We start from the raw sequence: 57,671 nt of genomic DNA, 5'->3' as shown, positions 1-57,671 counted from the left end.
GGGCTGCCGCAGCGCCGCGAGCTGGACGCGCAGTGGAAACTCGGGGTGCGTGCCACCGGACTCGACCCGATCGAGAAGCGGGTGCTGCTCGCCGATGGCGCGGAAGTGCCCTTCGACCGGCTGCTGATCGCCACCGGAACCCGGGCCCGGCCCTGGCCCCACCCGGCAGAGGGCGCCTTGGACGGGGTCTTCACCCTGCGCACCAGCGACGAGGCGCGCCGCCTCGCGGAACACCTGGACGCCGGACCACGGCGGGTCCTGGTCATCGGTGCCGGCTTCACCGGTTCGGAAATCGCCTCCGCCTGCCGGGAACGCGGCCTGGCCGTGACGGTCGCGGAGCGGGGACCGGCACCACTCGTCGGCGCGCTCGGCGGCACACTCGGCGCGCTCGCCGCGAAATTGCAGCGCGCACACGGTGTCGACCTGCGCTGCGGAGTGACGGTCACCGCGCTGGAGGGCGACGGCCGGCTCACCGGCGCGCAGTTCTCCGACGGCACCCGGATCGACGCCGACATCGCCGTGGTCGCCCTGGGCGCGGTCCGCAATACCGAATGGCTGGCCGAATCGGGACTCGCCGCGGGCCCGCGAGGGGTGACCTGTGACGCGGGGTGCCGCGCCTTCGACATGTACGGGATCGTGACGGACGACATCTTCGCCGCCGGTGACGTCGCCCGGTTCCCGCACCCGCTCTTCGAGTACCAGCTGCTCTCCCTGGAACACTGGGGCAACGCGGTCGCGCAGGCGGAGGTGGCGGCCCACAACATGGTCAATCCGGGGCCGCGCAGACGCCCGCATCTGACCGTACCGGCCTTCTGGTCCAGCCAGTTCGGCCTCAACATCAAGTCGGTGGGGGTGCCCACCTTCTCCGACCAGGTGGTCATCGCCCAGGGCTCGCTGAAGGACGCCCGGCTGGTCGCCGTCTACGGCTACCGGGGGCGGGTCACCGCGGCCGTGAGCGTGAATCAGGCCAGGTCACTGGAGTACTACCAGCGGCTGATCGAGACGGCCGCGCCGTTCCCGCCCGCACCGGGAGCCGCCGACCAGATCGAGTCCCCGGACCCGGTCCCGTCCGACGTACCGGACCCGAAGCTGCTCTCGCACGGTCCGACCGTCGCCCTCACCGGTCATCTGCCGGACCGACGCCTGACGGTGGTGCAGCCGGCCCGCTGAGACCACCGCCACCCCACAGCGACAGTGATGAGGAGCCCCGCGCATGGCTGCGGACACCTTGTTCCAACGGATCACCGACTACGCCCACCGTGCCGACCCCTATCCGCTCTTCGCCGAACTCCGTGAGCACCGGGTGGCACGGCAGGAGGACGGCAGCTACCTGGTCGGGACCTACCACGAGATCGAAGCGCTGCTCCACGATCCACGGGTCAGTTCGGACCGCCGCAACCGCACCGCCCCGGACGAGACCGAGACCGGCGACGAAGGACTCCCGCCGGCCTTCATCGGACTCGACGACCCCGAACACCACCGGCTGCGGAGCCTGGCGATGCGTTCCTTCGGCCCGCCCCACACGCCCGGCCGGATCAATGCCATGCACGGCGAAATCAGCCGCATCGTCAAGGACCTCCTCGCCGGCCTGGAGGGCAAGAAGCAGATCGACATCGTCGACGACTTCGCCTACCCGCTCCCCGTCACCGTGATCTGCCGCCTGCTGGGCGTACCGATCGAGGACGAGCCGCGGTTCCGCCAGTGGTCGGACGCGATCGTCGCCGGCATCGACCCCAACCCCAGGGAGGACCCCGCCGAGCGCCAACGCGCCGCCGCGGAGGCCCGGAAGACGATGGCGCTCTATCTGGGAGACCTCGCCGAAAAGCGCCGCGACCATCCGTCCGACGACATGCTCTCCGCGTTCGCCGCAGGAGACGACACCGACGGCCGGCTCACCCCGCTCGAAATCATGACCACGTCCGTGCTGCTGCTGATCGCCGGCCATGAGACCACGGTCAACCTGATCACCAACGGGATGCTCACCCTGCTGCGCCACCCCGACCAGCTGGCACGTCTGCGCAGCGACCCCACACTGATGCCCCGGGCCGTGGAGGAACTGCTGCGCTACGAGCCGCCCGTCCAGATGCTCCCGCAGCGCACCCCGCTGGCCGACATCGAGGTCGCGGGGCTCACCGTCCCCAAGGGCGCCCCGCTCATCCTGATGCTCGCCTCCGGCAACCGTGACCCCGAACGGTTCCACGACCCCGACCGTTTCGACCCGCTCCGCGAGGACATCCAGCATCTCGGCTTCGGCAGCGGCATCCACAGTTGCTTCGGCGCCCCGCTCGCCCGTCTGGAGGCCCAGATCGCCCTGAACACACTTCTCCAGCACCTCGACACACCCCGCCTGCCCGAGGACCCGCCACCGTACCGGCGCAGCCCGGTACTGCGCGGCCCCCGGCACCTCCTCGTCGAGCGCGGCTGAGGGGCGCCGGGGGCGCTGGAAGCGGCATGGGGCGGAGGCCGGAGGCCGGAGCCAGGCTGGGGAGAGCTGCCGCCGTCGGGCCGCAACGGCGGCAGCCCTCCCCGCAGTGTCAGCCCGCGGGCGGGTAGAAACTGCCGATGGCCTCGCCGTCGGACGTGCACTCCGTGTCGCGGTAGCGGTCGATGAAGGTGCCGGTGAGGCCGGTGTACGCGTCGTACGTCTGGTCCAGGGGCAGGTCCTTGCTCACCCTGAACCGCAGCTGCATGTGGACGGACTCGCGGGGCTTCAGCGTCTTCGGGCCGGGGACGGTGCCGCCGGCGTTCCCATTGGCCTGGCGCAGCGTCTTCCAGGCGCGCTGCGAGGTGTCCCAGTACTGCAGATCGCCGTACGGGCTCAGGTCACGCTCGCCCTCGTTGTAGATGTAACTGCCGAGCTTGGCGCTGAGTTCGAACGACTTCAGCTCCTTCGCCGAGGTGTTGGTGAGCGTGGCGGTGTAGGTCATCCAGTGAGTGCCGAGAGTGATCGCCTTGGGTATGCCGAACGTGCGGCCCACTAAGGCGTTGTTGTGGTGCTGTCCGTTGCTGACGTCGGAGCACGACGGGATTTCCGCGGCAGGGGCCGCCTGAGAGGCGGGCGCGGCGGCCACCACCACGGGGAGCAGGGCGGCCGTCGCGGCCGAGAGCGACAGGGCACGGCGCAGTTTCATGAAGATCTCTTTCCTGGTTCTTCGGACCTTGGAGCCTTTGTTTCCTGTGCCATTGAGTGCCAAAGGCCATGGGTTCTTGGGTTGTCAGGTTCTTGGAGAAATGGTGGGGGGCTTACGCGGTGACGTCCGTGGCGCCCGGACCGGCCACGCCCCGCCTGCGGCGCACGCCGATGACCGCACCCGCGCCGACCACCATCGCGGCTCCGCCGATGAGAGCGATCGCCGGGAGCGCGGATGAGGAGCCGGTCGCGGCGAGGTGGGCGCCGCCCTGCGGGCTGAGGCCACCGGTGGAATCGGAACCACCCGTACCGCCGCCGGACGCGGCGCTCTGGCCGGTCTCGGCCGTGCCACCCGGCTTGCCCGGCTCACTCGGCTTGCTGGTCGGGGGCTGCGTCGGCTTCGCGCCCGCGGGGAGGATGGTGAAGTCGGACCAGGCTTCCTTGGCCGAACCACAGGAACCGTCGCGGTTGCGGTAGTCGCCGGCGGCGAGCGCGTACCCGGCGCCGGGCTTGGCGTTTTTGACGGCGCGGGTGCGCAGTTGGAGCGTGACGGTGCTGCGCGGACCGACGGCAACGAAGCCGAACACGTCCTCGGGCTCCGCGTCATGGAAGGTCTTCCACTTGCCCGTCTTGGCGTCGCGGTACTCGGTCTCCAGCTCCCAGTACGGCCGGTCGACATCTTCGGCGGAGGACACGAGCAGATACGGCTGGACCTCCGCCAGCGGCTTGTCGGTGGTGTTGGCGAGTGTCATGGAGAAGGGGCTCCAGGCGCCGCCCGCAGTCAGCTGGCGCGGCAGCCCGTGGACGGCCACCTGCAACTGCGCGGACTCGAACGCACAGGACTGACCCGCACCATCGGCCTCACCGGCGTCCTTGCCTCCACCGGTGGCACCACGCGCGCCGGTGGCCCCTTTGGTGTTCCCTTCGGCGATCCCGACGGCTTTCGGGGGCTTCCCTGAGGCGGGACGGGCGGCCCCGTCGCGGCCCTGGGGTGCCGAGCCATTGGCGGCGGCTTCGGGTAAGTCGGGAGAGGCGGGCGTGCGGGGGCCGGCCTCGGACACCGGCTCCGTTGCGAACGCGGCGGCGGGTGCGGCCAGTACGGCGGCGGGCGCTATCACTGCAGCCGCTGCGGCGGCCGTCAGGGCGCGGCGAATCTTCATCCAGCAGACCTTTCGTATCCCAAGTGCCGCCTGAGCGGCACAGGTTGACGTGCGTCATGTTCAGGCCGTGCGTGACTCATGGTGTGCGTGAGCGCGCTTGCAGAGATGCGTACATGCGCACACCTACGCCTCATATAGGAGGATTCGCGCCGCGAGAAGGTTCCGCATTCACGTCACTGAAGTGGCGCATGGGTGGGAAATGTCCTGGGATTGCCCTTGAGGTCTGTCTTCAAACGAACAGGTTGGCAAGCGGCAGCAGTGATATTCGATATGAGCCGACACAGGTCCGCCCCTACGATCGATGGCGTGATCGACATCCCGGAAGAGCTCGTTGCCACGCAGGCCAGGTTCAACGGTGCGGCGGGGCGTGACTTCATTGCTGCGTTGCCGGGGCGGGCCGCGGAGTTTCTGGACCGTTGGGGGCTGAAGCCGACCGGGCCCTCGCTGTGTGGGATGGCGGCGCTGGTGCTGCCGGTGGAGCGGAGTGACGGGACGCCTGCGGCGCTGAAGATGCAGTTGCTTGACGAGGAGAGTGCGGGGGAGCCGGTCGCCCTGCGCGTCTGGGGTGGTGACGGCGTCGTACGGCTGCTTGAGCACGATGCGGGCACCAATACGCTGCTGCTCGAACGCCTCGATGAGAAGCGCCACTTGTCGACGCTCGATGACTCCCGCGAGGCCATCCGGATCCTCGCCGAACTGCTGGCCAGGCTCTGTGCCGTGCCCGCGCCCGCCGGTCTGCGTCAGCTGGGTGACATCGCGCAGCAGATGCTCGACACGGTGCCGGACGCCGTGCGTAAGGTCGCGGATCCGGCCGAACGGGAGCTGCTGAAGAGCTGTGCGGCGGCCGTACGCGAGGTCGTGGGCGAAGCCGGTGACCGGCTGCTCCACTGGGATCTGCACTACGACAACATCCTCGCCGCGGACCGGGAGCCCTGGCTCGCCATCGACCCCAAGCCGCTGGCCGGCGACCCGGGCTTCGAGCTGATGCCCGCGCTCGCCGATGACTTCGATCCGTCCGAGGTGCGCTACCGCTTCGACCTGATGACCGACGTGCTGGGCCTCGACCGGCAGCGGGCGGTCGCATGGACGCTGGGGCGGGCCTTGCAGAACCTGCTGTGGAACATCGAGGACGGGGACGAGCTGGAACACGAGCAGCTCGCGATCGCGCAGCTGCTGCTCGGGCGGTGAGCGGGCTGACGCCGCGCCGCGGGGACGCTCTCCGTGCGCACTCTGTCCGGCGTCGTCGTCCTGGCCGTCCGGGTGCGGGAGTCCTGATCACGTAGGCTCGACGGATGGCGAAGTATTTCGACGTACACCCCGAGAATCCTCAGCGGCGCACCATCAGCAACGTGGCCGACAGCATCCGCTCCGGCGCGCTCATCGCATACCCGACGGACTCCTGCTTCGCGCTGGGCTGCCAGCTGGGCAGTCGCAGCGGTATCGAGCGGATCAAGTCGATCCGGAACCTCGACGACCGGCACCACTTCACCCTCGTGTGCGAGAACTTCTCGCAGCTGGGGCAGTTCGTGCACATCGACAATGATGTGTTCCGCGCGATCAAGGCAGCCACCCCCGGCAGTTACACCTTCATCCTTCCCGCGACGAAGGAGGTGCCGCGCCAGCTGCTGCATCCGAAGAAGAAGACGGTCGGCGTCCGGATCCCGGACCATGTCGTCACTCAGGCGCTGCTCGCCGACCTCGGTGAGCCGCTGCTCTCCAGCACTCTGCTCCTGCCCGACGAGGAGGAGCCGATGACACAGGGGTGGGAGATCAAGGAACGGCTCGACCACGTCGTGGACGCCGTGATCGACTCGGGCGACTGCGGCACCGAGCCGACCACCGTCATCGACTTCTCCGGCGGCGGGGCCGAGATCGTCCGCCGGGGCGCGGGCGACGTCTCGCGGTTCGAGTAGCCGGTCTCTCTCAGGGTGTCGCGCTCGTGACGGCCGGCTACCGGTGGAGTTCGCCGCCCACCGGGCCGGGCGGACGGGTACGTACCCGCCCGCCCGCGGCCGGCATCGTTGCGGGCAGAGATCAGGAGCGCGGGGGCGGGACTACTCGTCTCGCTCCGCGTTCTTCTCCTTGATCCGGACCGCTTCCTTACGGACCTCGGCCTGGGTGGCGCGCTCCCGCTCCAGCCACTCGGGGCCTTCCTGCTTCAGCGCCTCGATCTGCTCCGTGGTCAGAGCCTCGGTGACACCGCCACGGGCGAGACCGGAGATGGAGACGCCGAGCTTGGCGGCGACCACCGGCCGGGGGTGCGGGCCGTTGCGGCGCAGTTCCACCAGCCACTCGGGCGGATCGGTCTGGAGTGCGTTCAGCTCGGTGCGCGAGACGACACCCTCCTGAAATTCGGCGGGGGTGGCCTCGAGGTACACCCCCAGCTTCTTCGCCGCGGTCGCGGGCTTCATCGTCTGGGGGGTCTGGTGCGACTTCATGCTGCCAAGGGTATCGAGCATGTGCGCTACCTCTGACCACGACCGGTAACCTGGCGGCGTGACAAGCTCGGAAGCATCCTCGTCGTTCCGGCTCGCGTATGTCCCGGGAGTGACGCCCACGAAATGGGTGCGGATCTGGAACGAGCGGCTGCCCGACGTCCCCCTGACCCTGATCCCGGTGCCCGTCGCCGAAGCCTGCGCGGTGTTGCGGGACGGTGGCGCCGACGCGGGTTTCCTGCGGCTGCCGGTCGACCGGACGGATCTCGCCGCGATTCCCCTCTACACCGAGACGACCGTCGTCGTGGTCCCGAAGGATCACCTCATCACGGCGTTCGACGAGGTGACCGCCGAGGACCTGGCCGACGAGATCGTGCTGCACCCGCTCGACGAGACCCTTGAGTGGGAGCACCGGCCGGGACTGCCCGCGCTCGAGCGTCCCGCCACGACGGCGGACGCCATCGAGCTGGTGGCGGCAGGTGTGGGACTCCTCGTGGTCCCGCAGTCACTGGCCCGGCTGCACCACCGCAAGGACCTCACCTACCGGCCCGTCTCGGACGCCCCCGAGTCGCGCGTCGCGCTGTCGTGGCCGCAGGAGGAGACCACCGACCTGGTGGAGGACTTCATCGGCATCGTCCGCGGCCGGACCGTGAACAGCACCCGTGGCCGCTCGCAGGCCCCGGCACCGGCACAGCCGAAGGGCAAGCGTCCCGAGGCGGGCGGCGCCCGGCGGAAGCCCGCGGCGGGCAAGGCAGCGGGGAAGCCGGCCGGCAAGAGCCCGCGGAGCGGTTCCGGCGGCCCCAAGGGCGGCAGGCGCGGCAAGCCTCGCCGCCGGTCGTAGCTCCGGCGCCGCGCATCCCCCATAGCTCTCGGTGCGCAGGGGCCGTCGCTCGTCGCCTCATCCGTTCGCGCCGGTCTCGTCCAGAGTGCGGATCGCCGCAGCGGTTTCGACACCGTCGTCGTGCAGCAGATGCCGCATGCGGATGGTGTCGATGTATGCGTCGTCGAGGGGATACGGGACCAGGCGCGAGAGCGCGGTGCAGTACTTGGCGATCGAGGATGTGCCCGGGATGAATATCGACAGTTCCTCCCGGGCCTCGAAGAGCTGTACCTCGATGTCGCCGGGCAGCGCCGCGAGGGCGCCCTCGTCCGCCGTGACGGGAATCTTCACCAGCCAGCGCGGCCGCTCGCCGGAGAAGGTCTGCTCCTTCTGCTCAGGGGTCTCGCAGGCCAGGGTGTGCCAAGGAGGCCCCGACACAACGGCTCCGCAGGACTCCACGGTCTTGACCACGTCCTGAACGGTGGCGGTGATGGCGGCATCATCCCTGTCCCATGCGTACTGGGTGCGCACGTCTGATGTGCCAGGCACCAGCTTCGACACCACAGTCATCTCGGGTGCGTGACGCCGGCGCACCTCCGGCCACGAGTCGAAGAATCTCCGCGCGTCCCTGATCGCCTCGTCCTGAGCCTGCCGCTGGCGCTCTACCTCTGCACTGTGCTGCTGCAGCAGGGCCGGGGCCTCCTCCGGCTCGTCGAGAGCACGCCGGACGAGTTTGACGCTCATCCCCGTGCCGCGCAGGACGGTGATCAGCATGGCCTGTTCGACCTGCTTAAACGTGTATGAGCGGTAGCCGGTCTGCTCGTCGACGTAGGCCGGGACGAGCAGACCCTCGGAGTGGTAGTACCGCAGCGTCTGTGGCGGCAGCTGGCACATTTCGCTGAATTCGCTGATCGACAACATGACGCCATGGTCGCCCTTACAGCGACTACAAGGTCAAGCGTCGGCATCAGCCGCCGATCACCGAGTGACGAGACATCCCTCAGGCAGGACAGCGTCGTGGTCTCCGCGGGCCCGGCGAAAGTCGGTGGATCGGGCGCTGAGGGCGTTGCGATAACTCCGCCTTCTTCAGCGGGTGGTGGCGACGGGGGCGTCGCTGACCTCACCCGCCTTCCACGACGTGTATCGCCCCTACCTCGCCGCGGTGTGGACCTACCGGGTGGCGGTTCGCACCGAGTTGGAGGGGCTGCCTCTGTCGCCTGCGGTGTTTCGGGTGGGACGGGTGGGACAGCAAGGATCGCTGCGCGATATCTGATGAGGCGGGCGCGGGGGGCGGGTGAACGCCGGGGAGGCGGGGACGGTGCCGGCCCGGGCCCTGTCGTACGGGCCGGGCCGGCTGACCTCATGCAACAGGCCTCAGGGCGTGGGCACCCCGGCGTACAGCCCCGCTCAGGGTGTCGGCAGTCCGGGCCCCGTGCAATGCACGTCGGCGCGTGGCACGGTGCCGTCGGTCAGGTAGGCCGCGGCCGTGTCGTCCACGCAGGTGTTGCCCCGGCTGGCGAACACCCCGTGGGAGTAGTCGTCGTGGAGGGAGACCAGACGGGAGCCGGGCAGTCGCCGTTGCAGGGCCCGGGCGCCTTCGATGGGGGTGACGGGGTCGTGTGCGGAAGCGATCAGCAGGACCGGTGGTGCGTCGGGGCTGCCGAGCGGCGTGGCGTGTGCGGGACGGTGGTGCCAGTACGCGCACACCGAGGTCTCCATACCGGTCAGCACCGGCTGGGGGTCGAGGCGTCGCATCCGCCGGATGTCGGCGAGGATGCGGGCGGGTGAGGGCGCCGGTCCGTCCCCGCACTTGACCGTGCGGTTGGCGGCTTCGTACGTGCGTGACGCGGGACCGTCGAAGGGCTCTGCCGGGCGCAGCGGGCCGGTGGTGCCGTCGCGCAGGTAGGTGCGCAGGCCGTCGGCGAGGCCCGCCCAGCGTTCGGTGCGGCCCAGTGCCCGGTAGACGGCGCGGTCGAACTCCGCCGCCCCGAAGCCGTCCACGGGGCGCTCGGCGAGACCGTCCCGCACCCGCTGGTACGCGGTCCGTACCGCCGCTGCGTCGGTGCCGAGCCCGAAGCGTTCCTGGTGCCGGGCCGCCCAGTCGAAGAACGTCGCCCGCTGGCGCACCATGGCCCGGCTCTGGAGAAGGTCGAAGTCGTACCAGTCCTCGGGGCCGACGACGCTGTCCAGCACCATCCGGCCCACCCGCTGCGGGAATTGAGCGGCATAGGCGGCCCCTAGGTAGCTGCCGTAGGAGACGCCGAGGTAGCCGATCCGGGGCTCACCGAGTGCCGCGCGCAGGGCGTCCATGTCCCGGGCGGTCTCGGTGGTCGACAGGTGCGGCAGGGCGTCCTTGAGGTGCTGGGCGCAGTCGTCGGCGGTCCGTCGCAGGCCGTCGAGGTGGGCGCGCTCGGCCGTCCGCCCCGTCGGCACCGGGTCCTGCCCCGGGCTGTCGAAGAGGCCGCCCATCGGGCCGCAGTCAGCGGGTGCGCTCGCGCCGGTGCCGCGCGGGTCGAAGCCGATCACGTCGTAGGAACGCCGCACCCGCTCCGGCAGCTTGGCGCGCTTGGTCACCGCGTAGGGGAGGCCCGATCCGCCGGGTCCGCCGGGGTTGACCAGCAGGATGCCCCGCCGCTCGGCGGCCGGGCCGGAGGCGCGGACCCGGGAGATGGCGATGTCGAGGTGCTTGCCGTGCGGGTGGCTGCGGTCCAGGGGGACGCGCAGCCGGCCGCACTCGACGCGTTCGGGTGCGGGCGGCGCCGGTACGGAGTCGGGGCAGGCGCCGAAGTGGAGGGCCGGTGGTGGGGGAGCGGCGGGGGCGGGGGCGGCCGGGAGCAGGGCGGCGGTGGCCGTGAGGGCGCAGAGCAGGCCGGTGCGGCGTACGGCAGGAATCACTGGTCTCGCATTCGGGAGTGCGGCGTAGGGCGCCGCAGGACTTGGTGATGAAAATGATTATCGTTTACAGTGTGGCCCGGTCAAGCGAACGGCCCTCGCCAAGGGGGCGCCGCTTCGCCAAGTACCGCCGCACCAACGCCCGAACAACGCTGCCAAGAAGGGACACCGTGGCTCATCTGCTGATGGTCGAGAGCTGGGTCGGAGCGATGAGCAGGCTGCTCCCACGTGCGATCCGGGAGGGCGGACACGAGTTCAGCTTTCTCACCCGCGACCTGCACCACTACCTGCGCTCCGCGCCCGAGGGTGCCGCTCACCCGCTGCTCGGCGCCCGCAATGTGCTGACCGCCGACACCAACGACCCCGCAACGCTGCTGCCGTACGCCGAGCGGCTGCACACCGCGCTCGGCTTCGACGGTGTGATCACCTCCTGCGACTACTACCTCCCGGCCGTCGCGCGGATCGCCGGCCGGCTCGGGCTGCCCGGCCCGGCGCCCGAAGCGGTCGAGAACGCCTGCCGCAAGGACGCGACCCGGCAGACCCTCGCCGCCGCCGGGCTCCCCGGGCCGCGCTTCGCGGTCTGCGCGGACCGGTCCGAGGCTGCCGCCGCCGCGGCGGAGATCGGCTATCCGCTGGTGCTCAAGCCCGTCGACCTGTGCGCGGGGATGTTCGTACGGCGGGTTGACGACGAGGCGGAGCTGGCCCGCGCCTACCGCGCCGTCGAGGACTTTCCCGTCAACGCCCGCGGCCAGCGCCGGGCGCCCGTGGTCCTGCTCGAAGAGCTGCTCCACGGTCCCGAAGTCAGCGTCGAGACGGTGACGTTCGACGGGAGCACCGAGGTGGTCGGGGTGACCGACAAGAGCCTCGGCGGGGCACCGGCCTTTATCGAGACCGGCCATATGTTCCCCGCCGCGCTCCCGGCGGCCGATACCGCCGCGGCCGGGGAGACGGCCCGGCAGGCCATCGCGGCACTCGGACTCGACGGCGTCGTGGCGCACACGGAGATCAAGCTGACGCCCGACGGACCGCGTCTGATCGAGGTCAACCCCCGGCCCGCGGGCAACCGCATCACCGAACTGATCCGCCATGTCACCGGCGTCGACATCGCCGCCGCCGCGGTGGACCTCGCCATAGGACAACGGCCCGACCTGCGCATACGTGACACCGGGCTGCGCAGTGCCGCCATCGGCTTCCTCGTTCCGGAGGCCACGGGGGTACTGGAGGAGATCGACGGCGCGGACCTCGTGCGGACGGCGCCCGGAGTGCTTGAACTGCGGTTCGCCGAGCCCGGTACGGCGGTCAGGGCGGCCGGCAGTAACAACGAGTACCTGGGGCATGTCATGGCGGGTGACGCCGAGGGCCCGGACGCGCGCCGGAGCGTCGAAGCGTTGCTGTCCGAGCTGCGCCCGCGGGTGGTGAACCGATGACCACTCCCACCACTCGTCTCCCGGCCGCCGCCGCTTCGTACGACGATCTCGTGGACCGGGTCCTCGGCGGTGACTTCGGGCCGGACCCGCGCACCCAGCGGGTCGCCGTCGCCTTCAGCACCCGGCAGGCCGTACGCCACGAGAGCCGCAGTGGCGGCTACCGCAACGAGGTGCTGAGTCTGCGGCTGGCCGCCGCGGTCGGCTCGTGCGCGGTGGAGCCCGGTGAGCTGCCGGATGCCGCGATCGAGGACTGCGTCGGCGCGGACCTGGCCCGCCTGATGGCGCACGAACTGCGCCCGGTGCGGGTGGCCGCCCTCGACACCTATCTGATGCATGTACTCCCGCACACCCCGGCGAACGGCGCCCGGTCCTGGTCGCTGCCCGCCGGGTCGTCGCTGCGGAAGTCCCGGGCCAGGGCACGGGCCGTCGCCGGACTGGTCGATGCCGCGCCGGGCGCCCGGGTCCTCGTGGTCGGCGTGGTCAACTCGCTGCTGGAGGCGCTCCGTGCGCGCGGGCTGTCGTATGTGCCCTGCGACCTCAAGGGGGGCACGACGGAGTGGGGTGAACCGGTCCGCACCGACGCGCTCGCCGAGTTGGCGCACTGCGACGCGGTGCTCGCCTCCGGGATGACGCTCGGCAACGGCAGCTTCGAACCGCTGCGGGAACACGCCCTGCGCCACGGCAAGCCGCTGGTGATGTTCGCCCAGACGGGCAGTGCGGTACTGCCGCGGTTCCTCGGCTCCGGGGTGAGCGCGGTGTGCGCGGAGCCATACCCGTTCTTCTGGCTCGACGGCGGTCCTGGCACCGTCCACCGCTACCGCGCCGACGCATCCGGAGCCGCCCGATGACCACGGCCGTCCGGCAACACACCGGTAACCGCGAGCTCCTCGGCCTGCTCGGCCGCACCCCGCTCGCCCGGGTCACCGCCGACCTCCCCTGCCCGCACCCCGGATTCTGGGCCAAGCTCGAAGGGCTCGGCGCGGGCGGTATGAAGGCACGCGCCGCGGTGTCCATGCTGCTCGGTGCCCGCGAGCGCGGCCAACTACGGCCCGGCGCCCCCGTCGTGGAGTCCACCTCCGGCACCCTCGGCATCGGTCTGGCCTTCGCGGGCCAGGCGCTCGGCCATCCGGTCGTGCTGGTCGGCGACACCGAGCTGGAGCCGGCCATGCGGCGGCTGCTGCGGACCCACGGGGTCCGGCTCGAACTCGTCGACCGGCCGGCGGCCGAGGGCGGCTGGCAGGCGGCCCGGCTCGCCCGGCTGCGGCAGCTGCTCGCCGAACTGCCCGACGCGTACTGGCCCGACCAGTACAACAACCCCGACAATGTCGCCGGTTACGCCTCCCTCGCCGCCGAGATGGCAGCCGCACTCGACCACCTCGACGTCCTGGTCTGCAGCGTCGGCACCGGAGGCCACAGCGCGGGCGTCGTCGGCCCGCTGCGCCGGCACTGGCCGCGGCTGCGCCTGATCGGGGTGGACGCCACCGGCTCGACGATCTTCGGCCAGCCCGCCCGGGCCCGGCTGATGCGCGGCCTCGGCAGCAGCATCCATCCCCGCAATGTCGCCTACGACGCCTTCGACGAGGTGCACTGGGTCGGCCCGGCCGAGTCCGCCGACGCCTGCCGCAGGCTCGCCACCGGCAACTTCGTCAGCGGCGGCTGGAGCACCGGAGCGGTCGCCCTGGTCTCCGCATGGGCCGCGCGGGTGCACCCCGGAGCCGTCGTCGCCACCGTCTTCCCCGACGGGCCCCAGCGCTACCTCAACAGCGTCTACGACGACGACTTCGCCACCGCCCACGGCCTGGACCTGGCCACCGCCGCCACCCGCCCGGTCGAGATCCCGCATCCGACGGCCGCGGAGGCGACCGGATGGACCCGGTGCGGGACGGTCACCGACCCGCTCGTACCCCCGGGCGCGACCGGCGACCGCCCGCCCGCCCCGCTCCCCGGCACCGCCCCGCACCACCCCGCCCGCCCCACCACCTGGGAAGAAGCCCCGTGAAGGTCAGCCAGCGCACCGTACGACTCGAACTCACCGAGCCGCTGCGGATCTCCCGCTCCACGATGGCGGCCCGCGACGCCATATGGCTCGCCATCGAGCACCAAGGCACCCGCGGCTACGGAGAAGCCGTCACCAGCACGTACTACGGCCTGGACGCCGCCCGCCTCGGCCGGCTGCTGCACGAGGCCGGACGGGAACTCGCCCGCTGCGCCACCCCCGAAAGCGCCCTCGACGCCCTGCGCGCGGGCGAACTGCCCGCGCCCGGCACACCCCCGGCGGTGACCGCGGCCGTGGAATCCGCACTGCTCGATCTCGCCGGGAAGCGCGCCGGCGTCCCCGTGCACCGGCTGCTCGGCGCCTCGGAAGCGCCGCACGCCGCCACCGCCCGCACCATCGGCATCACCTCGTACCGGGCGGCCGCGGAGCAGGCCCGCCTCCTGACCCGGCGCGGCTTCTCCGTCCTCAAGATCAAAGCCGGTGCCCCGGACCCCGAGGACGACCTCGACCGCGTCCTGGCGGTACGCAACGCCGCACCGCACGCCCGGCTGCTGCTCGACCCCAACGGCGCCTGGAGCCCCGCCCTGGCCGACACCCTGCTGCCCCGCTACGCCGCCCTCGGCGTCGAGGCGGTGGAGCAGCCGCTCGCCCCCGGCGACCCCGAGGCGCTCGCCGCACTCGCCGCCCGCTCACCGCTGCCCGTCATCGCCGACGAGGACGCGGTCGGCTTCGAGGACGCCCGGCGGCTGGCCGGGCGGGTGCACGGCATCAACGTCAAGCTCGCCAAGTGCGGTGGTGTCACCGCGGCGCTGCGCATCGCCGACCTGCTCACCGGCAGCGGCACCGCGCTGATGCTGGGCTGCCTCACCGCCAGCACCCTCGGCCTCGCCCCGGCCGTCCACCTCGCCGACCGCGCCCGGTGGACGGACCTGGACGGCCACTTGCTGCTCGCCCACGACCCCTGGACCGGCATCGGCGGCACGGACGGCACCGTACGCGCCGGACGGGAACCGGGCCTCGGCGTACGGCCGGTCCACGGCGCACCACCACCGGGCGAGGAGCCGGCCGACTGGGAGACGACAGGCCAGGAGACGCCCGAGCCGGCCCGTGACGGGGAGGCGGCACAGTGAAGACCTGGCACGAGATGCGCCGCTTCCCGCTCGCCATCCGCCTGCTGCTGATCAACCAGCTCGGCGTCAACACCGGCTTCTACCTGCTCATTCCGTACCTCGCCGTGCACCTCGGCGAAGACCTGGGAATGTCCGCCGCGGTCGTCGGAATCATCCTCGGCGTGCGCAATCTGAGCCAGCAGGGCCTGTTCCTCATCGGCGGCTCGGCCTCCGACCGGCTGGGCGCGCGCCGCGTCATCATCGCGGGCTGCGCGCTGCGGACCGTCGGCTTCGGCCTCTTCGCGCTCGGCGACGGCCTGACCGTCCTCGTCGCGGCCTCCGTGCTCAGCGGACTGGCCGGAGCGCTGTTCAACCCCGCCGTTCGGGCCTACCTCGCACAGGAGGCGGGCACCCGCAAGGCCGAGGCGTTCGCCCTCTTCAATGTCTTCGCGACCACCGGCGCCCTGATCGGGCCACTGCTCGGCAGCGTCCTGCTGTTGGTCGACTTCCGGGTCTCCGCGCTCACCGCCGCCGCGATCTTCGCCCTGCTCACCGTCGCCCAGGCCGTCGTACTGCCCGCCTCCGAGGTCGCCCCCGCGACCAACAGCGTCCTCGGAGACTGGCGCGAAGTCCTCGGCAACCGCGTCTTCCTGGCCTTCGCACTGGCCATGGTCGGCATGTTCACCATGCAGAACCAGCTGTATCTGCTGCTGCCCGACGGCGCCCGGCGGGCCACCGGCTGGGACGGCGCGGCCGGTCTGGTCTTCCTCATCGGCACCGTCGCCAACCTCTCCCTCCAGATGCGGATCACCCGCGCCCTCAAAGAGCGCGGGAACCGGGCACGGTGGATCAGTGCCGGACTCGGCCTGATGGGGCTCGCCTTCGTCCCGCCGATGGCCGTCGCAGGCCTGGGGGAGCCGTCCGGCGGCCTCGGCGACGCCGCACTGCGCGCACTGCCCGTGCTGGCCGGGGCGCTGCTGCTCTACCTCGGCGTCATGGTCGCCCAGCCGTTCGTGCTGGAGCTGATCCCCGCCTTCGGCCGCGCCGAACTCACCGGCACCTACTTCGGACTCTTCTACGTGGTCTCCGGTATCGCCGCGGCGGCGGGCAACACCGTCGTCGGCTGGGCCATGGACACCGGCGAGCACACCCGTACCCAGTGGCTGCCGTGGGCGTGCTGCCTGGGCTTCGGCCTCGTCTCCGCGGCCGGTGTCGCCTGGCTGCACCGGCTGCGCGGTCTGCCGGGGGACACCACCGACCCGGCACCGGCCACCGCGGCGCCCACCACGACAGCGAAGACCTGACCACACCCATGGAAACGGACATGCACCGCGAAAACCTGCTGACCGACAACCCCGCGCTCTACGAGGCCCGCTTCCCCGACACCGAACGGCTCGCCGGCCGCTGGGCCGAGGACTGCCTGCGCCGGCACCGCTCGGGCAGCCGCGTGCTGGACCTCGGCTGCGGCACCGGACGCGACGCCGCGTATCTGCACCGGGCGGGCCGCACCGTCGTCGGGGCGGACCTCTCCGCCGCGATGCTGGCCCACGCCCGCACCCATCACCCCGGCCCGGACTACGTCCACGCCGACCTGCGCGACTTCGCCCTCCCCCAAGGCCCCTTCGACGCTGTCGTCTGCCTGGACAGCGCCCTGCTCTACTGCCACACCAACGCCGAACTCGACGGCTTCCTCGCCTCCTGCCGTCGCGGCCTCGCCCCCGGCGGGCTGCTCGTGGCCGAGATGCGCAACGGCGCCTTCTTCCTCGGCCGGACGGAACTGCTCGACGCCCCGGCCGTCCACGACGTCACCTGGCGCGGCACCACCTACACCTCCACCACCACGCTGTCCGTCGACCGCGCCGCCCAACTCCTGCGCCGCAGCCGCGTCTGGACCGCCGATGACGGCTCCCCGACCCACGAGCAGCGTTCCGCATGGCGGCTGCTCTTCCCCCAGGAGCTGCGGCACGCCCTGGCCGCGTACGGCTTCGAGGTCCTCGACCTGCACGACGGGCCGGGGCCGCGCACCGACCCGGCCTGGCACGAGGGCGCCGCGCCGGGCGCCTCCGCCGACGGGGACCGGCTGCACCTCGTCGCCCGGCTGACCCGGCACGCCTGACGCCCGTCCGACCTCCCGTCACCCACCCGCGCACAGCAAGGAAACCGCCATGTACGAAGGTCCCGTCCCCGACCCACGCTCTGCCGACCCACGCTTCCCCGGCCTGCGCCGCCGCGGCTTCCTCGCCGCGGCCGGCGGGGTGGCCGGTCTCGGCGCGCTCGCCCTCGCCGGCTGTACGGGCCCCGCCGGGGACGCCGCTGAGGGGGGCGGCAAGCCCCGGCGCGGCGGGAAGCTGCGCGCCGCCTTCGCGGGCGGCGGCGCGAGCGAGACCCTCGACCCGCATCTGGCCAACCTCTTCGCCGACGCCGCCCGCGCCAAGGCCCTCTTCGACAAGCTCGCCGACTTCGGCGCCGACCTCGCCGCCGAGCCGCGGCTGGCCGCCTCCTGGGAGCCGAACGCCGCCCTGGACCGCTGGACGGTGCGACTGCGCAAGGCGGCTTTCCACAACGGCAAGCCGGTCACCGCCCGCGATGTCCTCTACAGCTTCCGCCGCATCGCCGACCCCAAGAAGGCGTTCCGGGCCAAGGCCTCACTGGAGCCCCTCGACCTCAAGGCGAGCCGGGCCGCCGACGAGCACACCGTCGAGTTCGCACTGAAGCGCCCGACCGCCGAATTCCCCAACATCCTGGCCGCGTTCGGCGCCTATATCGTCCCCGACGGCGCCACGGACTTCGACACGAAGCCGGTCGGCAGCGGCCCGTTCCGCTTCGTCTCCTTCACGCCCGGACGCTCCGCCGTCTTCCGGCGCAACGACGACTACTGGGACGGCGCGCCCTACCTGGACCAGCTGGAATTCCTGGTCGCCAACGAGGAGTCCGCCCGCCTCAACTCCCTGCTGGGCGGCCAGGTCGAATACGCCCACGAGCTGACACCGACGACCGCCCGCGCCCACGAGGGCAGGGGACAGATCGAGATCGTCCGGCTGCGCAACAGCGCCATGCAGGCCTTCGCGATGAAGACCGACCGGCCGCCGTTCGACGACAAACGGGTGCGCGAGGCGTTCTTCCTCCTCACCGACCGCAAGGAACTGGTCGACGGCGCGCTCTCCGGCGCCGGAGAGGTCGGCAACGACCTGTTCGGCAAGGGGTACGAGTACTACGCAGACGGTCTGCCGCAGCGCGAGCAGGACCTCGACCGGGCCCGCCACCTGCTGAAGAAGGCCGGTGCCGACGGGCTGCGGGTCACCCTCGACACCTCGGCCGTCGCCGCCGGGTTCACCGAGTCCGCCGCCATCTTCCGCGACCAGGCCGCCAAGGCCGGAGTGCGGGTGAAGGTGGCGATGGGCAGCAAGGACAGCTACTGGCAGGACACCCTCGACTCCGGAACGCTGTGCTGCTACCGCTCCGGCGCGATGCCCATCGAATCGCACTTCTCCCAGCGCCTGCTGTCCGGCTCCACCACCAACGCCACCAAGTGGCATCACAAGGACTTCGACGCGCTCTACCAGCAGGCCCAGTCCACCAGGAACAAGGAGGATCGGGCCGCCGTCTACGCCCGTATGCAGCGCCGCCTGCACACCGAGGGCGGCTTCCTGGTCTGGGGCTTCGCCGACTGGATCCTGGGCACCGCCCGCACGGTCCGCGGCGTCGCGCACCGGGCCCCGGCCAACACGCTGGACTGGGCGCGCTTCGACAAGGTGTGGCTCGCGTGACCGGTCTGCGGTCGTGGCTGGTCCGGCGGCTGCTGCTCGGCGCCGGACAGACCGTCGCCGTCGTGCTGCTCGTCTTCGCCCTCACCGAGGCGCTGCCCGGCGACGCCGCGGTGGCGCTCGCCGGTGACCAGCCCGACCCCGGGCGGGTCGCGGCCATCCGGGAATCCATGCACCTCGACCGGCCCGCCCACGAACGCCTCGCGGCCTGGGCGGCCGGGCTGCTGCACGGCGACCTCGGCACCTCGCTGGCATCCGGCCGGCCGGTCAGCTCCTATCTGGCCGACGGCTTCGGACCGACCCTGCTGCTCGCCGCGCTCACCCTGCTCCTGCTGGTACCGCTGGCCGTCGGCCTCGGCGTCCTGGCCGCCCGGCACGAAGGACGGCTCCTGGACCGCCTCATCAGCTCGGTGACCCTGGGGGTGTACGCGGTACCGGAGTTCGCCTTCGGGGTGCTGCTGGTGACGGTCTTCGCGCTGCGCCTGGGCTGGCTGCCGCCGACCGCCGTCGGCTACGGCGACGATCTGCTCGCCCATCCTGCGGCCCTGGTGCTGCCCGTAGTGGTGCTGCTGTCCCGGCCGGTGTGCTCGCTGGCGCGACTGGTCCGCGCCGGCATGATCGAGGCACTGGCCTCGCCGTACGTCGCCCAGGCCCGCCGCTACGGCATCCCCGGCGCGCGCCTCCGCTATGCGCACGCCCTCCCCAACGCCCTTGCTCCCGCCGCCCAGCAGCTCGCCCGCACGGTCGACTGGCTGCTGTGCGGAGTCATCGTCGTGGAGGCCCTGTTCGTGATCCCCGGACTCGGCACGGTCCTGATGAACGCCGTCGCGGAACGCGATGTCCCCGTCATCCAGGGCCTGGCGGTCGTCTTCGGCTGCACCGCCGTCGTCCTCAACCTCGGCGCGGACCTGGTCACATACCGTCTGGTGCCCCGAACGGCGGTGGCGGCATGAACCCCCGTACGGTCCCCGGCCCGCGTCGCTTCACCCTCTCCCTGCTGATCCTCACCGTCCCGCTGCTGCTCGCCCTGCTCGGGCCGCTGTTCGCCGGGGAGCCCGGACCACGGGCCGCCTCCTTCACCTTCGGCGGCGGGCACTGGGCCGGCACCGACTTCGTCGGCCGGGACGTCTGGCGGCAGGTGCTGCTCGGCGGCCGCCCGGTGGTCCTGACCGCCCTCGCGGCGACGGCGCTGGCCTACGCGGTGGCGCTCCCGCTGGGCCTGATCGCCGCGCTGACCCACCGCCGTTGGCTGGAAGAGCTGGTGATGCGGCCGTTGGACGTGCTGCTCGCCGTACCGTCGCTGCTGTTCCTGCTGCTGGTGGCGGCGGTCCTGACGCCCGATGCCGGCGGCCTGGCGCTGCTGGTGGCACTGGTCAACATCCCGGACGCGGTGCGAGCGGTCCGGGCCGCCACTGCCGAAGCGGCCGCCCGGCCCGCGGTCGAGGCACTGCGGATGCAGGGCGAGACCTGGTGGCGGACGGCCATCGGCTATGTCGGCCGGTCGGCCCTGCGCACCCTCGCCGCCGACGCCGGGGTCCGGCTGACTGGCGTGCTGTACCTGGTCGCCACGGCCGCCTTCCTCGGCGTCGGCGCCGAACCGGACGCCGCCGACTGGGCGGTGATGGTCGACCGCAACCGGACCGGCATGTTCCTCCAGCCCTGGGCCGTCGTGCTCCCCGCCGTGCTGATCATGGCGCTGACCATGGGCACCAACCTGCTCTTCGACGCCGCCCTCACCCGGCGTGACCGCGGGCCGGGACGGGACCGTCGTGGCCGGAGGCCCGCACCGGACCGTGGCGACCAGGGGACCGCACCGGACCGTCGCCACCAAGGGCCCGCACCGGACCGAGTACCGCAACCCGGCCGCACCCCCGCACCACCTTCGCCCACCGACGGCCCGCCCCGCGCGCCCGGACGAGACGAGAAGAGCAACCCGTGCATCTGAACGAGTCCGAGGCCGCCGAGGTCCAGGACCTACGCGTCGAAATCGACGGCCGGGCCCTCGTCGACGGAGTGAGCCTGCGGGTGCCACCCGGCCGGATCACGGCTCTGATCGGCGCCTCCGGCAGCGGCAAGACCACCACCGGACTCGCCCTGCTCCACGAGCATCCGCCCGGCGCCAGGGTGACCGGCGAGGTCCGCGTCCCCGACACCCTCGTCGGCTACGTACCGCAGCACCCCGCCACCGTCCTCAACCCCGCCCGCCCGGTAGCCGCCCTCCTCCAGGACATCGCCCGCACCCAGGTGCGCCATCTGCCCCGCCGCGACCGCCGGACCGCGATCCGGCAGCGCATCCTGCGCGCGCTCGCCCAGGCCCGGCTCCAGGACGGCGAGACCCTGCTGCACCGTTACCCCCACCAGCTCTCCGGCGGCCAACAACAGCGCGTCGTCCTGGCCCAGGCCCTGCTGACCGGCGCCGGCATCCTCGTCGCGGACGAACCGACCACCGGCCAGGACGCCGTGACGAAGCAACAGGTCGCCGACCAGCTGGCCGCCGTCGCCCGGGAGGGCATCGCGGTACTGCTCCTGAGCCACGACCTGGAGGTCGTCCGGGCCCTGGCCGACCACGTCCATGTCCTGCGCGCCGGCCGCATCGTCGAATCCGGCACCCCGGAACAGCTCTGGAGCCGCCCTCAGCACTCCTGGACCCGGGCGCTCCTCACCCCCGCTGCCGCCACCGAGCCGTCGGAGGGCCCGCCCGTACAGAACGGGACCGACGAAACGGCCCCAGGCCCGGCCGCCGCCACAACGGTGCTCCGGGTGCGCAGCCTCATCGCCCGCCACGGCAAATCCACCGTCCTGCGCACCCCCGAACTGCTGCTCCCGCCCGGCTGTTCGGCGATCATGGGCCGCTCCGGCAGCGGCAAGACCACCCTCGCCCGCTGTGTCGCCGGTCTGCACCGGAGCTACGACGGCGAGATACTGCTGGACGGTGTCGCGCTGCCCCGCAGCCTCCGCGACCGCACCCGCGAGCAACTGGCCGCGGTCCAGTACGTCTTCCAGGACGCCCGCGCCGCCTTCGACGAACACCGCCCGGTCCTCGACCAGGTGGCCCGCAGCGCCGTCCGGCTGCGCGCGGCCCCGCGGACCGAAGCCCTGGCCGAGGCCGAGCGCACCTTGAGCAGCCTCGGGCTGCCCGGTGACCTCGTACGCCGAAGGCCCACGGAGCTCTCCGGCGGTGAACTCCAGCGCGCCGCCCTGGCCCGCGCCCTGCTCGCCCGCCCCCGGGTCCTGATCTGCGATGAGATCACCTCCGGACAGGACGCCGTCACCCGCCGCAGCCTCCGCACACTCCTCGCCGGCCTCGTACGCACCCACCCGGACCTGTCCCTGGTCCTCATCACCCATGACCGCGACACCGCGACCCTGGCCACCCGTATCGCCGTGCTCGACGACGGCCACGTCGTCGAACAGGGCCCGGCCGACGAACTGCTCACCGCCCCCCAACACCCCCTCACCGCCGCCCTGCTGCAACCGGCACCCGACGTCGGGGTCACGTCCGGGATGAGGGGCTGACGGAGCGCACCATCAAACGCCCCGGGAGCCGCCGAGGGGAGCCGCACCACCGGCTCCCCTCCCGGCCCGCGCGGCCTACTCCCCGCCGGGAACGTCCACCAGCCGCAGCGGCAGCGACTTCAGCCCGTGAATGAAGTTCGACACCAGTCGCTGCGGCGGCCCGGCGACCGACAGGGCGGGCAGCAGACGGCAGGTCTCCTCATACAGCACCCGTAGTTGCAGCCGGGCGAGATGCGCGCCCAGACAGACATGCGGCCCGTCGCCGAAAGAGACATGGGGATTGGCGGACCGGGCCAGGTCCAGGCGGTACGGGTCGGCGAAGACCCGCTCGTCGTAATTCGCCGAACCGTGGAAGACCACCACCTTGTCGCCGGCGCGAAGCGTGCGGCCGGCCAGTTCGGTGTCGTGGGCCGCGGTACGGCGGAAGCTGAGCACCGGCGGATGCCAGCGCAGCAGCTCCTCCACGGCCGTCGCCGTCCCCACGGCGCCCGCGCGCAGCCGGCGGTACGCGTCCGGGTGCCGGGCCAGTGCCAGCAGTCCGCCGGGGGCCGCGCTGCGCACGGTGTCATTGCCCGCGATGGTCAGCAGAAAGAAGAACATCTCCAGCTCGGGCGTGGCCAGTTCCGGGTCCGAGGCGAGCACCGTCATCACATCGTCGCCCGGACACCGGCGCTTGTGGGCGGCCAGTTCCCGTGCGAAGCCGAACATGTCCTGGAGCAGCGCCGGGGAGCGCGGGTTGGCGGGCCGCCCGTCCGGGCCGGAGGCGGGCGGACCGGCCTCGTCCGGGTCCTGGTAGCCGATGACGCGCCGGGTCCAGTCCAGGAGCAGCCCGCGCTCAGTGGCCGGCACCCCGAGCAGATCCGCGAGGTTGAGCAGCGCGAAGTCGTCGGTGACCGTGGTGACGAGGTCACCCACCCCGTCCCCGGCGCGCGCCGCGCCGACCGCCGCCGTCAGCAGCGCACGGGCCCGCTCGCGTATGACGCTGCCGAAGCGGTCGATCCGGCGAGGGGTGAACGCGCGGCTGACCGCACGGCGCAGCCGCCCATGATCCGGGGGATCCTGATTGAGCATCATGCGGCGGATGAACGGCAGATCGGCGGGGTCGGGATCGCGGATCTGGGTGGCGCCCAGGTGCGAGGAGAAGGTGCGGGCGTCCTTCAGGACCCGTACGACGTCCTGGTGGCGGGTGACCGCCCAGAAGCCCGGACCGGCCGGCCAGCCGAGCACCTCGGGCTCCTCCTGCCAGGCCACCGGATACCGATCACGCAAGAGCCGGTACGCCGCGTGCGGCAGTCCGTCGGCATAGCCGCGCGGATCGAAGACGTCCGGCACCTCCCGGTCCGCGGCGTCGGCTGCGGATACGGTCATCCCGCCGCCGCTCCGTCGTCGTCGGCGCGCAGGAAGTCCTCCACCGCCCGGATCAGTTCCAGCGGGGTCTCGTCCATGGCGTAGTGCCCTGCCGAGGGCAGCTCGACCAGCTCACTGCGGGTGTACCACCGCAGCCAGGTCTGCCGGGTCAGCTCCGCGTTGAGCGCGGGATCCAGCGTGCCGGTCACCGCCAGCGCGGGCACCGCCGACCCCTCGACCTCCGCGGCGAATCCCTCCCCGGACCAGGAATCCAGCCAGGAACGGAACGCCTTCGGATCGCTGCACTCCAGCGACCGCCGCACCATCCGGTCCAGCCAGGCGGCCGGCCGCTGCCCGCCCGTGGTGAGGTCGAGAATGGCCCGCCGGTTCCCCGGAGTGTGGGCAGCGGAGGAGAACAGCTCCCACTGCTCCGGCGGCAGCGGCAGACCGGAGGCGGGGACCGGCGAGATGCCGACCATCCGGCGCACCCGGCGCGGCGCCGCGGCCAGCACCCGTTGGACGACGCTCGCGCCCATCGAATGGCCGATCACCGAGAACCGCTCCCAGCCCAGCCGGTTGGCGAGCGCCAGCACATCCGCCGCCCCCTCACCGGTGGTGTACGCGCCGTCCGCGTCCTTCGCCTCGCCGTAGCCACGGAGATCGACCAGTGCGTACTGGAACGTGTCCTGGTCCAGATCCGGCCGGACCGGATCGAAGGCGGACCGGTCGGCGAACCACCCGTGCACGGCGATGACCTTGTGCGAACCCGTGCCGTGCAAGGCATGGGGCAGTACGAAGGAAGCCACGCTCACTCCAAAGGTGTGACGGAACCTGCCGTGGAATACGGCCAAGGGGCCTTGGTGCGACCACAGTGGCCGTAACCTCCCCGCCCTGCAAGGGCGCCACGGCGCCGCCGATCCGGGGGAGCGCGCGCCGCGTGTATGTATCGGATGATCGACCGGGTATGCCACCGGCGCATTCAGGCCGGAGCGGCGCGCGCCCGGCCGGAGGGAGGAATCTGCGCCGTAAACCCCCGGTTCGCCTGTCGCGTTTTCCGTCACGGCTCGTTGTCGCTCACGTGATTCCCTGCAACAGCCCGACCTCGGGCATCAACAGCACCAAGAGACCGCAGAGCGTCAGTTGGGCCGGACGTATCGCCCTGATCGAACCCGCCCCCAGGTCGGCCCGCTACGCCCGCTATCTCGCGCCCCATTGGAAGGGCATGGCGCGCCTCGACAGCGCCAACGGCATCGGCGCCCTCCCGGCCGCGCTCCTGCTGCTGCTCACCGCGGCCCTGCTGTTCGGCGCCGGGGGAGCGGGGGCGGCCCTGGCGGTACGAGCCCTCTGCGGCGAGCCCCATCTGCTCGGATTCTGGCTGGCCTTCGACACCGCCACCGCTTTCGTCCTGGCCACCTCCTATTGGCTGGTGAGCCGCTACGGCCTGCGGTTCTACGACACCGACCCCGTCGACAACGAGATCTGGCGCCTGGTCACCGTCGCCAACACGGCCTGGCGCGCCCTGCCCCGCCCCCACCGCCGTATCCACCAGCCCCGACTGCGCGCCGCCAACACGGCCGCCCGTCTGCTGCTCACCGATCACACCGACACCCGCACCCGCCAGGCTCTGGCCGCCCACACCGAACTGCTGCGACAGCTGTCCGTCGCCGTGCTGCCGGACACCCCACCGCACGACCAGGCGGAGGAAGCCCTCACCGCCGCCCTCGCGCATCTGACGGACGAATGCCAGCACCTCCGCGACAGCGCCACCCCCACCTCACCCACGCCCCTCCCGTCGCTCACCGCCGCCCCGGCATAACGGGCCCACACCACCGGCCTCGTCACCCCCGGGCCTCGTCACTCCCGGGGAAGCCCCTCCAGACCGCGCTGGAGAAAGTGGCGTTCCGCCGTGTTGTCGGTGCGGGCGAGGGCCTTCTCGTACGCCTGGGCCGCCTCGGTGTCGCGGCCGAGGCGGCGGAGCAGATCGGCGCGGATGGCGTGGAAGACGTGATAGCGGTCGAGCGGGAGGCTGTCGACGAGGGCGAGCGCCGCCTCCGGTCCCTCGACCTCGGCCACCGCGACGGCGCGGTTCAGGGCCACGACCGGGCTCGGGTCGAGGGCGAGCAACTGGTCGTACAGCGTACGGATCTGCCACCAGTCGGTGGCGGCCGCGGTCGGTGCGTCGCTGTGGACCGCGTTGATGGCCGCCTGGACCTGATAGGGGCCGGGCTGATTGCGGCGCAGACACTGCCGGACCAGGGCCTGGCCTTCGGCGACCAGGGCACGGTCCCAGCGGCTGCGGTCCTGGTCGGCCAGCAGCACGAGATCACCGTCCGGGCCGGTACGGGCGGTCCGCCGCGATTCGGTCAGCAGCATGAGGGCGAGCAGCCCCACCGCCTCCGGCTCGTCGGGCAGCAGCTCGGTGAGGAGCCGTCCGAGCCGGATCGCCTCCCGGCAGAGGTCCTCGCGGACCAGCGACGCACCCGAGCTGGCCGTGTAGCCCTCGTTGAAGATGAGGTACACCACGGCCAATACGGCCCGCAGGCGGTCCGGGAGGTCGGCGTCGGTCGGGATGCGGAACGGAATCCGTGCATCGCGGATCTTGCCCTTGGCCCGGACGAGCCGCTGCGCCATGGTCGGCTCGGTGACCAGGAAGGCGCGGGCGATCTCCGCGGTGGTGAGCCCGCCGAGAAGCCGGAGCGTCAGCGCGACCCGGGCGGCGGGGGCGAGCGCCGGATGGCAGCAGGTGAAGATCAGACGTAGCCGGTCGTCGCGCACCGGTCCCTCCTCGGCCGGCTCGTCACCGGCGTGCAGCAGCGCGGCCTGTGCGTGCCGGTCGTCGCGGGACGCCTCCCGGCGCAGCCGGTCCACCGCGCGGTTGCGGGCGGTGGTGATGATCCATCCCGCCGGGCTCGGGGGCAGCCCCGCGGCCGGCCACCGCTCGACCGCCGTGGCGAAGGCGTCCTGGACCGCCTCCTCGGCGACGTCGATGTCACCGAAGACGCGGACCAGGACGGCGACCGCGCGCCCGTACTCCTCGCGGAACACCCGTCCGACCTCGGCCGCGGTCGCCTCCGGCATGCCGGACGTCACCCGCAGGAGCCGTGCTGAAGCGGCCTGACCTCGATGGGGAGGGTGGTGGCACGGGCGAGCTTGCGGCCCCATTTGAGGGCGGCGTCGAGGTCGGGCGCCTGGATGACGGTGAACCCGCCGATGTGCTCCTTGCCCTCGACGTAGGGGCCGTCGGTCGTGAGCACCTCGTTGTCCTTCTGCCGCACCACGGTCGCCGTGCTCGGCGGGTGCAGACCCCCGGCGAACACCCAGGCGCCGGCCGCTCTGAGCTCGGCGTTCAGGGCCTCGACGTCCCGCATGATCGGCTCCAGGACCTCCGGGCCCGGCGGCGGCCCGTCCGGCTGGTAGATGCTGAGCAGGTAGTGCGTCATGGTGGGCCTCCTCGGCCGTCGTTCCGCCGGCGCTGTGCCGGCCTCTCACCCTCTATACGAACGGCCGTGTCCCGAATCGACACCGTGCCACGACCGCTCGCAGATTTCCTGCTCCGGACTGGCCCGGACCAGCCCGGACCGGCCTGGCCCGGCCGGCTTCGCGACGGGGCAGGGCGACGGAGGACGCCACCGGCACATGCGCCGACAGCCTGCTCCATTGGGGCAATGCACGCCCGCACACGTTCGAAGACCGCTCCGCGGTGATACCACCTCTGGGTATGCGCCGAGCGTGCGCACCAGCTCGCGCGCGGCAGTCGTCCCCCTTCCGGCGCTGGTCACGGGAGGGGCGGGAGGCGGTGACGGCCAAGTGCGGAACCGATCCGGCGGGGAGCGCGAGCGTTCCCCCGACGCCCACGGGAACGGGCCGCCCCGGCGGCCCCGGGGCACCGCGCGGCGCACCGCCCGCGGGGTCCGGGCCCTGGGCGTGCGCCGGGAAAGGGGACGTGTACCGGACCGCGCCACGGGGGAGGGAGCCGAGGTCTCGCCGACACTGCGGGTCGTGGCCGGATACGCCTGGCGCCTGATCATCGTCGGGGCGGCCGCCTACGCGATCTTCGCGGCGCTGGGCCGCTTCCATCTGGTGACGCTGGCCGTCTTCCTGGCCCTGGTGCTGACCGCCCTCCTGGAGCCGGCGGTCAGTCTGCTGAGCCGCTGGATGCCACGTTCGGCGGCGGTCGCGCTCGGCCTCGTGGTCGGCATCCTGCTCCTCTTCAGCATCCTCAGCCTGATCGGCGCGACCGTCGCCGGTGAGTGGGACGGACTGCGCCGGGAGTTCGTCGGCGGCGTGCAGCGCATCGAGCGCTGGTTCGAAGGGCCACCGGTGCATCTGCGTCCGGGGACGCTCTCCGATCTCCAGTCCCGGCTCTCCCGATTCGTGACCAGCCATCGCGCCACCTTGATCAGCACCGCACTCAGCGGCGTGGGCCAGGCCGTGGCCGTCCTGACCGTGGGGGTACTGGCACTCTTCTGCTCCATTTTCTTTCTGCATTCGGGCGACCGGATGTGGGAGTGGTTCGGCGGCCAGCTACCGGTGGGCGGGCGTCACCCCGTGCACGCCGCCGGGTGTGCCGCATGGTTCACCTTCACCGGCTACACCCGCGGCATCGTGGTGGTGGCCGCCATCAACGCCGTCCTTGTAGGAGCCGGACTCTTCGCACTGGGGATCCCCCTCGCCCTTCCCCTGGCGGTGCTGGAATTCTTCGCCGCATTCATCCCACTGGTGGGCTCGCCCGTGGCGCTGGCCATCGCCGCCGTGGTGGCGCTGGCCGCGAAGGGACCGGTGGTGGCCGCCGTCGTCGTGCTGCTGATCGTGGTCATCGGACAGATCGAAGGCCATGTACTGCACCCCCTCGTAATGAGCAGAGCGGTCCGGCTGCACCCGGTGGTGGTGGCCCTCACCGTCATCTGCGGCAGCGTCACAGCGGGCGTACTCGGCGCGGTCGTCGCCGTACCGATGGTGTCGGTGGCCTGGTCCGTGTACGGCGTACTGCGGGTGTCGGCCGAGCCGGCTTCGTCGGGGGATGAAGGGGCCTTCTCACCGGGCGAGGCGGGCGCCGCGACCTGAGGCGGTCCCATGGCGGGCGGGGCCGTACCGCCGCGCGCGGGCCTCCACATGAACGAAGGCGCGGGCGACCGCGGAGAGTCGGGCCACTTCCTTCGCGAAGTCATCGTGCGGCGTATGGGGGAACGATGCCGATGACGTGGGCGGTGCCGGCGGGCCGGTCCGCCGTGCCTGTAAGGCGGTGTGCAGCAACAGCGCCTCGCCCGTCGGTGAGCCGGGCTCGACGGTCAGGTGCAGGGCCTCGGCCCGGCGGCGCACGGTGTCGGTGTCGGTGTCGGCATACGGAAGCAGGGCGAGTTGTCCGTCGCGGATCTCGATGACGGCGCGGTAGAGGCAGTAGCCGATGTCACGCGGTGGCAGGGGGCCGCGGCGGCGGAACGGCGGTGGGTCCAGTGTGATGGCGGGTACCGCTTCCGACACGGCGTGCCACAGCGGACGCAGTCGCCGGTGGTCGCGGTACTGCGCCGGCCACTGGTGCGCGGCGGACAGATGGACGCCCCAGGCCGGCAAGGTCCAGCCGACGATCTGGAGGAGCGAACCGAGATCGCCGGAGACCCAGCCGACGGGGTCGAATGCGTCCATGTCCAGGCCGATGCCGCGGCCGGCAAGGGTGGCGAGGCGACAGCCACAGTAGAGGAGGACCAGCGAGGCGCCGATGCTCATCACGATCATCCCGCGGCGCAGCCAGGAACGCCGGGCCAGTCCCACGAAGCGCAGGGAGAGCCGTAGGGCCTCGATCTGACCGGCAGCGCAGAGGGAGACGTACAGGCCCATGTGGACGGCGTAATGCGGTTCCGTCTGGTACATGACGGAGACGGTTCGGGCGCTCTCGTAGTGCTTGAGGGGGGCAAGCAGGAAGAAGAGTGTGACCACCACGATCAGTGCGGCACTGCACACGTGGATCCGGCGCCGGGACTCGGCGTGCGCCTTGTCCGGCGGGCCTGCCCAGTGGACCAGGGCCACCTGCTGGGCCGCGGTCAGCACGATCACCGCGGCCTGGGACAGGACGGTGGTGATGTTCGGGTAGTGCAGAACGCCCGAGAGGACGGTGCGGAACGGTTCGAGGTCGACGAGGAAGCTCAGAGCGGACGCGAGGAAGTAGATGCAGAGAGCCACCAGTGCGGGGTCGTTGCCGCTGCGCCGTGCGGCCGGAAGCTTGTAGCAGAACGCCATCAGCGCACTGACGCCGGTGATCCAGGCGATGACGGTGAAGAGCATGCGTCAGCCCGGCCCCCGGCCGGTCCGGCCGAGGGAGTGTTCCAGGCGCGCGAGGAGCTCGGCGGCCTCCGGGGCCGTACGCTCCGGCTGCGCCGGTGGTCTGCGCGAGGCGGCCATCAACAAGAGCGAGGCCATGGTTTCCGCCTCCCGCTCCTGATGGTCGGCATAGGTGGAGCGCGCCAGCGTGCCACGGACCAGCGCCGGGTCGAGGTCCGGGAAGAGCCGGTACAGATCGGAGCTGTCGCCGTCCAGATGTGAGCCGCGGTGGCCGTAGACGATATGGGCCAGTTCGTGAGCGATGATGTGGTGCCGATGAAGGCGGGTGGTGCGGCTCTCGTAGGCGATGACGTCCGCCGTGGCGGTGGCGAGCCAGAGCCCGTAGAGACTGCCTGCGCCGAGCTCCAGCGGGGCGAGCACGATCGGGCGGCCACGGCGCTCGCCCAGTCGTTCCGCCACCATGGGAATGGTGAATTCCGGCGGCAGGCCCAAGTCGTCGATGAAGTCCTGGCAGGCGTGGCGCAGGTGTTTGAAGTGCCGTGTTGAAAGGGCGCCGACGCGCTTGGCTGAAGGGCGCATGCTCACCGTTCCTCGCGCTGTCCGGGGTCGCTCTGGCGGCTTGTGCAAAGTTGAGCGCGGAGGCCTAAGGAGCGCTGCTGCCCGACCGGCGGTCGCGCGCCTCGTCCGGGTCCCGGGGCAGGCCCTCCAGTTCACGTACCCGCTCGATCACCTCACGGATGGACTCCAGGCTCTCCGCGGAGAGGCCGGCCGCGCGCAGCGCCACGGAGTGCACCCCGCTGTCGTGCAGCGCGGTCAACAGCCCGAGCTGCGCGTCGACTTCCGCGGTGACCCGGTCGTCGAAGAAGTAGGCCGGTGGCACGCCGAAGAGCTTTGCCAGCGCTTCGAGGTGCCGGAGTGTGGGATTGTCCCGCTGCCCTCTGCGCAGCAGCCAGATGTAGCTGCCGGAGATCGGTACGCCTGATGCGGTCAGGAGCCGCGCCGCTTCCTCGCTGTTGTACGGGCCGCGGCCGGCCGGCGAGACCGTCTCGAAGAGGTGGTTGAGCTTGTCGGCGAGCGAGCGGTCGCCCGGCGTACTCGACTTGTCCACGTGTGGCCTCCCGTTCCGGCCGTCAATCTAACCTCATCGCGGACTCCGGTCGAACGCCGCCTTGGCTGAACACGCAGGCACAGAAGGCGCGTTGACACGTCGTACACCTCTGCCTAGCGTGGCATCCTTGTGTGATCTCGACTCATGTTGGATCGACTTCCCCTGGCAATCCCTCACCAGTCGGCCGCCGGGGCCGCCCACGGGCCCGGCGCCCGCGCTCTGTTCTCCGTTGCCGTGGCCCCGGTCGGACCGCGCTGCCGACCTGGCGTGGAACGGCGCGGCAGGAAGCGGGATCAGCCGGGGTGACAGGGCAAACGGAAGGGTGTGACGGCAGTTGGAGCGGTTACCAGTCGCGGCGGACGGTGCCGGGCGCGAAGCGGGCGGCAGCGGCCGCGACGGGGGCGCGGTCAGCTTGCCGGGCCAACGGCCATGGGAAGGGCAGGAGCCCACTCTGGTCGCCCTCGCGCTGCTGCGGCCGTCCGACTCGCCCAGGACGGCAGGCGAGGACTCCCGGCATGTACAGGTGCTGGCCGAGTCCGAGACGCCCCTGCCGCCGATCCTCGTCCACCGCCATACGATGCGGGTGATCGACGGGATGCACCGGCTACGGGCCGCCGAGCTGCGCGGCGAGACGCACGCCAAGGTCCTGTTCTTCGACGGAAGCGAGCCGGACGCCTTCGTCCTCGCCGTACGGCTCAACGCCACCCACGGCCTCCCGCTCTCGCGCGCCGACCGGGCGCAGGCGGCCGACCGGGTGATCCGCAGCCACCCCCAGTGGTCGGACCGGCTCATCGCCGCGGCCACCGGACTGGCCGCGCGCACGGTCAGCGCGATCAGGAAGCGTTCAACTGAGAACGGGCGGCAGTTGAACACCCGTATCGGACGCGATGGGCGTTCCCGGCCGCTGAGCGCGGCCGAGGGGCGGCGGCGGGCCGGCGAACTGATGGCACGTCGTCCCGAGGCATCGCTGCGCGAGATCTCCGAGGCGGCCGGTATCGCCCTGGCCACCACCCGCGACGTCCGCGAACGACTCCGTCTCGGCCAGGATCCCGTCCCGCCCAAGCTGCGGGCGGCGGAACTGAAACAGACGGGTCCGAACGGCCCCGGAGCGGGCGGGGGCAGGAAGGCCGGAGCGGTCACCGTGCGCACCATGGGGCCGGCGACGGAGCCGGCGACAGCGCCCCGGTTCGAGACGCAGCCCGCCCTCGAGATCCTGCGCCGCGACCCCTCACTGCGGTTCACGGAGGTGGGCCGGCGGCTGATGTTCCTGCTGAGCCTCCACTCCATCAACGCACCGGAGTGGCAGCGATTGGTGGAAGCCGTCCCCGCCCACTGTTCGCGTTCAGTGGCGCAGGTGGCCCGCCAGTGCGCGGAAGAGTGGCTGTGGTTCGCGGACCGGATCGAGAGCAACGGGCGGATGGCGGGCTGACCCGGGCGGCGGGCCGGCCGGCCCGTGAGCGGCGCGGAAACAGGGACAAGGAGGAGCCTTCGGTGGACAGCAGGGTGGGGAAGTCGGCGGCGACCTGCCGCTTCAAGTGCGGGCAGGCATGTGCGGGCCAGGCGCCGAACGCGTCGGGCAATGTCTACTTCGGCGAGGTGCTGCGGCAGGTGGTGTCCCGCCGGTGGTCGCTGAAGGCGGGCGTCGTGACCGCCGGGGCGCTGGCCGCCGCGCCGCTGACCGGGTCACCGCGCGCGGCCGCCGCCGGAGCGGAGGCCGCCGGCCCGACGGCCCCGGGCACGGCCTTCACCCCGGTGCCGACCGGCACCGGGGACCGTGTGGTCGCCCCCGAGGGGTACCGGCACGAGGTCCTCATCCGCTGGGGCGACCCCGTCCTGCCGGACGCCCCACCCTTCGACTTCGACCGGCAGACCGCGGTCGCCCAGGCCCGCCAGTTCGGTGTCAACAACGACTATTGCGCACTGCTCCCGCTGCGCGGACGCGACCGGTGGCTGATGGTCAGCAACCACGAGTACGCCACCGAGCCACTGATGTTCGGCCACTGGGACCCGGACCGGCCCACCGAGGAGCAGGTCCGCACAGCCTGGGAGGCACACGGGCTCTCGGTGGTCCTGCTGGAGCGGGCGCCCGGTGAGGGGTTGCCGCGGGTGCGGACCGACGCGCACTGGAACCGCCGGATCACTCTCACCACCCCCTGTGAGGTGCGTGGTCCCGCTGCGGGATCCCGCTATCTGCGCACCTCCGCCGATCCGGGGGGCGTCCGGGTCCTGGGCACGATGGCCAACTGCTCGGGGGGAAAGACCCCATGGGGCACGGTGCTTTCGGGCGAGGAGAACGTCCATGTGCCGTTCGCCCACGCCGACGCCGCCCCCACCGCGCAGCAGCGGGCGGCGCTGCGACGCTACGGCTTCGCGCCGGGGCCGTCGCTGCGTAAATGGGAGCGCTACGACCGGCGGTTCGACCTCGGGCGGGAGCCCAACGAGGCCAATCGCTTCGGCTGGATCGTGGAGATCGACCCCTATGACCCGCACTCGACCCCCGTCAAACACACCGCGCTGGGGCGCTTCAAGCATGAGGCGGCCAATGTCGTCGTGGCGCCCGACGGCCGGGTCACGGCCTACATGGGGGACGACGAGCGCTTCGAGTACCTGTACAAGTTCGTCTCCGACCGCCGGATGCGGACGGGCGGTTCGGCGGCGGACCGGGAGTACAACAAGACCCTGCTGGACTCCGGCACGCTCTACGCGGCACGGTTCACCGGCGACAGCCCGGCGGAAGAGATCGACGGCTCCGGACGGCTGCCGGTGGACGGCGAGTTCGACGGATCGGGGCGCTGGCTGCCGCTCGCGCACAACGGCCACAGCTTCGTCGACGGAATGACCGCCGAAGAGGTGTATGTCTTCACCCGGCAGGCCGCGGACCGGGCCGGTGCCACCGCCATGGACCGCCCGGAGGACGTCGAGCCGCACCCGCATACCGGCCGGGTCTACGCCGCACTCACCAACAACGACTACCGGGGCGCGGCCGGTGCGCCCGCCGCGGACGAGGCCAACCCGCGCGCCGCCAATCGCGACGGGCACGTCCTGGAGCTGGAGGAACAGGGTGGTGACGCCACCGCCGAGCGGTTCCGCTGGCGGCTGATGCTGGTGTGCGGCGACCCGGCCGCTCCCGGCACCTACTACGCCGGGTACGACAAGAGCCGGGTCAGCGCCCTCTCCTGCCCGGACAACATCGCCTTCGACCGGCACGGCAACCTCTGGCTGACGACGGACAACTCCGGACGCCTGGGCAACGACGGGCTCTACGTGGTGCCCACCGAGGGGCCGGAACGCGGCAGGGTGAAGCGCTTCATGACGATCCCGGTCGGGGCCGAGGCCTGCGGACCGGTGATCGAGGACGACTTCGTGCTGCTGTCCGTGCAGCACCCCGGCGAGGTGGCGGGTGCCGATGCGCAGCACCCCGCCTCGCACTGGCCGGACGGCGGAACCAGCCGGCCGCGGGCCGCGGTCGTGGCCGTATGGCGCCCGGACGGCGGTGGCATAGGAATGGCCGGTCCTTCCGGGGCGTAACACATACGGTTCAGGAATCCTGGCCTGCGGTTTTCGGGGTGCATTCTTTCTTCCTTCCCCCGGGTGAAGTGCGGCGCATATAGTCGCCCTCGTGCAATATCCGGGTCCCCTTGGGGCGGTACGGAGTATTCGCCCCGGACGTAGGCAGGTGGCGTGCAGCAATCCGTCAATTTCTCTCCGGCAGCGGATTTCTACGACAAGACGCGAGGAGGTGAACAGCGTGGGCGCCGTATCGCTCCGGCAATTGCGGAGCGCACCGATCCGGGCAAGCTCCTCCTCGATGCGGGGATGGGCACCGGCGTGGTGGCCCTCGCACTGAAGGAAAGTGGCCGCTCCGTGGTGGGGATCGATCTCTCCCACGCGATGCTCACCAAAGCGGTCGCCCGGATCGGGCCCGCGGTGGCCAATGCCTCGCTCACCCAACTTCCCTTCGGTGACGCGACCTTCGACCAGGCATACAGCGTCTGGGTGCTGCATGTCGTCGGGGATCAGCGCCGGGGCCTCGCCGAGGTCGCCCGGGTGCTCCGGCCGGGCGGGCGTTATGTCGTCGTCCCCGGCATGATCCTCTTCGACGACCAGCCGGTCAGCCGCATCATGGAGGAGATCCAGCGGCGCACCTCCGAGGCCGACGACCGGGCCGAGAAGATCGTCCCGATCGCCGAACAGGTGGGCCTGAAGGCGGTGGAGGTCGGGGAGCTGGAGGCGGCGGTGCACGAGCACACCCCTGCCCAGATCGCCGACGGTCTCGAACAGCGCATGCTCTTCCACCTCTGGGCGGTCGACGACGCCGTCTTCGACGAGAAGGTGGCCCCCTTGGTGCAGGAGCTGCGGGCGCTGCCCGAGCCGGATGCCCCGGTCGTCCGCCGCACCCGCCGGCAGGTCGTCGTCTTCGAGAAGCAGGGGTGACCATGGCGGACGAACCCCTCGACCTCGCGGCCGAGTTGGCCGGCACCCGCCTGATCGCGATGATTACTGAACCGGACGCGCCCGGTGTTCCGGACGTGGTACGGGAGTTGGGCGCCGCCGGGCTGCGTGCGGTGGAGCTCACCCTCACCACCCCCACGGCGTTGGATGCCGTGGCCGGCGTCGTCGCCACCGGTGCCACCCTCGTGGGGGCCGGCACCGTGCGGGACCGCGCCACCGCCCGCGCGGCGGTGGAGGCCGGCGCCCACTACCTGCTGACCCCGGGGGTCCTCCCCGAAGTCCTCGACGAGGCTGGGCGGCTGGGCGTGCCCGTGGTCTGCGGAGCCTTTACCACCACCGAGGTCATGGACGCGTGGCGGCTGGGCGCCGCGCTGGTCAAGCTCTTTCCGGCCCGGCTGGGTGGTCCCGAGTACACCGCCTCGCTGTGCATGGCCTTCCCTGATATCCCGATCGTGCCCACGGGCGGGATCACCGCGGCGGACCTGCCCGATCACTTCCGGGCGGGCGCCCACGCGGCTGCGCTGGGCCGGCCGCTGATCGGCGACGCCCTGCACAGCGGGGACCTGGCCGAGGTGCGGACCCGCACCGCCGAACTGCTGGACGCCGTCAGGGCGGTACGCGCCCGCTGAGGCCGTCGGACGCGCCCGAGGCCGCGCGACGGGCTTGCCCGAGGGCGCCCGCCCGTCGCCACCGCCGGCTCTCAATTTCTCCGAGAGAGGAATTCCCGTGTTACTGGACCGCTCGTTCGAGCTTGCCCGGAAAGCTGAAGAAATCGATGCGCTGGCCGCCAAGCGAAAGAATGTCATCGCCTCCGACCAGATGATCGAGGGGGAGTACCCCATATTCGTCGACCGGACCAGCGGCGCATACTTCTGGGACGTTGACGGAAACCGCTATCTCGATTTCTTCCTGTCGTATGGGACCGTCGTACTGGGCCATGCCGACCGGGATGTCGACGACCAGGTCATCGCCGAGATCCGGAAAGGATTCGCCACCGGGCTGAGCAAGCCCGTGCAGACCGAACTCGTCAGCGAACTCCTCGAGGTGATCCCGGGCGCCGAAATGGCGATGCTGATGAAGACCGGATCCGACGCCACCGGCGCCGCGGTGCGCCTGTCGCGCTCCTTCACCGGCCGTGACCGCGTCGCCCGCTTCGGCTACAACGGCTGGCACGACTGGTGCGCCCAGTGGGACCACGGCATCCCCCGTGCCACCCGCGACCTCGTGCACACCTTCGCCTACAATGATCTCGACTCCTTGCGCGCGCTGTTCGAGCGGCACCCGGGCGAGATCGCCTGCGTCGTCATGATGCCCTTCGAGGTGGAGCCGCCGGCCCCCGGCTTCCTCGAAGGGGTACGGGAGCTGACGCGGGCGCACGGGGCCCTGCTGGTCCTGGACGAGATGCGTTCGGGCTTCCGGATGGCCCTCGGCGGCGCCCAGGAGTACTTCGGTGTCACCGCGGACCTGGCGACCTTCAGCAAGGCGTTCGCCAACGGCTATGCGATCTCCGCACTGACCGGCCGCGCGGAGGTGCTGCGCCGCCTGGACCACGTACACATCTCGTCGACCTTCTACGCCAACTCCGACGCCATGGCCGCCGCGCTGGCGACCCTGCGGAAGTTGCGCTCGGGGCCGCACCTGGAGCGCATCCATACCCTGGGCAGCCGGCTCCAGGACGGGCTGCGCGAGCTCACCGACAAGTACGCGGCACCGGTCGAGGTGGTCGGCCATCCGCCCATGCCCTTCCTCGACTTCCGGCTCGGCAGCGAGGAGGAGAACCAGGCGGCCAAGCGGTCCTTCTACACCGAGACCATCCGGGCCGGGGTCTTCTTCCACCCCAACCACCACTGGTTCGTGTGCGCCGCCACCACCGAGGAGGACATCGACACCGCGATCGAGGCGGCGCGCGGCGGCTTCGAGGCGCTGGTACGGGACGGCTACGCCGGTGCCGTCCGCTCCGGGGAGGCCGCGCGATGACCGCTGCCGGGGAGTGGGGGCTGCGGCACCCGCGGACGGTGACCGAGGAGCACTGGGCGGCCGAACAGGAAGTGATCGGCCCCGGGCTTCAGGCCGTGATGCTCTGGTCCAAACTGTGCGTGGAGCATGCGGACGGTGCGACGCTGACCGACGTCGACGGCAATCGCGTCATCGACTTCCAGGGCGCCGGCGGGGTCAATTCGATCGGGCACGCCGAGCCGCGGTTCGTCGCCGCGATGGGGGCACAGCTCGCGGTGTCCACAGCAGGCGCCTTCGGCTCGCCCGCCCGCCTGGAGATGACCCGCGTCCTCAAGGACTTCCTGCCGCCCGAACTGGACACCGTTCAGCTCTACAGCGGCGGCACCGAGGCCGTCGAGGCGGCACTGCGGCTCGCCAAGTCCGTCACCGGCAAACACGAATTCCTTTCCTTCTGGGGCGGCTTCCACGGCAAGACCATGGGCAGCCTGGCCCTGACCGCCGGTGCCCGGGCGGGCCTCGGCCCGCTGCCGCCCGGCTACTTCTCCGCGCCGTACGCCAACTGCTACCGCTGCCCGTTCAAGCTGAAGGCGCCGGAATGCGGCTTCGCCTGCGTCGAGCACGCGCGGGACGTCATCAAGGAGAACAGCACGGGGGCGATGGCCGCGATCGTCGTGGAGCCCGTCCAGGGCCGGTCGGGAAACGTCGTGCCGCCGCCCGGCTATCTCGGCGCACTGGCCTCCGTGGCCGAGGAGTTCGACGCGCTGCTGATCGCCGACGAGATGATGACGGGCTTCGGCCGGACCGGAGCCGCCTTCGCGTACCAGCACGAGGACGTCACCCCGGACGTACTCACCGTCGGCAAGGGCATGGGCGGCGGCTACCCCGTTACCGGTGTCATCGCCGCGGCATCGACCATGGCGGCGGCACCGTTCTCCGACCCGAGCGCCAGTTCCTCCAGCTTCGGTGCCTTCCCGATGGCCTGCCGGGCGGTGGCCGCCACGACGGAGATCCTCACCTCCGACAAGCTCGTCGAGCACACCGCCGACCTCGGCGAACGGCTGCTGGCCGAGCTGCGCGGCCTGGTGACCGACGCCCCGCTCGTCGGGGATGTCCGCGGTCTGGGGCTGGCCATCGGCATCGAGCTGGTCACGGACAAGGAGACCAAGGCGCCCGCCCCCAAATCCCTGGTACGGGACGTCTATCTGGCCCTGCTGCGGGCCGGGGTACTGGTGATGCTCGGTGGCAACAGCCTGCGCCTCTACCCGCCGCTGAACGCCGACCCGGAGCAGACCATGACAGCCGTGGAAATCATCCGCCAGACCCTCACCCGCTTCCCGGACGTGCCGTGAGCCGCGCTGTCCGCCGGACCGGCGTGGACCGGCACCACATGGCGGCGACGGAGGCCGCCGCGCGCGCGGCCGCGGAGCTGCTGCGCCGCCGCACCGCTCCCGGGGACGTCCGTGTCAAGGCCGGGGACGGGCTGGTGAGCGAGGCCGACACGGCGGCCGAGCGGGCGGTGCTGGAGGTGCTGCGGGAGCGCACACCGGAGTGCGGGGTACTCGCGGAGGAGGCCGGCGCCCTGCCCGGCCCCGGCCCCCGGTGGATCGTCGACCCGCTCGACGGCACGACCAACTACCTGCGCGGTCTGCCCGACTACGCGGTCGCCCTCGCGCTGGCCGAGGGCGACCGCCTGCTGCTGTGCGTCATCCACTTCCCGGAGACCGGCACCGTCTTCACGGCCGTCGCCGGGGACGGCGCCTACCGCGACGGGGTGCGAATGCGCCCGGCCGGGCCGTCCCCGGGCCGTCCGCTGGTCGGCACCGGATTTGGGACCGAGGGAGTGGTCCGCGAGGAGCAGTGCTCGGTCGCCGACCGCCTGCTGCGCGCCGGGTTCGAGATCCGTGAGCCCGGCAGTGCCTCCACAGGGCTGTGCCGGGTCGCCTGCGGGGCCTACGACGGCTATCTCGAATTCGGCATCGGCCCCTGGGACGCCGCTCCCGGCGCGCTGCTGGTGACGGAGGCCGGTGGAACGGTCAGCGGCTGGGGCGGCGGGCCGTTCGCCGTGGACGAGGGACACCTGGTCGCGGCGGCACCGGCATTCCACGACAGCTTGGTGACGGCCGGCGGGCCCTGCCCGCCCGCCGTCCGACGGAAGGAGACGGCATGAAAGTAGCGATTGTCGGATTCGGTACCGCGGGCGGGGCCCGGCTCAGCGGATACCGCTCGGTGCCCGGCGTCGAGGTGGCCGCGATAGTCGAGCCCGCCACCGAACGGCGGCGGGCGGCAGCAGAACAGCTGCCCTACGGGCGGGTGATGGCCTCCCTCGACGAACTCCTCGCCGAGGGAGGCGTCGATGTGGTGGACGTCTGCACCCCGCCCGCCTACCACGTGCCCGTGGCCCACCGGGCACTGACGGCCGGCTGCCATGTGATCTGCGAAAAGCCGGTCGCGGTCAGCCTCGCGGATGCCCAGGAGCTGATCGCGGCGGCGCGCAGCCACGAACGGCTGCTGTACCCGTCGCACAATTACGGCACCTCGCCGATGATGCGCCTGCTGCGGCAGGCAGTGGACTCCGGTATCGGACGCCTGGAGTCGGCCCGCTTCCAGATCCTGCGCGACCGGCACGCGCGGGGAGTGCACGGCTTCCGGCCCGACTGGCGGCGCTCCAGGGAACTGGCGGGCGGCGGCATCCTCCTCGACCACGGCACGCACTGCGTCTACATGGCGCTGCGCCTGTTCGGTGAACTGCCCGCCAAGATCTCCTGCACGGTGGGCCGGCCCGTGGGGTCGCCGGACGCGGTCGACGAAGAGGCCGCCGTGCGCATGGACTTCGGTTCCGCCGTGTGCGACATCGAACTGAGCTGGCGGGCCGGACTGCGGGCCAACCATTACTCGGTCACCGGTACGGACGGCTTCCTGCGGATCGACGACGACCGGGTGACCGCCGAGGGGCCCGACGGGCCCCAGGTCCTGGACCTGGCCTCACCCAGCCGTGACCAGACCCATCTCGACTGGTTCCCGCCGATGTTCGCCGACTTCCGTCAGACGCTGGCGGACCCCGGGCGGTGGCATGTGCCCGCTGACGAGATCGCCGGCACCGCACGTGTCATCGAGACGGCGTACCGCTCGGCCGCGGTCGGTGGCGCACCCCTGGCACTGGTCGGCGACGACACCAGGCCAGGTGTGCACACCGTGTCTCCCGTGTGAGGACGGCCGGGCGCCGGAGCGCCCTTCCGGTCCGGGGCGGCGCACCGGCCGCCGCCCCGGACCACGGGAGCGCTATCCCGCGTCGGCCGTCGTGCCCCCGTCCAGTGCCCGGGAGAGCAGATCCCGTTCCTCGACCAGGTTGTCGTAGGTCGTCGCGCGTTCATGGGAGGCGAAGTAGTGGCAGATCACCCGGTCGTCGATGCGCGGCAGCCACTCCAGCCGGCCGGAGCGGTAGGGCTCGCCCAGTCCCGCCACCCGCGCCTCGCCCGCCTTTCCGCCGAGCAGCGAGTACGACATCTGCGTCACATAGCGCGGCGCGAACCGGATCTCCGGCGGCAGCCGGGTGAGCATCTCTTCCAAGTACGCCGGGTCGAAGAACCCGGCCACGTCGGCGCAGGCGAAGCCGCAGCACATGTACGGCACATACGGTACCCCGGGGAGCCGGTCGGCTATCCAGTGCACGCCCTGCGGTTCCCAGCCCTCCTCGGGCGAGTAGAGGAATGTGGCCCGCTCCGCCGACGGCGCCGCGGCCCAGCGCACCAGCCGGTCGGGACGGGCGAGGAACACCACATCGCTGTCCATGCTCACCACCGAGCGGCTCCGGCTGAGCAGGAAGTAGTCGACGAGCTGGAGGATGCGCACATTGCCCCGGCGGACGGCTGCGAGCTGCGGATAGCCGGCGAGCAGCGGCTCGATCCGCTCGTCCGCCTCCCGGCGTCCGATGACGCGCAGCCCGGGCACATGCCGCAGCAGCCGGGACCGGTCGCGCGCGGTGAGCGTGCCGTCGTCGTGCACCACCGGGCTGACCTCGGGCCAGTGCCGGGCGAGGGACTTGGCCGCGAAGAGATAGAGCGGCACATGGTCGGAGGAGACCAGGGTGTGCACCTCCGTGTCGCTGCCACCGGTGAACGAGGCCGCGGGGGCGGTCAGCAGCTGACGGGTGAGCGCGGCTGCGGCCCGGTTGCCGAAAGCCGTGCCGCCGGTGGGCGTGAGGTCGTGGTGCTGGCTCATGTGGCTCTCCCTAACAGAAGGAGGGAAGCAGTGGATATCGCGACAGAGTATGACGAATCACCGTTACAGCAAGGGGAGTTGAGGCCGTTCTTCTTCACTCCGCACGAAACCGCGGTGGTGCGGGAAGCGACCGCCCGGCTGATCCCCGGCCCCCGTGACGACCCGGCCGAGCCGTACCCGGGCGCACGCGAAGCGGACGTGGTGAGGTACATCGACCGGCTGCTCGGCGCGTTCACGGCCGACCCGCCGCTGATCTACCCGGCCCCGGCCGGACAGGGGGGCTTCCTCCCGCTGACCCCGGCTCAGCGGGTGGGCTGGCGACGCCGGATCGACACACTCCAGCAGGCCTACCGCGCGGGGACCGCGCTGCTGGACCGGCTGGCCGGCGGCGACTTCACCGCTGTCCCGGCCGCCGAGCGCGACGCGGTGCTCGACGTCCCGCAGGTGCGGGAGTTCCGCGGGATGCTCTTCGACCACGCGATCCAGGGCCTGTACGCGGCGCCCGTCTACTGCGGTGCCACGGCCCGGCACCCTGGCGGGACCGCCCCGCACACTGCCCTGGGCCTCCCCGGCGGCAGCCGGTCCGTCGCCGCGGACGGGCCGACGGCCGCGCTCGCCGGCCGGTTCGAGGAGGCCGTACGGCAACTGGTGGCGGGGGTGCTGGATGAGTGAGCGGGCCGTCGTGGTCGGCAGCGGGCCCGGTGGATCGGTGGCGGCCATGGTGCTGGCCGAAGCGGGCTGGGACGTTCTGGTCCTGGAGCGCGGCCCCAACCACTTCGCCGACCTCTCCGCCGCGGTCCCGGACCACCACTTCTCCCCGGACGAGATCCTGGGCCCGCTGCGCCGCTTCGAGTTCCCGGATGCCCTTGCGGAGCCCCGCAGCTACTGTGACCGGGCGCTGCCGGGCGCCGATCACATCGGCTTCGTCAATGCGCTGCCCGCGGCGGTCGGCGGCGGCACCGTGCACTGGGACGCCAAGACACCCCGCTACTGGGACATCGACTTCGCCAAACGCTCGCTGCTCGGCCCCGTCGAGGGCGCCGACATCGCCGACTGGCCCTTCGGTTACGCGGAGCTGGCCCCCTACTACGACGAGGTGGAGGCGCTGCTCGGCGTCCAGGGCGACGCCGCCCGGCTGCCCGCCGACCTCACGCTGCGGCATGCCCCGCGCGCCACCGGCTTCCCCATGCCGCCCGGCCCTGCGCAGAGCTCGTCGCTGCGGATCGCCGGGGCCGCCGGACACCTCGGGCTGCGGCCCTACCCGATGCCGATGGCCGCCAACTCCCGTCCCTACGACGGCAGACCGGTGTGCACCGACTGCGGCGCCTGCTGCGGATACGGCTGCGTCACCCTCGCGCGGGGGAGCGCGCTCGCCCCGCTGCGGCGGGCGGTCCGGGCCGGCGCCGAGGTCCTGCCGCTGAGCACCGCGGTCCGGGTCACCCATCGCGACCGACGGGCCCGCACCGTCGAATACCTCGACTGCACCGGGCCGGAACCGGTCCGGCGGAGCGCCGCCGCGGACCTTGTCGTGCTCGCCGGCTCCGCCGTGGAGACCTGCCGACTGGCGCTGCTTTCCCAACTCCCCGATCCACACGGGCTGATCGGCCGCCATCTGATGTTCCACTGGTACTCCGTCGGCTACGGTCTCTTCCTCCACGAGCGGGTGCACAGCCCCCGGAACCGCAACATCACCCACGCCCTTGACGACTTCGCCGACCCCGACCACCCCGGCGCACGGGATGCCGCGCGGGACGCCGGACTGGCCCACCTGAGAGGCGGAGTCGTCGAGCTGGGATCGGCTCCGCCCGGACGCATCGAGGAGGCGATGCTCTACCGGCGGCTGCTGCCGCGGCTCACCGGCGCCGGGTTCGGGCGTGACTTCAAACGCCTGCTGAGGGAGAGCCCGCTGCGCGAGCGGCTGCTGGGCGTCCAGATGCACGGTGAGGACCTGCCGCAGCGGTCCAACGCCGTGGCCCTCGACCCGCAGCTGCGGGACTGGCTGGGCGTGCCTGTCCCACGGATCTCCTATGCCCCGCACCGGCACGAACTGGCCGCCCAGTCCTTCTACCTGCCCCGGATAGCCGAGCTGTTGCGCGCCGCCGGCGCCGACGAGGTCGCCGCCCTGCCGGAGACCCGCTCCCTGGCCTTTCCGGACGGCCCCGGTGCCGTACCGGGCAACTTCCACACCCTGGGCGGCATGCGGATGGGCACCGATGCCCGGACGAGCGTCACCGACGGCACCGGACGGCTGCACCGCATGGACAACGTCCTCGTCGCCGACGGGAGCCTGTTCCCCACAGCGGGCGCCCACAACCCCACCCTCACGATCATGGCCACCGTCCTGCGCAACACAAGGAGTGTGTGATGAGCGAGCTCACCAAGGACGTCCCACGAGATCCGGGACCAACCGGCACCTACGCCTTCGACCCGCGGGCCGCACTGGGCTGGAAGGACATCGGACTGGACGGGCTGGGCTGCTTCCTGCGGTCCGTCGAATCAGTGCTGCTGCACGAGGGGTACCACGCCGCCCAGGTGGCCAGGGGGCTCTCCCGCCCGCTGGACCTGGTACGCCGCGGCGAGTGGTACGGACCTGAGAGCGACTACCCGGCGTGCCGACTGCGCTGGGCCGACGGGGAACAGGGCGCCGACGCCTGGCCGGCCATCGAGCGGGCGCTCACCGACGGCCGTCCCGTGGTCCTGATGTACGACGGCTTCCACTGGCCCGGCGACCCCTACGAGGGCGAGCACCACTACCACCACCACATGGTCCTCGCTCACCGCCTCGACTCGGCCGGGCTGCACCTGCTCGACACCGACGCCCCGGCCGACGAGGGCTATGCCCGCCGGCTGCCGGTCACCGACGGCCTCATCGCCGCGTGCAGCCGCTACGCCCTCTTCGACCACATCGCCCCGCCCTCCCGAGGACGCGACGCCCGGGAACTGGCCGAGGACGTCATCGCCGGATCCGTGCGCCCCCTCGCCGAGGACATCGCGGAACTCCGTGCCTTCCACCAGGACGTGTGGTCCGGCGCGCGGCTGCCGCTGCTGGCGGCCAAGGGCCTGGACGTGATGGTGCTCGGGGACATCCAGCCGCAGTTGTTCCTCCTCGGGCACGCGCTGGACGGCTCCGCGGACGCCCTGGTGCAGGCGGTGGCCGACGCCCTGCTCGCCGCCGCCCGGCGCGCCCAGAAGCTCGGACTGCTGGTGATGGGCCTGCACCGCTACCAGGCCGAGGGCGTCTACAGCCTGGCGCACGAGGAGGTGCGAGTGCTCACCGACCGGCTGGAGGAGCTGCTCGCCGCGCTGTGCGCCTGCGCGGACACGGCCGTGCCGCATGCCGAGGGTGACGGCAGCCGGCTCGTCCGACGGCTGCGCGGCGAGACGGCCTGGTGCTTCGGGGAAGGGCGTCCACTGCCCGAAACCCCCTTCGCGTAACCCCTGCCGAAAAAGAGCGGAGAAACCCTGTGGGAGCCTGGGCCACAAGGGGGTTCAGGCATTCCCGAAAACCTGTCACGGTGAATACACGTTGCTGAACGGCTCCGTTGACATCACTTTCGGGCGGCTATAGCGTCGCGGCTCGAATCGATATTCCCATTGCTTGGGCAAGGAGGGATTCGCATGGCTGGCGCGGACCGGACGGCTGTCGGGCAGGAACACGCGGACGCCGTTCTCGAAGAAGTGCGGCACGTACTGGAAGAGCAGTGTGAAATCTCCTCGGAGCAGGCGGACGCGGTGACCGCGTCTGCTCCCTTCGCCGACCTCGGACTCGACTCCATCACGCTCGCTTATGTCTTCACCTATTTCGAGCGCAAGCACGACCTGACATTCGAGAACGGTGACATCGACCCGACGCGGTACGCCACCGTCGGGGAACTCGTCGAGGCCATCGCCCGGCGCGTGCACGATCCGGCGGGCCACTGATGAAACCGGCCGTGCCGGACGCCGCCGGCAGTGCGGAAGATGCCGCCGCGGCGCCGGACGACCGCTTGGTGATGGCCACCTTCATGGGCCAGTACGACCTGCCGGCGCTTGCCGTGGCCGACACCCTCGGGCTGTTCCCGCTGCTGGCACGGACACCGGTCGGTGCCGCCGAGGCGGCCCGCCGCCTCCGGCTCCACCCGTACAACACCGAGGTATTGCTCGCCCTGGTCGCGGCCCTCGGCTACCTCACGGTCTACGAGGGCGCCTACCACCTCACTTCCGCCGCCCGGGCGTTCCTCCTTCCCGGCACGAGCCGCTACTGGGGGCCGATGCTCCAGCTCGGCTGGGACGAGAAGTGCACCGCAGTGCAGCTCGCCGTACGGGAGGGCAAAGCCCACGGCTACCGTGGCCACGCCCTGTGGGAGACACACAGCCGGGTCCCGCGCCGGGCCGACCTGTTCACCGCCGCCATGCATGCCCACTCCACCGGGCCGGCCGCCGCGCTGGCCGCCCGGCTGGACCTGGCGGGGGCCGGCACCCTGCTCGACGTCGCCGGCGGCGCGGGCACCTTCGCGGTGGCCCTGGCCCAGCGGCATCCGCAGCTCACGGCGCAGGTGCTGGACCTGCCCGCGGTGGCGGACGTGGCACACCGCACCCTCGAGGAGGCGGAGGTCGCCGACCGGGTACGGCTGTGTCTGCGGGACATGTTCGACGGCCCCTGGCCCGACGGACAGGACCTGGTCCTCTTCGCCGACACCCTCTGCGACTGGGGCGACGACGCCTGCCGCGAGATGCTCGCACGGGCCCGTGCCGCGCTGTCCCCCGGCGGCCGGATCCTCGTGCACCAGGTGATGCTGGACGACTCCCGGACGCGGTCCGCCACCGCGGCCGGCTATGCGCTCGCGCTGGCCACGATGTCGGGCGGACGGCTGCGCACCGCCTCCGAGCTGGCCGGTCTGCTCACTGAGGCCGGTTTCACCGGCCGCCAACTCATTCCCCTGTACGGCCACTACTCACTCATGACCGCCCGGCGTGGCTGACGCCGGCCTTCGCGCTCCAGGTACTCGACGGGAGACAGACGAAACATGGACACCGTGCCCCGGGTGACCGCGATCATCACAAGCCGCGAGCGGTTCTCCTATGCGGAGGAGTCGCTGGCGAGTTTCTTCCGGTACACCAGCATTCCGTGTCAGCTGGTGTACGTCGATGTGAACTCTCCGCGCGACCGCTGGAACCGCATCAAGCGCATCGCCGACGAACACGACATCATCGCCGTCCGCGTCAACAAATACATATCCCCGAACTGTGCACGCAACATCGGCCTGCGCTATGCGGAAGGCGAGTACGTCGTCTTCCTCGATAACGACGTGGAATACACCGAGAACTGGCTGGAGCCGCTTGTCGCCTGTGCCGACGAGGAGAAAGCAGCCATGGTCGGGCCGCTCTATCTGCATGGTCCGCTGCATGAGCAGACCGTGCATATGGCGGGTGGCGACATGGAATTCTCCGGGGCCTGGGGCGAGCGGGAGTTCGTCCAGACGCAACGCCACTTCATGAAACCCCTCGCAGAGGTGCCCGAGCAGGAACTCCATCGGCAGAAGTGCGACATCATCGAATTCCACTGCGCCCTGGTGCGGCGGGAGATCTTCGACGCGGTCGGCGGCATGGACGAGGGGCTGCTCACCACCCGCGAACACCTCGACTTCAGCCAGCGAGTCCTGGACGCCGGCGGGACCGTCTGGTTCGAACCGCGGTCGGTGATCACCTACCGGATGCCGCCGCCCTTCGCCCTCACCGACCTGCCGTACTTCATGCTGCGCTGGAGCGACGAGTGGACCAAGGACACGCTGCGCCACTTCGCGAACAAGTACGGCATCAAGCCGTCCTACGTGGAGCGGGTGACCAAGAACCGCAAGGGCCGCCAATACCTGCTGTTCGAGCAGGTCAAACCCTTCCTGACGAGTGTCCTCGGCGACTCCGGCACCCGCGTCGCCAAGAAGGTGTTCCAGGCCGTGGAACCCGTCGGGAACCGCGCGCTGGTCGAACTGGCCGCCCTGCGTGAGCCGGAGCTGCGCTGGGAGACCTACCGGTCCGCGACACCGTCCGCCCGCAAGACCACCACCGGCTCGTGAGCGGCACACCACCAGTCGACGGGCTGCCGCCCCGCCTCTTCGTCGTCACCGGCATCTGCGGCAGCGGGAAGTCCACCGTCGCCCGCCTGTTGGGCGAGCGCTTCGCGCGGTCCGTCGTCATCGAGGGAGACGCGCTGCGCCGGATGGTGGTCGGCGGCCTGGCCGAGATGGAGCCGGACGCGGGCTGGGAGGCCGTTGCCCAGTTCGAACTCCGCCTGCGGCACCTGGCGTTCCTCGCGGAGTCCTATCTCCACGCCGGCTTCACCGTCATCGCCGAGGACAACCTCCTCGGGAGCTATCTCGAACGCTTCCTGGCCCAGCTCAGCACCCGGCCGGTGCACGTGGTGGTGCTCGCCCCGAGCGCGGCCGCGGCAGCCCGCCGCGACGCAGGCAGGGACAAGCAGGCGTACGGCGCAGAGGGCTGGACGGCGCAATCCCTCAACGAGGCCTTTCGCCGGGAGACCGCTGAACTCGGCCTGTGGCTCGACACTTCCGAGCAGCGGGCCGACGAGACGGTGGACGAAATCCTGCGCCGCACGGACGAGAGCGCGCTGCGGTGAACGGCAGGGCGCCGCGGAGCCGCACAGCCCGCTGCTCGCGCCCCGCGGCGGCCGCCGGGGCGCCCCCGCACCGCGGCATGTTGCGTGCGGCCCGGTATGCGCCGGCACCTGAGTGCTTACCCAACGGAAGGGAGACGTGGTGAGCCACGCATACAAGGGGCAACCTCGCACCGCCACCCCGGGGATCGAAGAACTGGTGCGCCGCACGCTCGCGGAGCGCGTCGGCGCGGAACTCGCGGGCGCCATCCCCGCCACGGAGAAGTTCTCCGATCTGGGCATCGACTCCCTGGACCTCGTGGTCACCCTCGCCACACTGGAACGGGAATGCGGCGTGGAGCGCATCGCCGACGGCGAACTGTGGGACATCGCGGATTCGATCGGCTCCCTCACCGCGTATCTCACCGAGCACGCCACCGTTCTCCCGGGGGATGCCCGGTGACGGCCGGGACCACCACCCCGCGGGCGGTGGCCGTGACCGGACTCGGCGTGCTCAGCGTCGGTGGTGCCGGAACCGAGGCCCTGTGGCGGCTGTGCGCGAACGGCGGTGGCAATTTCCGCCCGGTCGAGCACTTCGACGTTTCCGGCACCGGCGCCTGTATCGCCGGATTCATTCCCGATACGCACGGCGCGCCCGCCCCGGGCTCCGACGGGCGGCTCCCGTACCTGCTGCACCGCGCGCTGGCCCAGGCCCTCGCCGACGCCGCTCGGCGCGGCGCCCACGACCGGGCCCGCACCGCACTCGTCCTCGCCACCACCGACAGCGCGGGCTGTGCGACGGCCGAGGCGTGGCGGGCCTGGGCGGACGGCAGCCGGGAGAGCTGCCGTACCATCTGGGCCCCACCTGCGGAGGCCGTCCGCTTCGACGGCCCCGTACTCCCGGTGGGCAACGCCAGTGCCGCCGGGGCCGCCGCTCTCGGCGTCGGCGCCGATCTGATCCGCAGCGGCGTCACGGAACGGGCCGTGGTCTGCGGGGTGGACACCATCACGGAGACCGCTTTCCAGGGCCTGGCGTCGCTGCGGACCCTCAGTCCGGGCGGCTGCCGCCCGTTCAGCAGAAGCCGGTCCGGCATCCGGATCTCCGAATGCGCGGCGGCCCTCGTCCTGGACGCCGACCCCGGCGACGACTCCGCTCCACCACACGCGTATCTGCGTGGCTGGGGGAGCAGCAACGAGGCCGACCAGGCGGCCCGTCCGGCGTCGGAAGGCGTCGCCAAGGCCGTGTCCCGGGCGCTGTCGGATGCCGCGGTGGCCCCCGGCGACGTCGGCTACGTCAACGCGCACGCGGCCGGCACCCGCCACGGCGATGTCGCCGAACTCGACGCGCTGGAAAGGGTCTTCGGCGACCGGCTCGCCGGGATCCCGGTGTCCGGATCGAAGGCCGCGCTCGGCCACTGCCAGGGCGCGGCGGGAACCGTGGAGGCGATCGTGACCGTTTTGACCCTCGCCCGGGGCGAGGTGCTGCCCACCCTCGGCCTGGAGGACGTCCCCGAGCAGTGGTCACATCTCGACTTCGCGCTCGGTGGGCCGCGCCGGAGCACCCCGCCGCGCGCGGGCCTCACCGTGTCCTGCGGGCTGGGCGGTTCCAACGTTGCGGTGGTGTTCGGCCGTGCGGCCGCATAACGGGGCGGGTATCGCCGCCACCGCCGTGCGCAGCGCCCCGCACGAGGTGCCCCGCATACCCGACGACCCGGCCGGCTTCCCCCGCATCCCGCTGGCCGTGCAGGACACCCTGGGCCCGGAGCTCACCAGGGCGGCCGAAGCGGCCCTCGCCGACGCGGGCGTCACCAGGGCCGAGGCGGCGCCGATGGGCTGCGTCACCGCCTCACACCACGCCACGGCCGCGACCGCCCAGTACATCGCGGCGGTCCTGGACGGCGCCGGACCCCGGTGGCTCGCCCCGCAGTGCTTTCTGCACTACTCACCGCACGCCCTGACCGGCCGGCTCTGCATCGACCTCGGCCTGGACGGTACCGCCCTGACCCTCACCGGCCCCGCCAGCGGCGTCGACGCCCTCGGCTACGCGGCGATGATGGTGGAGTCGGGCCGGTGCTCCAGGGTTCTGGTCGCCGCGGCGCACTGGCCCACGCCGCCGCCCACGGGGCCCGACCGGACCACCCGTCTGACCGTCGCCGTCGCCGTCGTCACCCCGGACGGCGACCGGGCCCGGCTGACCGGCTGGCAGCCCGGCGGCGGACACCCCGCCGTGTGGCCGGCCACCGACTCCGATACCGCTGCCCTGCGGACCGCCGAACTGCCCGACGTCACCGCACCGTTGCGTGCCCTGGTGTCCTGGCACGACGGATCCGACCGGGCCGGCACGCAGCTCACCGCGGCCGGTTCGCGCCTGACGGTGCTTCCGGGGAGCCGCCGATGACCACGTCCACGCCGTACCGGGCCCTCGCCCGGTGGGCTGCCGAACACCCCCACCGGACCGCCCTCGTCCACGAGCACGGCAGCCTGAGCTACAGCGCGCTCGCGCGCCTGGTGGCCGGCGCGCGGCAGCATCACCTCGGTCGGGGACACACTGCCGGACAGCGGGTAGGCCTGGTCGTGCGCAACGATCCGGCGAGCATCGTCGCCCTGCTCGGCCTCGCCGCCGCCGGAGCCGAGCTGGTGCTGCACGACGCACGGAGCACCCGGCACGAGCGCGATCGCGCCGACCAACTGGCCGGCACCCGTTACCGGATCGACCCACCCTCCCTCGACGCGGCGCACGAGGCCGGCGCCGAGAGCGAACCCCCCGACGCCTCCCACGCCACCGCGCTGAACCTGGTGACCTCCGGCACCGGCGGGCTGCCCAAGGTGGTACGCAAGGACTGGGCCGCGACCTGCGCAAACTCCGCCGCCTTCGCGCACACCGCGGGCATCACGGGCCGCGACCGCATCCTCTGCACGACGCCGCTCCACCACGCCTTCGCCTTCGGGGTGGCACTGCTGCCCGCCCTGCGCACCGGCGCCGCCCTCGTCCTCGCCGCCCACCCGCCCGCACCCTCGGCACTGGCGGACGCTCTGCGCACTACCGGAGCCACCGTTGTGCAGTCAGTGCCCTTCCTGTACAGATCGCTGCTCTCCCGTGGGGAGAGGCTGTCCGCGCCCGCGCTCCGGGTATGTGTCTCGGCGGGCGAACCACTGGACCGGGAAACGGCGCACGCCTGGCGGGACGCCACCGGCCGCAACCTGCGCGACCAGTACGGCGCCACCGAACTCGGCCAGCTCGCCTTCGCCGACGATCGCCCCGGTGGACCGCTCCGGCTCGTACCGGGCATACGGGCGGCCGTCCGTGACGACAACGGCGTGCTACGCGAGGACACCGACGCCGAGGGTGAGCTCTGCTTCCGGCATCAGGGACCGCCCGTCGTCTACCGCGGCCTTCCGGAGCTGACCGCCCAGGCCACCACGGACGGCTGGTTCCGCACCGGCGACATCGGCGTCCTGCCCGGGGGCGGCACCGTGCAGGTACACGGCCGGGCCGGCCGCCGCATCACCGTGGCCGGGCGGAAGGTCGACCCGGCGGAGGTGGAACTCGCCCTCAGCTGCGTACCGGGCGTGCGCGAGTGCCTGGTGAGCGCGCCGCCGGCCGGCACCCCCGGCCCGCCCGACCGGTTCGTGGCCTTCATCGCGGCCGGCCCGGAGGTCACCGAACTGGCGGTGCGCCGTCATCTGGCCGGATTGCTCTCCCCTTACAAGATCCCGACCCGCATTCATCTGACCGGCCGGCTGCCCCGCACCGGATCGGGCAAGGTGCACGCGGCCCGGCTGTGGCAGGAGGCGGGACACCGGTGACCGTGCAGACCATCGGCGAAGGCCGCTACGCCCTGGCGTTTCCCGGCGCCGGCTCCCAGCTCCCCGGCATGGCATACCGGCTGGTCCGCGACCACCCGGTTGCTCAGGAGGTGCTGACCCGCGCCGACGAGGCCACCGGCCTGCCGCTGACCCGGCTGTGTACCGACGGCACGCCCGCCGAACTCCGGCCGCCCGAACTGTCCCACCCCGCCGTCGTCGCCACCGGACTCGCCTGCGCGGCGGCGCTGCGCGCGCACGTGGGCGCACGCTGGGCCCCGCCCGCGCTCGTGGGCGGACACAGTCTCGGACACTTCGCCGCCCTGGTGGAGGCGGGCGTCCTCGGCTTCGCCGACGCCCTGCGCATCGTCGCCGAACGGGCCCGGCTGATGGGGGAGCAGGCCCGTGTGCGCCCGGCCCTGATGACCTCGGTCTCCGGGCTGCCGCCCGACATCGTCACCGGCTGGTGCGCCGACTGCCCGCCGGACCTGGGGCAGGCGGTGATCGCCTGCTACAACGGCCCGCGCCACCTCGTCGTCTCCGGAGACGCCAACGCCGTGCGGTGGGTCGCCGACCGGGCCGCCGACACCCCGGATGTCCGCGTCAGCGAGGTTGCCACCGGCGTGGCGTCCCACTCCCCGCTGATGGCGCCCGTGCAGAAACAACTGCGCCCGATGCTGGCCACCGTGCGACTCGCCCCGCCCTCCGGGCCCGTGCTGCTCAACAGCGACGGCCGGCCGACCGCCGACGTCGGCGCACTCCGCGCCGACCTGCTGTGCCAACTCGAGGTGCCGGTGCGGTGGCACACGGCGCTGCGCGCAGTAGTGCGGTCCGGCATCCGGCTGCTGCTGGACACCGGACCGGGCCAGGTCATGGCCAAGACGGCCCGCAGGCACCCGGAGCTGACCCCGCTGGCGCTGAATGCCATGGAGCCCCTGAAGGCGGTGCTTCCCCTTGGCTGAGCCGCCCCCCGGCCCTGCCGCTCCCACCCCTCGCCCCACCCCGTCCCCGGCCACGACAGCACGAGTCGCGCTGGTCAGCGGCGGAAGCCGGGGCATCGGACTGGCCACGGCCACCGCCCTGGCCCGCCGCGGTCACCGCGTTCTGGTCGGCTCCCGCTCCGGGCGCTCCGCCGCCGGGCTCACCGGCCTGACCTGCGATGTCACCGACTCACAGCAGGTCGAGGAGGCCTTCGCTCGGGCCGAGCGGGACCACGGCCCGGTGCAGATCGTGGTGTCCAATGTCGGGGCCCGCGACGACGGACTGCTGATGCGGATGGAGGAGCGCACCTTCCGCCGGACCATCGACACCAATCTCACCGGTGCCTGGCGGCTGCTGCGCCGCGCCGCCGCGGGCATGGCGGACACCGGCTGGGGGCGGGTGGTGCTGGTCTCCTCCGTCGCAGCGGTGCTGGGCACTCCCGGACAGGCCAACTACGCGGCCGCCAAAGCCGGGCTGGCCGGGCTGGCGCGTTCGGCGGCCCGCGAACTCGGCCCGTCCGGCATCACGGTCAATGTCGTACTGCCCGGCTTCGTCGACACCGACCTCACCCGTGATCTGCCGCCCCGCAGACGGGAGTCGATCCTCTCCGGCGTCCCGCTGGGACGGTCAGGCACGGCCCGGGAGATCGCCGAGACCGTCGCCTTCCTCACGGACGAGCAGGCCGGCTATGTCACCGGTGCCGTCCTTCCCGTCGATGGGGGGCTGGCGATGGGGCACTGACGCAGCGGGCGCGCCGACGCGCCCGCGGCACCGGAGATTCCGATGGCCCGGCGGCGGGCGGCCGCCGCAGCAGGGAGCACTCATGCACACACTCCTCGTCGACAACTACGACTCCTACACCTACAACCTCCACCAGCTGATCGCCCAAGTGACCGGAGCCGAGCCGACGGTGCTGCGCCACGACGACCCGGCGCTGCGCGGCCCGGCCCCGGACCTCTCCGGCTTCGACAATGTCGTCGTCTCGCCCGGACCGGGCCGGCCGGACCACCCCGGGGACCTGGCCCACGCAGCCGGGCTGCTCGCCGCACCCCGGCTGCCCACCCTCGGTGTGTGCCTCGGGCACCAGGGCATCGCGCTCACCGCGGGAGCGTCGGTCTCCCCTGCACCGCGGCCGCGCCACGGGCATCTGACCCGGATCGAGCACACCGGCAAGGACCTCTTTCACGGCCTGCCCCAGCACTTCACCGGGGTCCGCTACCACTCACTGTGTGTCGCGGACCCGCTGCCCTTGCAACTGGAGGCCACCGCGTGGGCCGAGGACGGCGTGATCATGGGGCTGCGCCATCGCGAACTTCCCTTGTGGGGCGTGCAGTTCCACCCCGAATCCATCTGTACCGAGTACGGTCCGGAACTGCTCGCCAACTTCGCCCGGCTCACTGCGGAACACCACGCCACCCGGCCCGCCCGTCGCCCGGTGGCACCGTCGCCCGCCCGACGCCGCGCCCCCGCCGCTCCCGCGGCCCGCACCGACCGGACACCGGGCCCGTACCGGCTGCGCTCCCGGCGGCTGGGCACCGCCGTCGACACCGAGGCGGCGTTCACCACCCTGTACGCCGACCGGAAGCACGCGTTCTGGCTCGACAGCTCCCGCACCGCACCGGGTCTGTCCCGGTTCTCCTTCCTCGGCGACGCCCACGGGCCACTGGCCGAGGTGGTCCGCTACCGCGCCGGCACCGGCACCGTCCAGGTGACCGCCTCCGACGGCACCGTCACCCACACCGACGGCGACATCTTCAGCTACCTGGACAACGAGCTGGCCCGGCGTCACCTGCCCGACCCGGGGACGGCGTTCGACTTCACCTGCGGCTACGTCGGCTACTTCGGGTACGAACTCCGCGCGGATCTCGGCTCGCCGACCCGGCACACCCCCGCCGAGGACGACGCAGCCTGGATCTTCGCCGACCGCCTGCTCGCGGTCGACCACACAGCGGACGAGACGCACCTGCTGTGCCTGTACCGCCCGGAGGACCCCGGGGGCCTGGCCGGTGCCGAGCGATGGCTGGACCGTACGGAGGCCGCGCTGCGCGCCCTGCCCGCACCCCCGCGGCTGCCGGAGTGGCCCGCGCCCAGCGCCCCGGCACCCGGCCACCGCACCGAGGATGTCTCCGCACGCGGCGAGGAGCAGTACACCAAGGACATCGCCGTCTGCCGGGACAAGCTCCACGAGGGTGAGAGCTACGAGATCTGCCTCACCGACACCCTGCACGTCGCCTCCACGGCGGACGCGCTGGCGGCCCACCTGGCGCTGCGCCGCGCCAACCCCGCCCCCTACGCGGCGTTTCTGCGGCTGGGTGGCACCGAAGTGGTCTGCTCGTCACCGGAACGCTTCCTGCGCGTCCGGCCCGACGGCACCGCGGAGACCAAACCGGTCAAGGGCACCGCACCGCGCGGCCACACCCCCGACGAGGACGCCCGCCTGCGCCGGGACCTTGCCGCGGACCCCAAGACCCGGGCCGAGAACCTCATGATCGTCGACTTGCTCCGCAACGACCTCGGGAGGGTCTGCGAGATCCGGAGCGTCACCGTGCCGCGCCTGATGCACGTCGAGACCTATGCCACCGTCCATCAGCTGGTCTCCACCATCCGTGGCACGCTCAACCCGGGCACGACCGCGGTCGGCGCGTTGGCGGCCTGCTTTCCGGGCGGTTCGATGACCGGTGCCCCCAAGCTGCGCACGATGGAGATCCTCGACGGGCTGGAGACCGAGGCCCGCGGTGTCTATTCAGGATCCCTCGGCTACTTCGGCCTCGCTGGTGGCGCAGACCTCAACATCGTCATCCGCACCGCGATCCGCACCGCCGGACGCTGGCGGGTGGGAGCCGGGGGAGCGATCGTGCTCGGCTCCGACCCGGAAGAGGAGTACGCGGAGATGCTCCTCAAGGCCGCCGCCCCGCTCCGGGCGCTGCTCCGCCCCGGCCCGGCCGGCGCACCGGCCGCGCACGACCCGTCCACACCCGATCCGAAACGGAGCTCCACCATGCTCGACGCACGACTGCTCGACCTGCTCGCCTGCCCCCTGTGCAAGGCCGCGCTCGCCCCTGCTCCTTCGGGGGATTCCCTGGTGTGCACCGCCACCGCCTGCGCCCGCAGTTACCCGGTGGTGGACGACATCCCGGTGCTGACCCTGCCGCCGGCGGACGCCACGACGGCCTGATACCGCGGCACGGGGGAGGACGACGATGAGCGTCGAGGAGTCAACGGCCCGCACCATGCCCCGCAAACGGCACCCACGAGGGCTTCCGGCGCTGTGGGGAACCGAGATGTGGGAGCGGTTCAGCTACTACGGCATGCGCGCGATCCTCGTGCTCTACCTCGTTGCGCCGTCCTCCCAGGGAGGCCTCGGCCTGCCGCCGACCACCGCGGCCGGCGTCTTCGGCGTCTACGGAGGACTGGTCAACCTGCTCGCTGTCCCCGGCGGCTGGCTGGCCGACCGGCTGTGGGGCGCACACCGTACGGTCCTCGGCGGCGGTCTGGTGATCGCTGCCGGGCACTGTGCTCTCGCGCTGCCGCTCGCGGCGGCCGGCACCTACCTGGGCCTGCTGCTCATCGCGGTCGGTACCGGTCTGCTCAAACCCAACATCTCCACGATGCTCGGTGGGCTCTACGACGTGCCCGGTGCCCCGGACGCCCACGGCACCGCACGTCGGGACGCCGGCTTCTCCCTCTTCTACCTGGGCATCAACATCGGGGCGTTCGCCGCCCCGCTGGTGACCGGCTGGCTGGGCGAACGCGTCGACTGGCACGCCGGGTTCGGCGCCGCGGCCGTGGGCATGCTCCTCGGTCTCACCGTCTACCTGCGCGGCTCACGGCAGCTCCGCCCGGCCGGCCCCCCGCCGCGTACCCGCGCCACCCCGCGCCAGCTCCAGCGGGCCGCCGCCTGGGCCGGATGCGCAGTCGGGGCGGTGGCGGCCGTGGTCGCTGTCGTCGTTGCGGCGGGCCTGGGGGCGCTGGCCGGCGTGCTCTACGCGCTGTCCGCGCTGACCCTCGTGGTGCCCGCCCTGTACTTTGTGGCGATGTTCCGCGCCCCCGGGCTGGACGCGGTGGACCGCAGCCGCCTGCGTGCGTACATATGGATCTTCCTCGCCGCCACGGTCTTCTGGATGATCGCCGAACAGGGCGGCTCCCTTATCAGTCTGTTCGCCCAACGCCACATCGACCGGGCCCTCTTCGGATGGCAGATCCCCACCGGCTGGTTCCAGTCGGCCGGCCCGCTCTACGGCATGCTGTTGGCGGGCGTGTTCGCCGCGCTGTGGCTGCGTCTGGGCCACCGGCAGCCCAGCACCGCGGCGAAGTTCGCCCTGGGACTGGCCGGTCTCGGTGTAGCGACGCTCCTCATGGCGGGCGCCGGCCTGGCCGCGTCCGATGGCCGGCGCGCCTCCCCCCTGTGGCTGCTCGCCGCCTTTCTCGTCCAGGTGCTCGCCGAACTCTGCCTCAGCCCGACCGGCCTGAGTGTGACCACACGGTTGGCGCCGCACCGCTTCGCCGGGCAGATCATGAGCCTGTGGTTCCTCTCGGTGGCCGCGGGCAGCGCACTGAGCGCCCAGGTCGTGCGGCTCAGCGACACCCTCCCGTACGACGTGTACTTTGCCGTGCTGGGCGCCGCCGCCCTGCTGTGCGCCGCGGCGGTCGCGCTGGCCCGGAGCTCGCTGCGCCGCCTGATGCGCGGGGTG

Annotated in this window: 53 protein-coding genes (2 of these 53 running past the window's edge); 40 read left to right on the top strand and 13 right to left on the bottom strand. The window is 72.1% G+C overall.

Annotated features, from left to right (window positions below; all coding sequences use genetic code 11):
* Together QT196_RS00815 and QT196_RS00810 are read left to right on the top strand one after the other, a co-directional pair.
* On the top strand, positions 1-1,170 hold the 3' portion of the coding sequence (locus QT196_RS00815) for an FAD-dependent oxidoreductase (protein WP_266738804.1). 195 nt of this gene lie to the left of the window's left edge; only the last 1,170 of its 1,365 coding nucleotides appear in the window; its start codon lies off the left edge, out of view; it ends in the stop codon at positions 1,168-1,170.
* A 43-nt stretch (positions 1,171-1,213) separates the two neighbouring features.
* A complete protein-coding gene (locus tag QT196_RS00810) occupies positions 1,214-2,425 on the top strand; it encodes a cytochrome P450 (RefSeq protein ID WP_266738803.1) in 1,212 nt (403 codons plus the stop codon).
* Positions 2,426-2,534: 109 nt separating this feature from the next.
* On the opposite strand, the gene QT196_RS00805 is transcribed toward QT196_RS00810, so the two are convergent.
* Both QT196_RS00805 and QT196_RS00800 read right to left on the bottom strand, forming a co-directional pair.
* Entirely contained in the window at positions 2,535-3,131 is a 597-nt protein-coding gene (locus QT196_RS00805) for a hypothetical protein (RefSeq protein WP_168476459.1), read from the bottom strand.
* 112 nt (positions 3,132-3,243) lie between these two features.
* Positions 3,244-4,290: an LPXTG cell wall anchor domain-containing protein gene (locus tag QT196_RS00800; RefSeq protein WP_290354106.1), complete on the bottom strand. Its 1,047-nt coding sequence runs from the start codon at positions 4,288-4,290 to the stop codon at positions 3,244-3,246.
* Between the two features lie 306 nt (positions 4,291-4,596).
* Between QT196_RS00800 and QT196_RS00795 the strand changes: the two genes are divergently transcribed.
* Together QT196_RS00795 and QT196_RS00790 are read left to right on the top strand one after the other, a co-directional pair.
* Positions 4,597-5,478: an aminoglycoside phosphotransferase family protein gene (locus QT196_RS00795; protein WP_266738801.1), complete on the top strand. Its 882-nt coding sequence runs from the start codon at positions 4,597-4,599 to the stop codon at positions 5,476-5,478.
* A gap of 104 nt (positions 5,479-5,582) precedes the next feature.
* Positions 5,583-6,203: an L-threonylcarbamoyladenylate synthase gene (locus QT196_RS00790; RefSeq protein ID WP_168476456.1), complete on the top strand. Its 621-nt coding sequence runs from the start codon at positions 5,583-5,585 to the stop codon at positions 6,201-6,203.
* Positions 6,204-6,344: 141 nt separating this feature from the next.
* On the opposite strand, the gene QT196_RS00785 is transcribed toward QT196_RS00790, so the two are convergent.
* The gene (locus tag QT196_RS00785) at positions 6,345-6,728 is read right to left on the bottom strand and encodes a DUF5997 family protein (RefSeq protein WP_211117246.1); all 384 of its coding nucleotides are present in this window, start codon (positions 6,726-6,728) and stop codon (positions 6,345-6,347) included.
* A 58-nt stretch (positions 6,729-6,786) separates the two neighbouring features.
* On the opposite strand from QT196_RS00785, the gene QT196_RS00780 reads away from it, so the two are divergent.
* Entirely contained in the window at positions 6,787-7,566 is a 780-nt protein-coding gene (locus QT196_RS00780) for a LysR family substrate-binding domain-containing protein (RefSeq protein WP_168476454.1), read from the top strand.
* A gap of 57 nt (positions 7,567-7,623) precedes the next feature.
* Here QT196_RS00780 and QT196_RS00775 read toward each other — a convergent pair whose 3' ends face one another.
* Both QT196_RS00775 and QT196_RS00770 read right to left on the bottom strand, forming a co-directional pair.
* The gene (locus tag QT196_RS00775) at positions 7,624-8,466 is read right to left on the bottom strand and encodes a MerR family transcriptional regulator (RefSeq protein ID WP_168476453.1); all 843 of its coding nucleotides are present in this window, start codon (positions 8,464-8,466) and stop codon (positions 7,624-7,626) included.
* A gap of 486 nt (positions 8,467-8,952) precedes the next feature.
* Positions 8,953-10,440, bottom strand: a complete 1,488-nt coding sequence (locus QT196_RS00770) for an alpha/beta hydrolase (RefSeq protein WP_290354105.1) — start codon at positions 10,438-10,440, stop codon at positions 8,953-8,955.
* A gap of 167 nt (positions 10,441-10,607) precedes the next feature.
* Here QT196_RS00770 and QT196_RS00765 point away from each other — a divergent pair, with 167 nt between their 5' ends.
* The 10 genes from QT196_RS00765 to QT196_RS00720 are packed head-to-tail and all read left to right on the top strand — an operon-like array spanning position 10,608 to position 22,249.
* Complete coding sequence (locus QT196_RS00765; RefSeq protein ID WP_290354104.1) at positions 10,608-11,864, top strand: ATP-grasp domain-containing protein; 1,257 nt, start codon at positions 10,608-10,610, stop codon at positions 11,862-11,864.
* A complete protein-coding gene (locus tag QT196_RS00760) occupies positions 11,861-12,712 on the top strand; it encodes a DUF364 domain-containing protein (protein WP_168476451.1) in 852 nt (283 codons plus the stop codon). Before QT196_RS00765 ends, QT196_RS00760 begins: the two co-directional genes overlap by 4 nt.
* On the top strand, positions 12,709-13,863 hold the full coding sequence (locus tag QT196_RS00755; RefSeq protein WP_290354103.1) for a PLP-dependent cysteine synthase family protein: 1,155 nt from the start codon (positions 12,709-12,711) through the stop codon (positions 13,861-13,863). Before QT196_RS00760 ends, QT196_RS00755 begins: the two co-directional genes overlap by 4 nt.
* Entirely contained in the window at positions 13,860-14,990 is a 1,131-nt protein-coding gene (locus QT196_RS00750; RefSeq protein ID WP_290354102.1) for a dipeptide epimerase, read from the top strand. The genes QT196_RS00755 and QT196_RS00750 overlap by 4 nt, the downstream gene beginning before the upstream one ends.
* Entirely contained in the window at positions 14,987-16,273 is a 1,287-nt protein-coding gene (locus QT196_RS00745; protein ID WP_290354101.1) for an MFS transporter, read from the top strand. The genes QT196_RS00750 and QT196_RS00745 overlap by 4 nt, the downstream gene beginning before the upstream one ends.
* A 20-nt stretch (positions 16,274-16,293) precedes the next feature.
* Positions 16,294-17,085 carry a class I SAM-dependent methyltransferase gene (locus tag QT196_RS00740; RefSeq protein WP_290354100.1) on the top strand — a complete coding sequence of 264 codons (792 nt, stop codon included), beginning with the start codon at positions 16,294-16,296 and terminating at the stop codon, positions 17,083-17,085.
* 49 nt (positions 17,086-17,134) lie between these two features.
* Positions 17,135-18,736 (top strand): ABC transporter substrate-binding protein, encoded by a 1,602-nt coding sequence (locus QT196_RS00735; protein ID WP_266738795.1) that lies wholly within the window; start codon positions 17,135-17,137, stop codon positions 18,734-18,736.
* The gene (locus tag QT196_RS00730) at positions 18,733-19,686 is read left to right on the top strand and encodes an ABC transporter permease (RefSeq protein ID WP_290354099.1); all 954 of its coding nucleotides are present in this window, start codon (positions 18,733-18,735) and stop codon (positions 19,684-19,686) included. Before QT196_RS00735 ends, QT196_RS00730 begins: the two co-directional genes overlap by 4 nt.
* Positions 19,683-20,678 carry an ABC transporter permease subunit gene (locus QT196_RS00725; RefSeq protein ID WP_290354098.1) on the top strand — a complete coding sequence of 332 codons (996 nt, stop codon included), beginning with the start codon at positions 19,683-19,685 and terminating at the stop codon, positions 20,676-20,678. Before QT196_RS00730 ends, QT196_RS00725 begins: the two co-directional genes overlap by 4 nt.
* Positions 20,669-22,249, top strand: coding sequence for an ATP-binding cassette domain-containing protein (locus QT196_RS00720; RefSeq protein WP_290354097.1), 1,581 nt, complete (start codon positions 20,669-20,671; stop codon positions 22,247-22,249). Before QT196_RS00725 ends, QT196_RS00720 begins: the two co-directional genes overlap by 10 nt.
* Before the next feature lie 75 nt (positions 22,250-22,324).
* Here the strand turns inward: QT196_RS00720 and QT196_RS00715 are convergent, their stop codons facing one another.
* Both QT196_RS00715 and QT196_RS00710 read right to left on the bottom strand, forming a co-directional pair.
* Positions 22,325-23,617, bottom strand: coding sequence for a cytochrome P450 (locus QT196_RS00715; RefSeq protein WP_266738792.1), 1,293 nt, complete (start codon positions 23,615-23,617; stop codon positions 22,325-22,327).
* The gene (locus QT196_RS00710; RefSeq protein WP_168476443.1) at positions 23,614-24,402 is read right to left on the bottom strand and encodes an alpha/beta hydrolase; all 789 of its coding nucleotides are present in this window, start codon (positions 24,400-24,402) and stop codon (positions 23,614-23,616) included. Before QT196_RS00710 ends, QT196_RS00715 begins: the two co-directional genes overlap by 4 nt.
* 272 nt (positions 24,403-24,674) lie before the next feature.
* Here QT196_RS00710 and QT196_RS00705 point away from each other — a divergent pair, with 272 nt between their 5' ends.
* Positions 24,675-25,412: a hypothetical protein gene (locus QT196_RS00705; protein ID WP_266738791.1), complete on the top strand. Its 738-nt coding sequence runs from the start codon at positions 24,675-24,677 to the stop codon at positions 25,410-25,412.
* Positions 25,413-25,450: 38 nt separating this feature from the next.
* Here QT196_RS00705 and QT196_RS00700 read toward each other — a convergent pair whose 3' ends face one another.
* Entirely contained in the window at positions 25,451-26,674 is a 1,224-nt protein-coding gene (locus QT196_RS00700; RefSeq protein WP_290354096.1) for an RNA polymerase sigma factor, read from the bottom strand.
* A gap of 8 nt (positions 26,675-26,682) precedes the next feature.
* The gene (locus tag QT196_RS00695) at positions 26,683-27,036 is read right to left on the bottom strand and encodes a YciI family protein (protein ID WP_290354095.1); all 354 of its coding nucleotides are present in this window, start codon (positions 27,034-27,036) and stop codon (positions 26,683-26,685) included.
* Between the two features lie 559 nt (positions 27,037-27,595).
* On the opposite strand from QT196_RS00695, the gene QT196_RS00690 reads away from it, so the two are divergent.
* On the top strand, positions 27,596-28,660 hold the full coding sequence (locus QT196_RS00690; RefSeq protein WP_290354094.1) for an AI-2E family transporter: 1,065 nt from the start codon (positions 27,596-27,598) through the stop codon (positions 28,658-28,660).
* Here the strand turns inward: QT196_RS00690 and QT196_RS00685 are convergent.
* The 3 genes from QT196_RS00685 to QT196_RS00675 form a co-directional block, all read right to left on the bottom strand.
* Positions 28,631-29,875, bottom strand: coding sequence for an MAB_1171c family putative transporter (locus QT196_RS00685; RefSeq protein WP_290354093.1), 1,245 nt, complete (start codon positions 29,873-29,875; stop codon positions 28,631-28,633). The two genes, QT196_RS00690 and QT196_RS00685, sit on opposite strands and share 30 nt — an antisense overlap.
* Positions 29,876-29,878: 3 nt before the next feature.
* A complete protein-coding gene (locus tag QT196_RS00680; RefSeq protein ID WP_290354092.1) occupies positions 29,879-30,451 on the bottom strand; it encodes an ImmA/IrrE family metallo-endopeptidase in 573 nt (190 codons plus the stop codon).
* Between the two features lie 64 nt (positions 30,452-30,515).
* Entirely contained in the window at positions 30,516-30,980 is a 465-nt protein-coding gene (locus tag QT196_RS00675; RefSeq protein WP_085924140.1) for a helix-turn-helix domain-containing protein, read from the bottom strand.
* Positions 30,981-31,314: 334 nt separating this feature from the next.
* Here QT196_RS00675 and QT196_RS00670 point away from each other — a divergent pair, with 334 nt between their 5' ends.
* The 8 genes from QT196_RS00670 to QT196_RS00635 all read left to right on the top strand — a co-directional run bounded on the left by QT196_RS00670 (position 31,315) and on the right by QT196_RS00635 (position 40,595).
* Positions 31,315-32,409 carry a ParB N-terminal domain-containing protein gene (locus QT196_RS00670; protein WP_266738786.1) on the top strand — a complete coding sequence of 365 codons (1,095 nt, stop codon included), beginning with the start codon at positions 31,315-31,317 and terminating at the stop codon, positions 32,407-32,409.
* Between the two features lie 62 nt (positions 32,410-32,471).
* A complete protein-coding gene (locus tag QT196_RS00665) occupies positions 32,472-34,508 on the top strand; it encodes a PhoX family phosphatase (protein ID WP_266738785.1) in 2,037 nt (678 codons plus the stop codon).
* A 153-nt stretch (positions 34,509-34,661) separates the two neighbouring features.
* The gene (locus QT196_RS00660; RefSeq protein ID WP_266738784.1) at positions 34,662-35,414 is read left to right on the top strand and encodes a class I SAM-dependent methyltransferase; all 753 of its coding nucleotides are present in this window, start codon (positions 34,662-34,664) and stop codon (positions 35,412-35,414) included.
* Positions 35,415-35,416: 2 nt separating this feature from the next.
* The gene (locus tag QT196_RS00655) at positions 35,417-36,061 is read left to right on the top strand and encodes a bifunctional 4-hydroxy-2-oxoglutarate aldolase/2-dehydro-3-deoxy-phosphogluconate aldolase (protein ID WP_266738783.1); all 645 of its coding nucleotides are present in this window, start codon (positions 35,417-35,419) and stop codon (positions 36,059-36,061) included.
* Between the two features lie 97 nt (positions 36,062-36,158).
* The gene (locus QT196_RS00650; RefSeq protein WP_266738782.1) at positions 36,159-37,409 is read left to right on the top strand and encodes an aminotransferase class III-fold pyridoxal phosphate-dependent enzyme; all 1,251 of its coding nucleotides are present in this window, start codon (positions 36,159-36,161) and stop codon (positions 37,407-37,409) included.
* Positions 37,406-38,737, top strand: a complete 1,332-nt coding sequence (locus QT196_RS00645; protein WP_266738781.1) for an aminotransferase class III-fold pyridoxal phosphate-dependent enzyme — start codon at positions 37,406-37,408, stop codon at positions 38,735-38,737. Before QT196_RS00650 ends, QT196_RS00645 begins: the two co-directional genes overlap by 4 nt.
* Positions 38,734-39,555 carry an inositol monophosphatase family protein gene (locus tag QT196_RS00640; protein ID WP_266738780.1) on the top strand — a complete coding sequence of 274 codons (822 nt, stop codon included), beginning with the start codon at positions 38,734-38,736 and terminating at the stop codon, positions 39,553-39,555. Before QT196_RS00645 ends, QT196_RS00640 begins: the two co-directional genes overlap by 4 nt.
* Positions 39,552-40,595, top strand: a complete 1,044-nt coding sequence (locus QT196_RS00635) for a Gfo/Idh/MocA family oxidoreductase (RefSeq protein WP_290354091.1) — start codon at positions 39,552-39,554, stop codon at positions 40,593-40,595. The genes QT196_RS00640 and QT196_RS00635 overlap by 4 nt, the downstream gene beginning before the upstream one ends.
* Positions 40,596-40,667: 72 nt before the next feature.
* Here QT196_RS00635 and QT196_RS00630 read toward each other — a convergent pair whose 3' ends face one another.
* Complete coding sequence (locus tag QT196_RS00630; protein WP_290354090.1) at positions 40,668-41,606, bottom strand: hypothetical protein; 939 nt, start codon at positions 41,604-41,606, stop codon at positions 40,668-40,670.
* Between the two features lie 30 nt (positions 41,607-41,636).
* On the opposite strand from QT196_RS00630, the gene QT196_RS00625 reads away from it, so the two are divergent.
* The 15 genes from QT196_RS00625 to QT196_RS00555 all read left to right on the top strand — a co-directional run.
* Entirely contained in the window at positions 41,637-42,278 is a 642-nt protein-coding gene (locus tag QT196_RS00625) for a gluconate 2-dehydrogenase subunit 3 family protein (protein WP_290354089.1), read from the top strand.
* A complete protein-coding gene (locus QT196_RS00620; protein WP_266738776.1) occupies positions 42,271-43,971 on the top strand; it encodes a GMC family oxidoreductase in 1,701 nt (566 codons plus the stop codon). Before QT196_RS00625 ends, QT196_RS00620 begins: the two co-directional genes overlap by 8 nt.
* Entirely contained in the window at positions 43,971-45,041 is a 1,071-nt protein-coding gene (locus tag QT196_RS00615) for a hypothetical protein (protein ID WP_266738775.1), read from the top strand. Before QT196_RS00620 ends, QT196_RS00615 begins: the two co-directional genes overlap by 1 nt.
* Positions 45,042-45,224: 183 nt before the next feature.
* Complete coding sequence (locus tag QT196_RS00610; RefSeq protein WP_266738774.1) at positions 45,225-45,527, top strand: acyl carrier protein; 303 nt, start codon at positions 45,225-45,227, stop codon at positions 45,525-45,527.
* Positions 45,528-45,538: 11 nt separating this feature from the next.
* Complete coding sequence (locus QT196_RS00605) at positions 45,539-46,567, top strand: methyltransferase (protein WP_266738773.1); 1,029 nt, start codon at positions 45,539-45,541, stop codon at positions 46,565-46,567.
* A 45-nt stretch (positions 46,568-46,612) separates the two neighbouring features.
* On the top strand, positions 46,613-47,659 hold the full coding sequence (locus QT196_RS00600; protein WP_266738772.1) for a glycosyltransferase: 1,047 nt from the start codon (positions 46,613-46,615) through the stop codon (positions 47,657-47,659).
* Positions 47,656-48,219: an AAA family ATPase gene (locus tag QT196_RS00595; RefSeq protein ID WP_266738771.1), complete on the top strand. Its 564-nt coding sequence runs from the start codon at positions 47,656-47,658 to the stop codon at positions 48,217-48,219. Before QT196_RS00600 ends, QT196_RS00595 begins: the two co-directional genes overlap by 4 nt.
* A gap of 139 nt (positions 48,220-48,358) precedes the next feature.
* Positions 48,359-48,658, top strand: a complete 300-nt coding sequence (locus QT196_RS00590) for an acyl carrier protein (RefSeq protein ID WP_266738770.1) — start codon at positions 48,359-48,361, stop codon at positions 48,656-48,658.
* Positions 48,655-49,839, top strand: a complete 1,185-nt coding sequence (locus QT196_RS00585) for a beta-ketoacyl synthase N-terminal-like domain-containing protein (protein WP_290354088.1) — start codon at positions 48,655-48,657, stop codon at positions 49,837-49,839. Before QT196_RS00590 ends, QT196_RS00585 begins: the two co-directional genes overlap by 4 nt.
* Positions 49,826-50,593, top strand: a complete 768-nt coding sequence (locus tag QT196_RS00580; protein WP_290354087.1) for a beta-ketoacyl synthase N-terminal-like domain-containing protein — start codon at positions 49,826-49,828, stop codon at positions 50,591-50,593. Before QT196_RS00585 ends, QT196_RS00580 begins: the two co-directional genes overlap by 14 nt.
* Positions 50,590-52,002: a fatty acid--CoA ligase family protein gene (locus tag QT196_RS00575; protein WP_266738767.1), complete on the top strand. Its 1,413-nt coding sequence runs from the start codon at positions 50,590-50,592 to the stop codon at positions 52,000-52,002. Before QT196_RS00580 ends, QT196_RS00575 begins: the two co-directional genes overlap by 4 nt.
* Complete coding sequence (locus QT196_RS00570; RefSeq protein ID WP_266738766.1) at positions 51,999-52,961, top strand: ACP S-malonyltransferase; 963 nt, start codon at positions 51,999-52,001, stop codon at positions 52,959-52,961. The genes QT196_RS00575 and QT196_RS00570 overlap by 4 nt, the downstream gene beginning before the upstream one ends.
* On the top strand, positions 52,954-53,721 hold the full coding sequence (fabG, locus tag QT196_RS00565) for a 3-oxoacyl-ACP reductase FabG (RefSeq protein WP_266738765.1): 768 nt from the start codon (positions 52,954-52,956) through the stop codon (positions 53,719-53,721). Before QT196_RS00570 ends, fabG begins: the two co-directional genes overlap by 8 nt.
* Before the next feature lie 82 nt (positions 53,722-53,803).
* On the top strand, positions 53,804-56,155 hold the full coding sequence (gene pabB / locus QT196_RS00560; RefSeq protein ID WP_290354086.1) for an aminodeoxychorismate synthase component I: 2,352 nt from the start codon (positions 53,804-53,806) through the stop codon (positions 56,153-56,155).
* A gap of 25 nt (positions 56,156-56,180) precedes the next feature.
* A protein-coding gene (locus QT196_RS00555; protein WP_266738763.1) for an oligopeptide:H+ symporter crosses the window boundary here: on the top strand, positions 56,181-57,671 show its 5' portion. The gene runs 6 nt beyond the window's last position; the window shows 1,491 of its 1,497 coding nt (coding positions 1-1,491); the start codon lies at positions 56,181-56,183; its stop codon lies beyond the right edge, outside the window.

The organism is Streptomyces sp. P9-2B-2 (assembly GCF_030406865.1).
Lineage (GTDB): Bacteria > Actinomycetota > Actinomycetes > Streptomycetales > Streptomycetaceae > Streptomyces > Streptomyces platensis.
Note: the sequence above shows the minus strand (reverse complement) of the source record. Positions and strands in the feature narration are given on the sequence as shown.

What these genes read in the sequence shown, in the direction of transcription:
- QT196_RS00725 (WP_290354098.1), top strand. Translation starts at nt 19,683, where the DNA reads ATGAACCCCCGTACGGTCCCCGGCCCGCGTCGCTTCACCCTCTCCCTG.
- QT196_RS00735 (WP_266738795.1), top strand. Translation starts at nt 17,135, where the DNA reads ATGTACGAAGGTCCCGTCCCCGACCCACGCTCTGCCGACCCACGCTTC.
- QT196_RS00760 (WP_168476451.1), top strand. Translation starts at nt 11,861, where the DNA reads ATGACCACTCCCACCACTCGTCTCCCGGCCGCCGCCGCTTCGTACGAC.
- QT196_RS00790 (WP_168476456.1), top strand. Translation starts at nt 5,583, where the DNA reads ATGGCGAAGTATTTCGACGTACACCCCGAGAATCCTCAGCGGCGCACC.
- QT196_RS00805 (WP_168476459.1), bottom strand. Translation starts at nt 3,131, where the DNA reads ATGAAACTGCGCCGTGCCCTGTCGCTCTCGGCCGCGACGGCCGCCCTG.
- QT196_RS00695 (WP_290354095.1), bottom strand. Translation starts at nt 27,036, where the DNA reads ATGACGCACTACCTGCTCAGCATCTACCAGCCGGACGGGCCGCCGCCG.
- QT196_RS00600 (WP_266738772.1), top strand. Translation starts at nt 46,613, where the DNA reads ATGGACACCGTGCCCCGGGTGACCGCGATCATCACAAGCCGCGAGCGG.
- QT196_RS00680 (WP_290354092.1), bottom strand. Translation starts at nt 30,451, where the DNA reads ATGCGCCCTTCAGCCAAGCGCGTCGGCGCCCTTTCAACACGGCACTTC.
- QT196_RS00620 (WP_266738776.1), top strand. Translation starts at nt 42,271, where the DNA reads ATGAGTGAGCGGGCCGTCGTGGTCGGCAGCGGGCCCGGTGGATCGGTG.
- QT196_RS00655 (WP_266738783.1), top strand. Translation starts at nt 35,417, where the DNA reads ATGGCGGACGAACCCCTCGACCTCGCGGCCGAGTTGGCCGGCACCCGC.
- QT196_RS00715 (WP_266738792.1), bottom strand. Translation starts at nt 23,617, where the DNA reads ATGACCGTATCCGCAGCCGACGCCGCGGACCGGGAGGTGCCGGACGTC.
- QT196_RS00685 (WP_290354093.1), bottom strand. Translation starts at nt 29,875, where the DNA reads ATGCTCTTCACCGTCATCGCCTGGATCACCGGCGTCAGTGCGCTGATG.
- QT196_RS00645 (WP_266738781.1), top strand. Translation starts at nt 37,406, where the DNA reads ATGACCGCTGCCGGGGAGTGGGGGCTGCGGCACCCGCGGACGGTGACC.
- QT196_RS00700 (WP_290354096.1), bottom strand. Translation starts at nt 26,674, where the DNA reads ATGCCGGAGGCGACCGCGGCCGAGGTCGGACGGGTGTTCCGCGAGGAG.
- QT196_RS00775 (WP_168476453.1), bottom strand. Translation starts at nt 8,466, where the DNA reads ATGTTGTCGATCAGCGAATTCAGCGAAATGTGCCAGCTGCCGCCACAG.
- QT196_RS00785 (WP_211117246.1), bottom strand. Translation starts at nt 6,728, where the DNA reads ATGAAGTCGCACCAGACCCCCCAGACGATGAAGCCCGCGACCGCGGCG.
- QT196_RS00740 (WP_290354100.1), top strand. Translation starts at nt 16,294, where the DNA reads ATGCACCGCGAAAACCTGCTGACCGACAACCCCGCGCTCTACGAGGCC.
- QT196_RS00810 (WP_266738803.1), top strand. Translation starts at nt 1,214, where the DNA reads ATGGCTGCGGACACCTTGTTCCAACGGATCACCGACTACGCCCACCGT.
- QT196_RS00755 (WP_290354103.1), top strand. Translation starts at nt 12,709, where the DNA reads ATGACCACGGCCGTCCGGCAACACACCGGTAACCGCGAGCTCCTCGGC.
- QT196_RS00615 (WP_266738775.1), top strand. Translation starts at nt 43,971, where the DNA reads ATGAGCGAGCTCACCAAGGACGTCCCACGAGATCCGGGACCAACCGGC.
- QT196_RS00575 (WP_266738767.1), top strand. Translation starts at nt 50,590, where the DNA reads ATGACCACGTCCACGCCGTACCGGGCCCTCGCCCGGTGGGCTGCCGAA.
- QT196_RS00610 (WP_266738774.1), top strand. Translation starts at nt 45,225, where the DNA reads ATGGCTGGCGCGGACCGGACGGCTGTCGGGCAGGAACACGCGGACGCC.
- QT196_RS00800 (WP_290354106.1), bottom strand. Translation starts at nt 4,290, where the DNA reads ATGAAGATTCGCCGCGCCCTGACGGCCGCCGCAGCGGCTGCAGTGATA.
- QT196_RS00635 (WP_290354091.1), top strand. Translation starts at nt 39,552, where the DNA reads ATGAAAGTAGCGATTGTCGGATTCGGTACCGCGGGCGGGGCCCGGCTC.
- QT196_RS00630 (WP_290354090.1), bottom strand. Translation starts at nt 41,606, where the DNA reads ATGAGCCAGCACCACGACCTCACGCCCACCGGCGGCACGGCTTTCGGC.
- pabB (WP_290354086.1), top strand. Translation starts at nt 53,804, where the DNA reads ATGCACACACTCCTCGTCGACAACTACGACTCCTACACCTACAACCTC.